Annotated in this window: 50 protein-coding genes and 1 pseudogene (1 of these 51 only partly in view); 26 read left to right on the top strand and 25 right to left on the bottom strand. The window is 66.7% G+C overall.

Translation table 11 applies throughout. The features are described from left to right. Window positions 1–407: 407 nt before the first annotated feature. Window positions 408–863, bottom strand: coding sequence for a hypothetical protein (locus PI246_RS05735; RefSeq protein ID WP_320550353.1), 456 nt, complete (start codon window positions 861–863; stop codon window positions 408–410). A gap of 571 nt (window positions 864–1,434) precedes the next feature. Here PI246_RS05735 and PI246_RS05730 point away from each other — a divergent pair. Both PI246_RS05730 and PI246_RS05725 read left to right on the top strand, forming a co-directional pair. Next, window positions 1,435–1,893, top strand: coding sequence for a YccF domain-containing protein (locus PI246_RS05730; protein WP_320550352.1), 459 nt, complete (start codon window positions 1,435–1,437; stop codon window positions 1,891–1,893). 386 nt (window positions 1,894–2,279) lie between these two features. After that, window positions 2,280–4,553, top strand: a complete 2,274-nt coding sequence (locus PI246_RS05725) for a protease pro-enzyme activation domain-containing protein (protein WP_320550351.1) — start codon at window positions 2,280–2,282, stop codon at window positions 4,551–4,553. A 147-nt stretch (window positions 4,554–4,700) separates the two neighbouring features. Here PI246_RS05725 and PI246_RS05720 read toward each other — a convergent pair whose 3' ends face one another. Next, on the bottom strand, window positions 4,701–5,216 hold the full coding sequence (locus tag PI246_RS05720) for a hypothetical protein (protein ID WP_320550350.1): 516 nt from the start codon (window positions 5,214–5,216) through the stop codon (window positions 4,701–4,703). A gap of 134 nt (window positions 5,217–5,350) precedes the next feature. Here PI246_RS05720 and PI246_RS05715 point away from each other — a divergent pair, with 134 nt between their 5' ends. The 13 genes from PI246_RS05715 to gyrA all read left to right on the top strand — a co-directional run bounded on the left by PI246_RS05715 (window position 5,351) and on the right by gyrA (window position 21,947). Beyond that, a complete protein-coding gene (locus PI246_RS05715; RefSeq protein WP_320550349.1) occupies window positions 5,351–5,803 on the top strand; it encodes a GFA family protein in 453 nt (150 codons plus the stop codon). A 327-nt stretch (window positions 5,804–6,130) separates the two neighbouring features. Then, complete coding sequence (locus PI246_RS05710) at window positions 6,131–6,667, top strand: ribosome maturation factor RimP (protein WP_320550348.1); 537 nt, start codon at window positions 6,131–6,133, stop codon at window positions 6,665–6,667. Between the two features lie 46 nt (window positions 6,668–6,713). Beyond that, window positions 6,714–8,222 (top strand): transcription termination factor NusA, encoded by a 1,509-nt coding sequence (gene nusA / locus PI246_RS05705; protein ID WP_320550347.1) that lies wholly within the window; start codon window positions 6,714–6,716, stop codon window positions 8,220–8,222. Between the two features lie 136 nt (window positions 8,223–8,358). Then, window positions 8,359–11,229, top strand: a complete 2,871-nt coding sequence (infB, locus tag PI246_RS05700; protein ID WP_320550346.1) for a translation initiation factor IF-2 — start codon at window positions 8,359–8,361, stop codon at window positions 11,227–11,229. Window positions 11,230–11,400: 171 nt separating this feature from the next. Beyond that, window positions 11,401–11,775, top strand: coding sequence for a 30S ribosome-binding factor RbfA (gene rbfA / locus PI246_RS05695; protein ID WP_320550345.1), 375 nt, complete (start codon window positions 11,401–11,403; stop codon window positions 11,773–11,775). A 201-nt stretch (window positions 11,776–11,976) separates the two neighbouring features. Further along, window positions 11,977–12,894 carry a tRNA pseudouridine(55) synthase TruB gene (gene truB, locus PI246_RS05690; RefSeq protein ID WP_320550344.1) on the top strand — a complete coding sequence of 306 codons (918 nt, stop codon included), beginning with the start codon at window positions 11,977–11,979 and terminating at the stop codon, window positions 12,892–12,894. A gap of 143 nt (window positions 12,895–13,037) precedes the next feature. Continuing rightward, window positions 13,038–13,307 (top strand): 30S ribosomal protein S15, encoded by a 270-nt coding sequence (gene rpsO / locus PI246_RS05685; RefSeq protein ID WP_320550343.1) that lies wholly within the window; start codon window positions 13,038–13,040, stop codon window positions 13,305–13,307. 29 nt (window positions 13,308–13,336) lie between these two features. Then, window positions 13,337–15,442 carry a polyribonucleotide nucleotidyltransferase gene (pnp, locus tag PI246_RS05680; RefSeq protein WP_320550342.1) on the top strand — a complete coding sequence of 702 codons (2,106 nt, stop codon included), beginning with the start codon at window positions 13,337–13,339 and terminating at the stop codon, window positions 15,440–15,442. 125 nt (window positions 15,443–15,567) lie between these two features. After that, window positions 15,568–16,521 (top strand): poly(R)-hydroxyalkanoic acid synthase subunit PhaE, encoded by a 954-nt coding sequence (locus tag PI246_RS05675; protein ID WP_320550341.1) that lies wholly within the window; start codon window positions 15,568–15,570, stop codon window positions 16,519–16,521. Continuing rightward, window positions 16,518–17,585: a class III poly(R)-hydroxyalkanoic acid synthase subunit PhaC gene (phaC, locus tag PI246_RS05670; RefSeq protein ID WP_320550340.1), complete on the top strand. Its 1,068-nt coding sequence runs from the start codon at window positions 16,518–16,520 to the stop codon at window positions 17,583–17,585. The genes PI246_RS05675 and phaC overlap by 4 nt, the downstream gene beginning before the upstream one ends. A 166-nt stretch (window positions 17,586–17,751) precedes the next feature. Then, window positions 17,752–18,765 (top strand): S-methyl-5-thioribose-1-phosphate isomerase, encoded by a 1,014-nt coding sequence (gene mtnA / locus PI246_RS05665; RefSeq protein ID WP_320550339.1) that lies wholly within the window; start codon window positions 17,752–17,754, stop codon window positions 18,763–18,765. Beyond that, entirely contained in the window at window positions 18,762–19,175 is a 414-nt protein-coding gene (locus PI246_RS05660; protein WP_320550338.1) for a GtrA family protein, read from the top strand. The genes mtnA and PI246_RS05660 overlap by 4 nt, the downstream gene beginning before the upstream one ends. A gap of 141 nt (window positions 19,176–19,316) precedes the next feature. Continuing rightward, a complete protein-coding gene (gene gyrA / locus PI246_RS05655) occupies window positions 19,317–21,947 on the top strand; it encodes a DNA gyrase subunit A (protein WP_320550337.1) in 2,631 nt (876 codons plus the stop codon). 51 nt (window positions 21,948–21,998) lie between these two features. On the opposite strand, the pseudogene PI246_RS05650 reads toward gyrA, so the two are convergent. Together PI246_RS05650 and PI246_RS05645 are read right to left on the bottom strand one after the other, a co-directional pair. Beyond that, window positions 21,999–23,358 (bottom strand): annotated as a pseudogene (locus tag PI246_RS05650) (IS3 family transposase). A 134-nt stretch (window positions 23,359–23,492) separates the two neighbouring features. Continuing rightward, window positions 23,493–23,975, bottom strand: coding sequence for a peroxiredoxin (locus PI246_RS05645; protein WP_320550336.1), 483 nt, complete (start codon window positions 23,973–23,975; stop codon window positions 23,493–23,495). Window positions 23,976–24,126: 151 nt separating this feature from the next. Between PI246_RS05645 and PI246_RS05640 the strand changes: the two genes are divergently transcribed. Together PI246_RS05640 and PI246_RS05635 are read left to right on the top strand one after the other, a co-directional pair. Next, entirely contained in the window at window positions 24,127–24,579 is a 453-nt protein-coding gene (locus PI246_RS05640) for an Hsp20/alpha crystallin family protein (RefSeq protein ID WP_320550335.1), read from the top strand. 106 nt (window positions 24,580–24,685) lie between these two features. After that, window positions 24,686–25,600, top strand: coding sequence for a DnaJ C-terminal domain-containing protein (locus PI246_RS05635; protein ID WP_320550334.1), 915 nt, complete (start codon window positions 24,686–24,688; stop codon window positions 25,598–25,600). Between the two features lie 52 nt (window positions 25,601–25,652). Here the strand turns inward: PI246_RS05635 and pilH are convergent, their stop codons facing one another. From pilH to PI246_RS05590, 9 genes are all read right to left on the bottom strand, one after another. Further along, the gene (gene pilH, locus PI246_RS05630) at window positions 25,653–26,018 is read right to left on the bottom strand and encodes a twitching motility response regulator PilH (RefSeq protein ID WP_320550333.1); all 366 of its coding nucleotides are present in this window, start codon (window positions 26,016–26,018) and stop codon (window positions 25,653–25,655) included. Window positions 26,019–26,143: 125 nt separating this feature from the next. Beyond that, on the bottom strand, window positions 26,144–27,142 hold the full coding sequence (locus tag PI246_RS05625) for an acrylyl-CoA reductase family protein (RefSeq protein WP_320550332.1): 999 nt from the start codon (window positions 27,140–27,142) through the stop codon (window positions 26,144–26,146). A 13-nt stretch (window positions 27,143–27,155) separates the two neighbouring features. Then, a complete protein-coding gene (locus tag PI246_RS05620; RefSeq protein ID WP_320550331.1) occupies window positions 27,156–27,758 on the bottom strand; it encodes an LOG family protein in 603 nt (200 codons plus the stop codon). A gap of 245 nt (window positions 27,759–28,003) precedes the next feature. Next, the gene (gene lpdA / locus PI246_RS05615) at window positions 28,004–29,431 is read right to left on the bottom strand and encodes a dihydrolipoyl dehydrogenase (protein WP_320550330.1); all 1,428 of its coding nucleotides are present in this window, start codon (window positions 29,429–29,431) and stop codon (window positions 28,004–28,006) included. A 109-nt stretch (window positions 29,432–29,540) separates the two neighbouring features. After that, window positions 29,541–30,731, bottom strand: coding sequence for a 2-oxoglutarate dehydrogenase complex dihydrolipoyllysine-residue succinyltransferase (gene odhB, locus PI246_RS05610; RefSeq protein ID WP_320550329.1), 1,191 nt, complete (start codon window positions 30,729–30,731; stop codon window positions 29,541–29,543). A gap of 7 nt (window positions 30,732–30,738) precedes the next feature. Further along, a complete protein-coding gene (locus tag PI246_RS05605) occupies window positions 30,739–33,588 on the bottom strand; it encodes a 2-oxoglutarate dehydrogenase E1 component (protein WP_320550328.1) in 2,850 nt (949 codons plus the stop codon). A gap of 136 nt (window positions 33,589–33,724) precedes the next feature. After that, window positions 33,725–34,219: a DUF7931 domain-containing protein gene (locus PI246_RS05600; protein ID WP_320550327.1), complete on the bottom strand. Its 495-nt coding sequence runs from the start codon at window positions 34,217–34,219 to the stop codon at window positions 33,725–33,727. Then, complete coding sequence (locus PI246_RS05595; protein WP_320550326.1) at window positions 34,216–35,418, bottom strand: cupin domain-containing protein; 1,203 nt, start codon at window positions 35,416–35,418, stop codon at window positions 34,216–34,218. Before PI246_RS05595 ends, PI246_RS05600 begins: the two co-directional genes overlap by 4 nt. 78 nt (window positions 35,419–35,496) lie before the next feature. Then, window positions 35,497–36,612 carry a sterol desaturase family protein gene (locus tag PI246_RS05590; protein WP_320550325.1) on the bottom strand — a complete coding sequence of 372 codons (1,116 nt, stop codon included), beginning with the start codon at window positions 36,610–36,612 and terminating at the stop codon, window positions 35,497–35,499. Between the two features lie 95 nt (window positions 36,613–36,707). Between PI246_RS05590 and PI246_RS05585 the strand changes: the two genes are divergently transcribed. The 6 genes from PI246_RS05585 (at window position 36,708) to PI246_RS05560 (ending at window position 42,696) form a co-directional block, all read left to right on the top strand. After that, entirely contained in the window at window positions 36,708–37,331 is a 624-nt protein-coding gene (locus tag PI246_RS05585; protein WP_320550324.1) for a GNAT family N-acetyltransferase, read from the top strand. Then, entirely contained in the window at window positions 37,328–38,593 is a 1,266-nt protein-coding gene (gene folC, locus PI246_RS05580) for a bifunctional tetrahydrofolate synthase/dihydrofolate synthase (RefSeq protein WP_320550323.1), read from the top strand. The genes PI246_RS05585 and folC overlap by 4 nt, the downstream gene beginning before the upstream one ends. A 91-nt stretch (window positions 38,594–38,684) precedes the next feature. Next, entirely contained in the window at window positions 38,685–39,716 is a 1,032-nt protein-coding gene (locus PI246_RS05575; RefSeq protein WP_320550322.1) for an SPOR domain-containing protein, read from the top strand. A 34-nt stretch (window positions 39,717–39,750) separates the two neighbouring features. Beyond that, on the top strand, window positions 39,751–40,389 hold the full coding sequence (locus PI246_RS05570; protein WP_320550321.1) for a CvpA family protein: 639 nt from the start codon (window positions 39,751–39,753) through the stop codon (window positions 40,387–40,389). 13 nt (window positions 40,390–40,402) lie between these two features. After that, entirely contained in the window at window positions 40,403–41,881 is a 1,479-nt protein-coding gene (gene purF, locus PI246_RS05565) for an amidophosphoribosyltransferase (protein ID WP_320550320.1), read from the top strand. A gap of 14 nt (window positions 41,882–41,895) precedes the next feature. Continuing rightward, window positions 41,896–42,696 (top strand): ferritin-like domain-containing protein, encoded by an 801-nt coding sequence (locus PI246_RS05560; RefSeq protein ID WP_320550319.1) that lies wholly within the window; start codon window positions 41,896–41,898, stop codon window positions 42,694–42,696. Between the two features lie 148 nt (window positions 42,697–42,844). Here the strand turns inward: PI246_RS05560 and PI246_RS05555 are convergent, their stop codons facing one another. From PI246_RS05555 to PI246_RS05515, 9 genes are all read right to left on the bottom strand, one after another. Further along, a complete protein-coding gene (locus tag PI246_RS05555; RefSeq protein WP_320550318.1) occupies window positions 42,845–43,573 on the bottom strand; it encodes a UDP-2,3-diacylglucosamine diphosphatase in 729 nt (242 codons plus the stop codon). Next, window positions 43,570–44,286, bottom strand: coding sequence for a peptidylprolyl isomerase (locus tag PI246_RS05550; protein ID WP_320550317.1), 717 nt, complete (start codon window positions 44,284–44,286; stop codon window positions 43,570–43,572). Before PI246_RS05550 ends, PI246_RS05555 begins: the two co-directional genes overlap by 4 nt. A gap of 71 nt (window positions 44,287–44,357) precedes the next feature. Continuing rightward, complete coding sequence (locus PI246_RS05545) at window positions 44,358–45,875, bottom strand: Ppx/GppA phosphatase family protein (protein WP_320550316.1); 1,518 nt, start codon at window positions 45,873–45,875, stop codon at window positions 44,358–44,360. Between the two features lie 22 nt (window positions 45,876–45,897). Next, on the bottom strand, window positions 45,898–46,443 hold the full coding sequence (locus PI246_RS05540) for a hypothetical protein (RefSeq protein WP_320550315.1): 546 nt from the start codon (window positions 46,441–46,443) through the stop codon (window positions 45,898–45,900). Beyond that, window positions 46,440–47,585, bottom strand: coding sequence for an MGDG synthase family glycosyltransferase (locus PI246_RS05535; protein WP_320550314.1), 1,146 nt, complete (start codon window positions 47,583–47,585; stop codon window positions 46,440–46,442). Before PI246_RS05535 ends, PI246_RS05540 begins: the two co-directional genes overlap by 4 nt. Then, window positions 47,582–49,678 carry a polyphosphate kinase 1 gene (ppk1, locus tag PI246_RS05530; RefSeq protein ID WP_320550313.1) on the bottom strand — a complete coding sequence of 699 codons (2,097 nt, stop codon included), beginning with the start codon at window positions 49,676–49,678 and terminating at the stop codon, window positions 47,582–47,584. Before ppk1 ends, PI246_RS05535 begins: the two co-directional genes overlap by 4 nt. Before the next feature lie 79 nt (window positions 49,679–49,757). Further along, window positions 49,758–51,044, bottom strand: a complete 1,287-nt coding sequence (gene phoR, locus PI246_RS05525) for a phosphate regulon sensor histidine kinase PhoR (protein WP_407069785.1) — start codon at window positions 51,042–51,044, stop codon at window positions 49,758–49,760. Window positions 51,045–51,123: 79 nt separating this feature from the next. Next, window positions 51,124–51,813 carry a phosphate regulon transcriptional regulator PhoB gene (gene phoB / locus PI246_RS05520; protein ID WP_166949978.1) on the bottom strand — a complete coding sequence of 230 codons (690 nt, stop codon included), beginning with the start codon at window positions 51,811–51,813 and terminating at the stop codon, window positions 51,124–51,126. A 128-nt stretch (window positions 51,814–51,941) separates the two neighbouring features. Continuing rightward, the gene (locus tag PI246_RS05515) at window positions 51,942–53,558 is read right to left on the bottom strand and encodes a M48 family metalloprotease (protein WP_320550312.1); all 1,617 of its coding nucleotides are present in this window, start codon (window positions 53,556–53,558) and stop codon (window positions 51,942–51,944) included. Between the two features lie 142 nt (window positions 53,559–53,700). On the opposite strand from PI246_RS05515, the gene grxC reads away from it, so the two are divergent. From grxC to PI246_RS05500, 3 genes are all read left to right on the top strand, one after another. Then, a complete protein-coding gene (grxC, locus tag PI246_RS05510) occupies window positions 53,701–53,970 on the top strand; it encodes a glutaredoxin 3 (protein WP_320550311.1) in 270 nt (89 codons plus the stop codon). Next, window positions 53,970–54,362: a carboxymuconolactone decarboxylase family protein gene (locus tag PI246_RS05505; protein WP_320550310.1), complete on the top strand. Its 393-nt coding sequence runs from the start codon at window positions 53,970–53,972 to the stop codon at window positions 54,360–54,362. Before grxC ends, PI246_RS05505 begins: the two co-directional genes overlap by 1 nt. 108 nt (window positions 54,363–54,470) lie before the next feature. Beyond that, on the top strand, window positions 54,471–55,493 hold the full coding sequence (locus PI246_RS05500) for an isocitrate dehydrogenase (RefSeq protein WP_320550309.1): 1,023 nt from the start codon (window positions 54,471–54,473) through the stop codon (window positions 55,491–55,493). Between the two features lie 84 nt (window positions 55,494–55,577). Here the strand turns inward: PI246_RS05500 and PI246_RS05495 are convergent, their stop codons facing one another. From PI246_RS05495 to PI246_RS05485, 3 genes are all read right to left on the bottom strand, one after another. Continuing rightward, window positions 55,578–56,528, bottom strand: a complete 951-nt coding sequence (locus PI246_RS05495; RefSeq protein WP_320550308.1) for an aspartyl/asparaginyl beta-hydroxylase domain-containing protein — start codon at window positions 56,526–56,528, stop codon at window positions 55,578–55,580. A gap of 60 nt (window positions 56,529–56,588) precedes the next feature. Next, window positions 56,589–57,380, bottom strand: coding sequence for a bifunctional hydroxymethylpyrimidine kinase/phosphomethylpyrimidine kinase (gene thiD / locus PI246_RS05490; protein ID WP_320550307.1), 792 nt, complete (start codon window positions 57,378–57,380; stop codon window positions 56,589–56,591). Window positions 57,381–57,486: 106 nt separating this feature from the next. After that, a protein-coding gene (locus PI246_RS05485) for a GIY-YIG nuclease family protein (protein WP_320550306.1) crosses the window boundary here: on the bottom strand, window positions 57,487–57,671 show its 3' portion. Its footprint extends 160 nt past the window's final position; the window shows 185 of its 345 coding nt (coding positions 161–345); the start codon falls outside the window, past its right edge — the gene reads right to left on this strand; the stop codon is at window positions 57,487–57,489.

Below are 57,671 nucleotides of genomic sequence, written 5' to 3'. Positions count from 1 at the left end.
GGGGCATCCACGTGACGACGATCCCTCATGGATCCGTCTCGCTGGGCGAACGCGAGCGTTCGTGCGGCGTGAGGGTGTCGCCAACATCGGATGAGCGTTGCCTGCGGATCGAAAGAAAACGCGCAGCCAGGAAGACCGGGGTGCTCTGGCTTCATGCCGCTGTCGAGCGTCATGTTCTGCTTCGTGATCTACGCATAGCGCTTCAGAAGTGCGCGTGTACCACGCATGCGTGGGTGGACATCGTGTCGAAGCTGATCGATTTTGCCAAAACCGTGCAATACCGACGTAGGGTGCGGGCGGCGACGATGCGTCCGTGACGCGGCAGCGAGCGTCGTGATGGCCGATCGTATGGCATGCACGATGAGGCGGACAGGGCCTTGGCAGACCCTGTCCGTCCCAGGCGATCCTTACTGGTACTGAACCCCGTTCACCACCACGTAGCCCGCGTACGGCCACGAGCTGCTGGTGCCATGGTGCGTCCAGTCGATGCCCTGGCTATCGTCGCTGTCGTAGTAATAGCGGCCCTGGACGTAGGACGAGTCGCCGACCTTTACCCACGGCCACGACGGCGCGTCCATTTCGTCGAGGTTGTTGACGATTTCGATTGTTACGTCGGGTGCGACCTGCACGTAGTAGTAGCCGTGCCAACCGCTGCGGGTCTTCTTCTTCGGAAGCACGGCGGTGACGACACCGCACACGTCTTCCGGCTGGTCGTCCGAGATGGCGCCGTTCTGGAACGCTTGTTGATCCTGGAGGAACTGGTCGTTATTGCAGGGCCAGGAGTCCGCTTTTGCCGACACCGAGAACCCCATGGATAACGCCACCACCCCGCTGCACAACAGCATCGAAAAAATCGGTTTCATGACGAGAATTCCTTTTGTTGAATGTGTGCGAGTCGCACTCGCGCGGCTATCTATACATCCGTAGATGACCGTTAGGCGACATGTGATGTGACAACGGGGGCGTGACATTCGCGAGCTGTGCGCTGTGTCATGTCCCTGGCGTTTCGCGCTGTCTGATGCCGATCTGATCCAGCGCGTTCCTGCGAACGCTTCGAAAGATCATTCGGTGGATCGTGCGACGTGGGCGTCGCTCACCGCAGGGCGAGCTGTATTCGCATCATGCGTTTTAAGTACCGATCGGCTGGCTGGACAACCGTGGATATCGCCCGTTGTTTTTCGACCCGCACGCCGACAGCGGTGGTTTCACTCTTTGCGTCGAGCATCGACGTCGTCGCGGTCGGGCGTCGCCGCACCGGCATGTGGATGAGTGCGTGCGTCCGCACGGAGCGGTCAAGCGCTTCGTTCGCTCGGGGCACCTTCCCTCGGTACACGGCACCCCACGACGACGCACCGGTTGCAACGACCAACCATCGGCACTTGTCCGCCCCGTGGCCTCGATCTACGGTGCGTGCGAATCCACACGGAGCGACACATGAGAACCATCGGAAACCTCATCTGGTTTATCTGCGGCGGCCTGTTGATGGGCCTGGGCTGGTGGCTTGCCGGCCTGGTTGCCTTGCTGACCATCGTTGGGATTCCGTGGGCGCGGTCGTGCTTCGTGATCGGTTCGTTCGCGTTTTTTCCTTTCGGCAAAGAAGCCGTCGATCGCCGTGAACTGACCGGCCAGGGCGACATCGGCACCAGTCCGCTGGGCCTGATCGGCAACGTCATCTGGTTCGTTTTCGCCGGGCTATGGTTGGCCATCGGTCACGTCTTTTCCGCCATCGCCTGCTGCGTCACGATCATCGGCATCCCGTTCGGGTGGCAGCACCTGAAACTGGCCGGCATCGCCCTTGCACCCATCGGCAAGACGGTGGTGAGCACGGACATCGCCGACGCATCGCGTCGCTTCCGCGCCGATGCGGCGGTCTATCGGATACGCGGCATGTAAGCCTCGCTTTAGAAGGGCGTTCCGCCGTCGCGAAACTCTGCGGTGCGCAAGATGTCTCGGCATATACGCAAGAAAAAGCGATCTTTGGTTCGAAGAAAAGGGCCTGTTTGCAGGCCCTTTTCGCATTCCTAGGAAATTTTTCCGACGGTGGAATGCGCCTCCTGTCACGCCTCCTGAGCGATGCGTTTACAGAGAGCCAAATATGAAAGCCACGCGAAAGATTCATCGCGCTTCGCTTGACGTGGAACAGGGGAGTAACGGTGGGAAGGGAGGGGTGTCGTGATTTCCTGCGGCTTGTTCGGCGCGAGGATTTCCACCGGACCGGACCGCCTGACGTCAAGCGCTTCCGTTGACGGAAGCATCCACGGGCTAACGAAGGACCATTCATGAAGATCGATGCACTCGCTGTTGGGATCACCCGCAAGTCGGCATTGACCGTCGCCGTCGTACTGGCGATGTCCTCGCTTTCCGCTCATGCCGACCAGGCGTGGGTTTCCACCAGCACGCAGGCCGCGATGTCGCCGGTCGCCGCCACCCGCACGCTCGCGACGACATCCAGCGCGTCGGCACCCCTGTCGGGCTATACGCTGAACATGACCGGTTCGCCGCATGTCGACGCGGCCGCCGTTTCCGCGATGCAGGGCGATCATCCGCTGCAGGTCACCGTGGCCATGAAGTTGCGCAACCCGGACGCGCTGCAGAAGTTCCTCGCCGCGGTGACGACGCCGGGCAACCCGCTCTATGGCAAGTTCCTCTCGCCGGCCGAATTCAAGGCGCGCTTCGCGCCCACGCAGGCCCAGATCGACGCCGTCGTGGCGCACCTGCGCCAGTCGGGCTTCGACAACATCGAGGTCGCGCCGAACAACATGCTCATCTCAGCCAGCGGTACCGCCGCTGCCGCGACCACCGGCTTCCATACCTCGATCAAGCGCATCAACGCGAACGGTCGCGAACTCTTCGCCAACGACACGCCGGCCCTCGTGCCGGCGTCCCTGGGCGACTCGGTGGGCTCGGTGCTCGGCCTGCAGAACGTGTCGGTCAAGCACACCCTGCACCACGTCTACCAGCCGGATAACGTCACCGCGCCTGGTCCGGCCGCACGCACGCAGGCCAGCGGCTCGGTGACCGCGCACCAGCCTCAGGACTTCGCCTCGATCTACGGTGGCTCCAGCGTGCCGGCGGCCACCAACACCACGGTCGCCGTCATCACCTGGGGCTCGCTCACCCAGACGGTGAAAGACCTGAACACCTTCACCAGCAACGCCGGGCTGCCGACGGTCAACGCGACGATCACCAAGGTGGGCAGCGGTACGTTCGCCAACGATCCGAACTCCAACGGCGAGTGGTCGCTGGACAGCCAGGATATCGTCGGCATCGCCGGTGGCGTGAAGCAGCTGATCTTCTACACCTCGCCCAACGGCGATACGAACTCGTCGGGCATCACCGACGCCGGTATCACCGCGACGTACAACAAGGCGGTGACCGACAACCTCGCCAAGCTGATCAACGTGTCGCTCGGTGAAGACGAAACGGCCGCGCAGCAGTCCGGTACGCAGCAGGCGGACGACAACATCTTCCAGCAGGCGGTGGCCCAGGGCCAGATCTTCTCCGTGGCCGCGGGCGACGCGGGCGTGTATCAGTGGTCGTCCGATCCCACCGAGGGTGCGCCGGGTTATGTCGCCAATTCGGCGGGCACGGTGCAGATCGATCTGACCCACTACTCGGTGAGCGAACCGGCCAGCTCGCCGTATGTGATCCAGGTGGGCGGCACCACGCTCTCCACCAGCGGCACGAGCTGGGCGGGTGAAACGGTGTGGAACGAAGGTCTCGCCACCATCGATCCGGGCAACGACAGCAACCAGCGCCTGTGGGCGACCGGTGGCGGCACCAGCCTTTACGAGACGGCGCCGTCGTGGCAGTCGTCGGTGTCCAGCTCGGGCAAGCGAGTCGGCCCCGATGTCGCGTTCGATGCGGCGTCGTCGTCCGGCGCGCTGATCGTGATCAACGGCCAGTCCGGCCAGCAGGTCGGTGGCACGTCGCTGGCCTCGCCGCTGTTCGTGGGTGCGTTCGCCCGCATCGAGTCGGCCGCCAACAACGGCATCGGTTTCCCGGCCTCGAAGTTCTACCAGGCGTTCCCGTCGCAGACCTCGTTGCTGCATGACGTGACCTCGGGCAACAACGGCTACCAGGGGTATGGCCAGGTGGCCGGCACCGGCTTCGACCAGGCGACGGGCTTCGGCAGCTTCGACATCGGCAAGCTCAACACCTACGCGCAGGCCAACTGGGTCAGCGGCGGCAGCACCGGTGGCGGTGGCAGCACCGGCGGCGGCGGCAGCACCAGCCCGAATTCGCTGCAGAACGGCGTGGCAAAGACCGGGTTGTCGGCCACCAGCGGCAACAAGGTAACGGGCTATTACGTGACCGTGCCGGCGGGTGCGACCAACCTGAAGATCGCCATTTCCGGCGGCACCGGCGACGCCGACCTCTACGTCAAGGTCGGTTCCGCGCCGACGACCTCGAGCTATAGCTGCCGTCCGTACCTCACCGGCAACAACGAGACCTGCACGTTCTCGTCGCCGCAGGCGGGTACGTACTACGTGATGCTCAATGCTTACCAGTCGTTCTCGGGTGTGTCGCTGAAGGCCACCTGGACCAACTGATTGATGGCGTGAGGTAACGGGCGCCCCTCCGCGAGGAGGGGCGCTTTTTTTTGGTTCTTCACGAAAGTGCGGGATGGATCGAACCATCCACCGGGCCACAAGGTGGATCGCTGCGATGGTCCCCGGACTTGCGTGAAGAAGCTTTTTTTATTCCGGGCCGTCGGGCATCGGCTCCCCCGGCTCGTAGACCTCGACACGAAAGTCGTGGTCTTCGTCGCGCAGAGGCTGGTCGAACGGCGATAGCGCGACCAGCCGGAGAAACATCACGTCGTGCACCTGCATGTCGGGATGCGCGAGGTGTCGCCACCACCGGCCAGCGATGCGCAGGCATCGTCCGATCGCGCCCCACCGGGGCGGCACGGCGGACGGTCTGACATGGATGCCGAACGAGACATCCAGGCGCTCGGGTTCGAAGTTGCCTAGCGGAATGTCCGAACCGATCTGAAAGTAGCGAAACGGCAGGCGTCGCCAGCTCTCCGGTGGAAGCGGGACGGTCTGGTCGTGCCCTTCGATATAGCCTCGCCCGTCGATCCACACCGCGACCCGGCCGTCGCTCCAGGCCTGCTCGGTGAGGATCGGGTCAGTCAGGTCGTAGACCCAGCGGCGACGCTCCTTGTAGAAGTGCCACTCCGATAGCGGCACGCTGAAGCTGATCCGTTTCATTCGCCTCTCCGTGGCGTCCAGGAGCCGATGATAGGCGTTGGGGCGACGGCGCGGCCATCCGGCGGAAGTCGTAGGCGCGACCGGGACGCCCTGGCGCGTTACGATCCCGATTCCATGGCAGGAGAGTCGCCCCCATGCAGATCCATGGCGCGTGCCATTGCGGTGCGATCGCGTTCGACCTCGACTGGCCCGACGGCGCGCCGATCCTTCCGCGCGCATGCGGCTGCACGTTCTGCCGCAAGCACGGCGCGGCGTGGACGGCGCATCCGGACGCGAGACTGACGGTGCGGATGACGCGGGAGGAGGGCGTCTCGGCCTACCGTTTCGGTACGCGAACGGCCGTGTTCCACGTCTGCGTGCGTTGCGGCGCGGTGCCGGTCTGCACCAGCGAGATCGGTGGACGGCGGTACGCGGTCGTGAACGTGCGCGCGTTCGAGGGGCTGCAGGACCCGCTGCCCGAGCCCTCGGCGTTCGACGTCGACGGCGAGGCGGAAGACGCGCGCCTGGCACGTCGTGTCCGGCGCTGGATCGGCACGGTGACGATGGTCGCCGACCGGCGAGCGCTTCCGGTTCTCGGCGATCCGTGAGATCGAGAGCGCCATCGACGGCCGGGCGAGTCGCGGGGGCGCCTTGCGCCGAGCGGGAAAAATAAGCTAGAATTCGCGAATCTTAAGCGCCGTTGACGAGTGTTTCGACATTCATGACCGGGATGCTTCAGGAACTTTCTTTTTACAAGAAAGCCTCCTCGTGAGGCTTTTTTGTTGGGCGCACGGAGGCGCCTGCGACACACTGTGAGCGCCGTCAGGGCATCGCGGAGGGCGCTGGAGGAAAGTGTCGGGATACATCGGCGACGAAAGGACTGGGCCGTTCGCGCCCTTTTTTTGTTTCTGGCGACCGGAAAAACCGCAGGCAACGTGGATACCAACGCACTTACACAGCGCTTCTCCGACATCGTGGCCGACCTCGGCCTTGAGGTGTTAGGCATCGAATTCCTCCCGTCGGGCGGCCAGAGCACGCTGCGCGTGTATCTCGACGTACCCGAGGGTGGCCGCGAGGGTCGCGAGTCCGACGAGGTCACGGTCGACGACTGCGAAGCCGCCAGCCGGGAGTTCTCGGCCTGGCTTGACGTTGAAGATCCGATCCCGGGCAACTATGTACTGGAGGTCTCCTCCCCCGGCATCGACCGCCCCCTGTTCACGGCGGCGCAGTTCGCTCGCGTGGCCGGCCAGGAGGTCAAGGTGTTGCTGAAGGCCCCCATTGAGGGCCGTCGCCGCCTGAAGGGCCTCGTGGCCGGCGTCGACGGCGAGCGCGTGACGCTCGAAGGCGAGGCCGGCCGGTTCGAATTCGATCATGCGGACGTCGAAAGCGCCCGCGTGGTGCCCGACTGGGTGGCTCTCGGCTATGCGCCGCAGCCGAAGCCCTCGTTGGGCGCGAAGAAGACATCCAAATAAACGAAACGACGGGATGCCTCGGGGCATCCGCACGGGAGTAGCGGCAATGAGCAAAGAACTTTTGCTGGTAGTCGACGCGGTCGCCAATGAGAAGGGCGTGCCGCGCGAAGTCATTTTCGAAGCCATGGAAGCGGCGCTGGCCTCGGCCGCCAAGAAGCGCTACCCCGATGAGGATCCCGACATCCGCGTCGAGATCAATCGCGACAACGGCGACTACGAAACCTTCCGTCGCTGGGAAATCATCGCCAACGATGGCGAGATGGAGGACCCCTCCTACCAGATCCGCCTGATGGACGCCGAGGACGAGGCGGGCGAAGGCGAAGTCGCCGAGGTCGGCGGCTGGATCGAACACCAGATCGAAAACGCCGAGTTCGGCCGCATCGCCGCCCAGGCCGCCAAGCAGGTGATCGTGCAGCGCGTGCGCGAAGCCGAGCGCCAGCAGGTGGTCGATGCGTTCGTCGATCGCGTCGGCGAACTGGTCACCGGTATCGTCAAGCGCGTGGAGCGCGGCAACGTCTATCTCGACCTGGGCAGCAACGCCGAGGCGTTCATCCCGCGCGACAAGACGATTCCCCGCGAGTCGGCGCGTGTCGGAGACCGCGTGCGCGGCTACCTCTACGAAGTGAAGTCGGAAGTTCGTGGCCCGCAGCTGTTCGTCTCGCGCAGCGCCCCCGAATTCATGATCGAACTGTTCAAGCTCGAGGTGCCGGAAGTCGGCCAGGGCCTGGTCGAGATCAAGGGCTGCGCCCGCGATCCGGGCGATCGCGCGAAGATCGCGGTAGTGGCCCACGACAGCCGCACCGATCCCATCGGCGCATGCATCGGCATGCGCGGTTCGCGCGTGCAGGCCGTGTCCAACGAGCTCAACGGCGAGCGCGTGGACATCATCCTGTGGCACGAGAACCAGGCCCAGTACGTCATCAACGCGATGGCGCCTGCCGAAGTGCAGTCGATCATCATGGATGAAGAAAAGCATTCCATGGACATCGCGGTGGCGGAGGACAAACTGTCCCAGGCCATCGGTCGCGGTGGCCAGAACGTGCGCCTGGCGAGCAAGCTCACGGGCTGGCAGCTCAACGTGATGACGCAGGATCAGGTCACCGCCAAGAGCGAGGCCGAACAGCAGGCAGCGCTTGGCATGTTCATGGACAAGCTCGAAGTCGACGAGGAAATCGCCGGCATCCTGGTCTCGGAAGGCTTCTCGTCGATCGAGGAAATCGCCTACGTGCCCAGCGCCGAGCTGCTTGCCGTCGAGGGCTTCGACGAAGACATCGTCGAAGAACTGCGCGCCCGTGCCCGCGACGCGCTGCTCACCGAAGAGCTCGCCGTCGAAGAACACGCCGAGGGTCCTTCGGCGGAGCTTCTCGAACTCGACGGCATGGATGAGGCCGTGGCCTACGCGCTGGCCGAGCGCAACGTGAAATCGCTCGACGACCTCGGTGACCTCGCGGTCGACGAGCTCATCGATATCGAAGGCATGACCGAAGAGCGTGCGAGCCAGCTGATCATGGCTGCGCGCGCGCCGATGATCGCCCGTCTGGAGAAGGGTGGCTGAGCGCGGGACCGGAAGCGCCCTGGAGGGGCGCCCCGAGGAAGGCCGACGGCCTTCCACCAGGGATGGAGGCAGCCGTACGGGTCATCGAACGGCACGTAAGGTGGGTACGCGCGGGAACGGCGGAGAGTAGAGAAACATGTCAGATATGACGATCAAACAACTGGCCCAGGACATGAAGATGCCGGTCGAAAAGCTGCTAGGGCAGCTCGACCGGGCCGGTATGAAATTCAGCAGTGCGGAGCAGACGATCAGCAGCACCGAGCGGATGAAGCTGCTCGGCTTCCTGCGTCGCTCGCACGGCAAGAGCGATCCCGCGTCCGAGGAAACGGGCGACGCGTCGCCGCGCCAGATCACCCTCAAGCGCCGCACCGTCGGCGAGCTCAAGGTGAACTCGGGCTCGGGGCGCGGCGCCGGTCCGGCCAAGACGGTCAACGTCGAGGTCCGCACCAAGCGCACGTACGTCAAGCGCAGCGCCATCGGCGACGACGCGCCGGCCGATGCCGGTCGCGACGATGCCGCGCGCCGTCTGGCAGAATCGCAGGCGCAGCGCGAGCACGAGGAATCGCAGCGTCGTGAGGAAGCCGCACGTCGCCAGGAGGCCGAAGAGGCCCGACTGGCGGCCGAGGCCGAGGCCCGTCGCCAGGAAGAAGCCGCCGAGGAAGCCCGCCGCCAGGCCGAGGCCGAGCAGCAGGCCGCCGCGGAGCGTGCGCGCGCCGAGGAGGCCCGTGTGGCCGCCGATGCCGAGAGCGCTCCTTCGGTTCCGACCGAGGCAGCCGCCTCCGACGATGCGCCGACGCACCAGGTCGCCAAGCTCGACACGCGTTCGCTCGGCATGATCCTGCCGCGCATCCACGAGCCGCGTAAGCGCGAGCGCGTGGTGTCCAAGCCCACGCCGCCCCCGGCGCCCGCGCCGGCACCGGCTGCTGCGCGTCCGGCGACCACCGTGCGTCCGGCGCCGACCGCCACGCCGGCGGCCCGCCCGTCGCCGGGCGCCGTCGCGGCGGCCAACGACACGCGTGGCAACGCGCGTCCGAAAACCGGCCCCGGTGCCGGTCGCGGTGACCGCGACGCCGGTGGCAAGCGGTTCGCCTCGGGCGAGATGCACCTGTCCGAAGCCGATCGCGCACGTCGGTCCAGCGGCAAGGGCGGTCGCGGCAAGCCGGGACGGGGCGGTCGCATCGAACCCAACCGCGGCCAGGCCGCGTCCAGCGGTCCGCACGGCTTTACCCGTCCCACCGCCGCCGTGGTGCGCGATGTGATGATCGGTGACAACAACGTCGTCGCCGAGCTGGCCCAGAAGATGGCGGTCAAGGGCGCGGAGGTCGTGAAGGCGCTCTTCAAGATGGGCGTGATGGCGACCATCAACCAGACGATCGACCACGACACCGCGGCGCTGGTGGTGGAAGAACTGGGCCACAACCCGGTTCGCGCCACCGACAACGATGCCGAGGCGGCGCTCGCCTCGCATACCCAGAGCGCGGAACTCGACGGCGAGAAGGTCAGCCGTCCGCCCGTGGTCACCATCATGGGTCATGTCGACCACGGCAAGACCTCCTTGCTCGACTACATCCGTCGCACCAAGGTCGCCTCGGGCGAAGCGGGTGGCATCACGCAGCACATCGGCGCGTATCACGTCGAAACCAGCCGCGGCGTGGTGACGTTCCTCGACACGCCGGGCCACGCGGCGTTTACCGCCATGCGTGCGCGCGGCGCGCAGTCCACGGACATCGTGGTGCTGGTCGTGGCCGCCGACGACGGCGTCATGCCGCAGACCGCCGAGGCGGTGAAGCATGCGCGCGCCGCGAAGGTGCCGCTTATCGTCGCGTTGACCAAGATGGACAAGTCGGACACCAACGTCGATCACGTCAAGCAGGGCCTCGCGAACCTTGAAGTCATCCCGGAAGACTGGGGTGGCGACACGCAGTTCGTCCCCGTCTCGGCGAAGACCGGCATGGGCATCGATGAACTGCTCGACGCCATCTCGATCCAGGCCGAAGTGATGGAGCTCAAGGCCGTGGCCGACGGTCGCGCCTCGGGCGTGGTCATCGAATCCAGCCTCGATCGCGGTCGCGGTCCGGTCGCCACCGTGCTGGTGCAGCAGGGTACGCTGAAGAAGGGCGACTTCGTCGTCTGCGGTGTGGAATACGGTCGCATGCGTGCCCTTATCGACGAAACCGGCCGCCAGGTCGGCGAGGCGGGTCCGTCGATCCCGGTGCAGGTGCTGGGTCTTTCCGGCGTGCCGGAGTCGGGCGACGACTTCGTGGCCGTCGAGGACGAGCGCCTGGCTCGCCAGGTGGCCGCCGAGCGCCAGCAGAAGCGCCGCGAGAACCGCCTTGTCACCAAGTCCAACCGTCTGGAAGACATCATGGCCCAGATGGGCCAGGGCGAAGGCCAGCAGACGCTCAACATCCTGGTCAAGGCCGACGTGCAGGGTTCGGTGGAAGCGCTGCGCGATTCCCTCACCCAGATCGGCAACGACCTGGTCAAGGTGAACGTCATCGCCTCCGGCGTGGGCGGCATCACCGAGTCCGAGGCCCAGTTGGCGGCGGCATCCAAGGCGCTGATCATCGGCTTCAACGTCCGTGCCGATGCGTCGGCGCGCAAGGTAATCGATACCTCGGGCCTGGATGTCCGCTACTTCTCGATCATCTACGACGTCATCGACCAGGTGAAGCAGGCGGCGTCCGGTCTGCTCGGCATGGAAGTGCGCGAGGAGATCATCGGCGTGGCCCAGGTGCGCGACGTGTTCCGCTCGTCGAAGTTCGGCGCGGTGGCCGGTTGCATGGTCATCGAAGGCATCGTCAAGCGCTCCAAGCCGATCCGCGTGCTGCGCGACAACGTGGTGGTGTTCCAGGGTGAACTCGAATCGCTGCGCCGCTTCAAGGAGCTCGTGGACGAAGTTCGCAACGGCACCGAATGCGGCATCGCGGTCAAGCAGTACAACGACGTGAAGGTTGGCGACCAGATCGAGTGCTTCGAGCGCATCGAAGTCGCCCGCACGCTGTAAGAAAAGCGGGGATGGGGGGTGGGAAGTGGGGGCGCATGGATGCGTCGTGAGCGGTACCGGTAGCGCCGCGAGGCGTATCCGGCTCCCTCAGGCGCACGTACATGCGCCCCCACTTCCCATCTCCCATCTCCTTTTTGGCCTCAGGCCAACGGTTCCCGGAGTACCCTCCCCATGCCCTCTCGCGACTTCAAACGTACCGATCGCGTGTCCGCCGAGTTGCGCCGCGAGATCGGCCTGCTGGTACACGCCGCGGTGCGCGACCACGCCCTGCCGTCGGTGAGCGTTTCCGACGTGGAAACCACCAAGGATCTCGACGTCGCCACCGTCTGGGTGACCGCGCTGATGCCGGAGAAGTCGGCCGAGGCCGTCAAGGCGCTCAAGGAACTGGCCAAGGAATTTCGCCGCGAGCTTTCGCGCTCCATGCGCCTTCGCCGCGTGCCCGAGCTGCGCTTCAAATACGACGAGTCGGTCGACCGCGGCGAGCGCATCGAGACGCTGCTGCGCGAAAACCCCGTCCCGCCGGCGGAGCCGACCGGCGACGAATGAGCCGCCGACCGGGGTGGGAGCGGACCGTGTCCGCGAACCCTCGGGCCGGCTATCGCGAACGAGGCCGTGGGTCACGTCGGTACGAGCGGTCGAAACCTCGCTCGATCCTCGCGAGGCCTCGTTCGCCTGTAGGCGAGTTAGAGGGTTCGCGGACACGGCCCGCTCCCACCCCTTCGGTAGTAAACGTTATTTCCTGACTCCATGACCCGCCGATCCTTCCGTGACATCCACGGCATCCTCCTGCTCGACAAGCCGCTGGGCCTGAGTTCCAACCAGGCCCTGCAGACGGCGCGACGCCTCGTGGGCGCGGCCAAGGGCGGCCACACCGGGAGCCTCGATCCGCTCGCCACCGGCCTGTTGCCGCTGTGCTTCGGTGAGGCGACGAAGATCGCCGGCTGGCTGCTCGGCTCGCGCAAGGCCTACGAGGCCGAGGTGAGGCTGGGTGTCACCACGACCACGGCCGACCTGGAGGGCGATGTCGTCGAAACCCGTCCGGTCCCGTCGATCGACGCGGGTGCCCTCGACGCCGCGCTGGCAGCGTTGCGGGGTCGCATCGTGCAGGTGCCGCCCGCCTATTCGGCCATCAAGCAGGATGGCATACCGCTTTACGTGCGGGCCCGTCGTGGCGAAGCGGTGGACGTACCGTCCCGCGAGGTCGACGTCTACCGTCTCGACGTGCTCGAGCACGACGGCGACCGCCTTCGGCTGCACGTCGAATGCGGTTCGGGCACCTACGTGCGTAGCCTGGCGGTCGACCTCGGCGCGAGCCTGGGCTGCGGCGCCCATCTGACCGGACTGCGGCGACTCTGGGTGGAACCGTTCATGGCGCCAACCATGGTCACCCTGGACGCGCTGCGCGACGCGGCGGCGCAGGGACCGGATCCCCTGGACGGCTGCCTGCTGCCCGTGGAGGCAGGTCTGGCACATATTGCCCGGGTGGAACTCGATGTCGCCCAGACGCGCGTCCTCGGTTTCGGCCAGCCGGTGCCGCTGGGGCAGGGCGCCATCGCCGGCCGCTGCGGCGTCTGGGGCGCCGACGGGCGGCTCATGGCGTTGGGCGAGGTGGGTGACGACGCCATCCTCAGGGTGTCGCGCGGCTTCAACCTGCCGCCGTCCTGACCGGGCTTGTTGCCGCTACTCCGGGGACGTTACAATTACGTGCTCGTTTAACGGCTTTCATCATAAAGCGAGGCTTGCGCAACTTCATCGGGGCCCGTTGAGGTTGCGCAAGTCTCGCATCCGCTTTTAAGGAATCGATACACATGTCGCTCACCGTCGAACAGACCAGCCAGATCATCAAGGACTTCGGTCGCAAGGAAAACGACACCGGCTCGACCGAAGTCCAGGTCGCCCTGCTGTCCGCCAATATCTCCGCGCTGCAGGAACACTTCCAGGCGCACAAGCAGGACCACCACTCGCGTCGCGGCCTGCTCAAGATGGTCAACAAGCGCAAGACGCTGCTGGCCTACCTCAAGAAGAGCGATCTCGCTCGCTACCAGAGCCTGATCGAACGCCTCGGCCTGCGCCGCTAAACCACCCGGACAGGACGAGGAGAGATCAAGTGGCGAAAGTAACCAAGTCATTCCAGTACGGTAGTCACGAAGTCACACTGGAGACGGGCGAAATCGCCCGGCAGGCCTCCGGTGCGGTCATGGTCAGCATGGGCGGCACCGTCGTCCTGGTCACGGTGGTCGCGGCGCCGAAGGCGCGCGAAGGGCAGGATTTCTTCCCCCTCACCGTCGACTACACCGAGAAGTTCTACTCGGCCGGTCGTATCCCGGGCGGGTTCTTCAAGCGCGAAGGCCGCCCGACCGAGAAGGAGACGCTGACCTCGCGCCTCATCGATCGCCCGCTTCGTCCGCTCTTCCCGGAAGAGTTCCGCAACGAGATCCAGGTCATCGCCCAGGTGGTGTCCCTCAATCCCGAAGTGGACGGCGACATCCCCGCGCTCCTGGGCGCCTCGGCCGCGATGACCCTGGCCGGCGTGCCGTTCAAGGGCCCGATCGGCGCCGCCCGCGTCGGTTACGCCAACGGCCAGTACATCCTGAACCCGACGGCCACCGAACTGAAGACGTCCGAGCTCGACCTCGTCGTCGCCGGCACGGCCAATGCCGTGCTCATGGTCGAGTCCGAAGCCAAGCTGCTCAGCGAAGAGGTCATGCTCGGCGCGGTGGTCCATGGTCACCAGGCCATGCAGGCCGCCATCGGCGCGATCAACGCCTTCGTCGCCGAAGCCGGTGCCAAGACCTTCAAGTGGGAAGCCCCGGCCGCGAAGACGGCGCTGTACGACGCGGTCAAGGCCGCTGTCGGCACCCGCTTCACCGAAGCCTTCCAGATTCGCGACAAGCTGGCTCGCCGCGACGTCATCAGCGCGCTGAAGACCGACGTCAAGGCCGCCATCGCCGCCGACGCCGAAGCCCACGGCTGGACCGACGGCGACATCGCCGCCGCGTTCGGCGAAGTGGAATACCGCACCCTGCGTGACGGCGTGCTGGCCACCAAGGTCCGCATCGACGGCCGTCAGCTCGACGACGTGCGTCCGATCTCGGTCCGCGTGGGCGTTCTGCCGCGCACCCATGGTTCGGCGCTGTTCACCCGCGGCGAAACCCAGGCGCTGGTCGTGGCCACGCTGGGCACCACCCGCGATGCGCAGATCATCGATGCGCCGGAAGGCGAGTCGAAGGACACCTTCCTGTTCCACTACAACTTCCCCCCGTTCTCGGTGGGTGAGACGGGTCGTTTCGGTGCGCCGAAGCGCCGCGAAATCGGTCATGGTCGCCTCGCCAAGCGCGGCGTGCAGGCCGTGAAGCCGACCATCGAGGAGTTCCCGTACGTCGTCCGCGTCGTCTCGGAAATCACCGAATCGAACGGTTCGTCGTCGATGGCCTCGGTCTGCGGCTCGTCCCTCGCGATGATGGACGCCGGCGTGCCGCTCAAGGCGCCGGTGGCGGGTATCGCCATGGGCCTGGTGAAGGAAGGCGACGACTTCGTCGTGCTGTCCGACATCCTGGGTGACGAAGACCACCTCGGCGACATGGACTTCAAGGTGGCCGGTACCGCCGATGGCGTGTCCGCGCTGCAGATGGACATCAAGATCGAAGGCATCACCGAGGAAATCATGCGCACGGCGCTGGCGCAGGCCAAGCGCGGTCGCACGCACATCCTCGGCGAGATGGCCAAGGTGATGAGCACGGCCCGTTCGGAAATGAGCGAGTTCGCGCCGCGCCTGCTCACCATCAAGATCCACCCGGACAAGATCCGCGAAGTCATCGGCAAGGGCGGCGCCACCATCCGCTCGATCACCGAGGAGACCGGCACCACCATCGACATCACGGACGACGGCAACGTCGTGATCGCCTCGGTCAACCGCGAAGCCGCCGAAGCGGCCCGCAAGCGCATCGAGCAGATCGTGTCCGACGTCGAGCCGGGTCGCATCTACGAGGGCAAGGTCGCCAAGCTGATGGATTTCGGCGCGTTCGTCACCATCATGCCGGGCAAGGACGGCCTCGTGCACGTCTCGCAGATCTCCAGCGAGCGCGTCGAGAAGGTCTCCGACAAGCTGAAGGAAGGCGATATCGTCAAGGTCAAGGTGCTCGAAGTCGACAAGCAGGGCCGTATCCGCCTGTCGATGAAGGCCGTGACGGAAGACGAGGGCGCGGCGGGCTGATTCCATCGCCTCCGTGTCACCCGAAGCCCGGCATCGCGAGATGCCGGGCTTTTTCGTTATCCGTCCCTCGTACGGGTGTCCGCCCCGGTGAAATGCCGGCCGGGTCGACGCGTTACCATAGGCCCATGGCCGACAAATCCCACGACTTCATCGATCACTACCAGGCGTTCGTGCGCGACAGCGTGCAGGCCTGGGCGCGCCAGTTCGATCCCGCGCCCGGCGCGTCCGCGGCGCCCGACGCGGACATCGCCGCGAGGCTGTTTGCCGGGCTGGGTGGATACGGCGAGTGGATGCGCGCCATGATGGACGGCGGTACCGCGCCGTCGCCGTTCACCGCCACGGCAACGCCTTTCGACGCTCCGCCGTCGCCCATGCCTCCCTTCGCCTTTGGCCCGCCGCCGGGGGCAGACCCGGGTACCGAGCGCTTCGAAGACTGGGCGCGTGTCGCCCGTGAAGCGTTGTCGATGCCGGCGTTTGGCCTCACGCGCGAACAACAGGAAGAGCAGCAGGCGCTGCTTCGCGCCTGGATCGATTACGCTGAGCAGTACGGGCGATATCGAGCGCTGCTGCAGGGCGTTCACGAGCGTGCCGCGGAGACCTTGCGCCATCAGCCTCCGCCGTCCGATGCGGAATCGATGCGTTCGCTCTACGACCGCTGGGTGAACCTGGCCGAAGAGAGCTACGCCGAGGCGGCCATGTCGCCGGCGTTCCGTGATGTCTACGCTGCGCTGGTCAATGCGCAGATGCGCCTCAAGCGGCTGCAGCAGCGTCAGGTCGAACGGATGTCGGCGCAGGCGGGCCTGCCCACCCGCAAAGATGTCGACAGCCTTGGCGAGCGCCTGCAGGCGGTGCGTCGCGAACTCAGGCAGATGCAGGGCCTGGCCGCTGAGGTGCGTGCCCTAAGAGCCGAGTTGGCGTCCTTGCGTTACGACCCGCCGGCAGTCAGGACGCGGGCCGCTCCAAAGGCGGCGCCGAAGAAGGCGGCAAAGCAAGCCGCGTCGAAGCCATCCGCTTCCGCGCAAGCCGCGTCCAGGCCAGCCTCCAAACGCGCCGCCGCGACGAAAAGGCCGGTCCGATGAACGGAAATCCTTTCCACATCGATCCCGAGCGGGCACGCGAAGAGGTCGAGGCGTTCCGTCGCAAACTCGAGGCGGGCGTCGAGACGCTGCGTCACGTCGGTCCGATCACCCTGGGCGCGACGCCGCGCGAGGCGATCTACACCGAAGACAAACTCACGCTCTGGCACTTCCAGGGCGCGACGCCGCCGACCGCGAAGACGCCGCTGCTGATCTGCTACGCGCTCGTCAATACACCCTGGATGGTCGACCTCCAGGACGATCGGTCGATGGTGCGTAACCTGCTGGCGCAGGGGGAAGATGTCTATCTCATCGATTGGGGCTATCCCGACGGTGCCGATCGCTGGTTGACGCTGGAGGATTACATCGAGGGATACCTCGACCGTTGCATCGACGTGGTGCGCGAACGGCACGGCGTGACGGCGATCAACCTCCTGGGCATCTGCCAGGGCGGCGTGTTTTCCCTTTGCTACACGGCGTTGCATCCGGGGAAGGTGCGCAACCTGATCACGATGGTCACGCCGGTGGATTTCCACACGCCCGACAACATGTTGTCGCACTGGGCGCGCCAGGTCGACATCGACCTCTTCGTCGATACGGTGGGCAACGTGCCCGCCGACCTCATGAACTTCGCTTACCTCACGTTGAAGCCGCTTCGCCTCAACCAGCAGAAGTATGTCGATCTCGTCGACATCCTCGACAATCCGCGCGAAGTGGAGAATTTCCTGCGCATGGAGAAATGGATCTTCGACTCACCGGACCAGGCCGGCGAAACGTTCCGCCAGTTCGCCCGTGATTTCTTCCAGAAAAACCTGCTGGTGAAAGGCGAAGTCACCCTTGGGGGGCGCACGGTCGATCTTGCCCGGGTGACACAGCCCGTGCTCAACATCTACGCCGAGCAGGATCACCTCGTGCCGCCCGCCGCGTCGACGCCGTTAAAGGACGTCGTCGGAAGCGCCGACTACACCGCGTTGGCCTTCCAGGGCGGCCACATCGGCATCTACGTGTCGGGCAGGGCGCAGAAGCTGGTGCCACCGGCCATCCACGAGTGGCTGCGGCAGCGTTGACGTAGCATCGCAAGTTTTCGTGCTCCGCAGGCGCCAGCCACCTCGGCGATCGGGTCGCCGCATACGCCGTGACTTGCCCGGCATCATCTCGCGGCTCGCCGGAAGCGCTTCGATGGCGTCGCCGACCGCGCGGCGCCGGTAACGGTCGGCATGCGATAATCCACACATGACGACCGCTCCCTCCCACGACTCCATTCGCGCCGTGCAGTGGCACGGCGATCGCCTCCGCCTGCTCGACCAGCGTCGCCTCCCGGCGGAGGAACACTGGTTCGATTGCGTGAATTCGGGCGACGTCACCCGCGCCATTCGCGATCTGGCCGTGCGCGGTGCGCCGGCCATCGGCATCGCGGCGGCCTGGGGCGTGGTGCTGGCGGCGAAGACGGGCGAAGACCTCGCCACGTCGCTCGCCACGCTACGCGCGGCCCGGCCCACCGCGGTCAACCTCATGTGGGCGCTTGACCGCATGAAGGCGCGCATCGATGTCGGAGCCGGCGCGGACGCACTCGAACGCGAGGCGCAGGCGATCCAGGACGAAGACCTCGCCGCCAATCGCCACATGGGTGAACTCGGCGCGGCGCTCATCGAGGCCGGCTCCGACGTCATCACCCACTGCAATACCGGATCGCTGGCCACGGCTGGCTATGGCACCGCGTTGGGCGTGATCCGCGCCGGCGTCGAGGCCGGCCGCATCGAACACGTCTACGCCGGCGAAACCCGTCCCTGGCAGCAAGGCGCCCGCCTGACCATGTGGGAACTCGTGCGCGACGGCATCCCCGCGCGGCTCATCGCCGATTCCGCCGCCTCGCACCTGATGACGCACGGGCGAGTCAAGTGGGTGATCGTGGGAGCCGACCGGATCGCCGCCAACGGCGACACGGCGAACAAGATCGGCACCTACCAACTCGCCATCGCCGCCCGCCACCATGGCGTGAAGTTCATGGTGGTGGCGCCGTCGACCACCGTCGACATGGCAACGGCCACCGGCAGTGACATCGAGATCGAATTGCGCGACGCCACCGAGTTGCTATCGGTCGGCGGCATGCGCACGGTCATCGACGGGGCCGACGCCTGGAACCCCGTCTTCGACGTCACGCCGGCCGAGCTCATCGATGCGATCGTCACCGAGCGCGGCGTGATCCTGAAGCCTGACGAAGAGCAGATGCGGATCATGTTTCCGTGACGCCCCTGCGTCGCGAGTTTTCCCTGTTCGCCCTGGGCGGGCTGATCGGCTTCGTCATCGATGGCGGCATCGCGCAGGCGCTGGTGCGCCTGGCGGAATGGAACGTCTACGGTGCCCGCGTGGTGTCGTTTCTCGCCGCAGCCACGTTCACCTGGTGGTGGAGCCGACATCAGACGTTCGCGCATCGCGAGTCGGGTCGTGACGGCCGCAGCGAGTGGCTGCACTGGATCGGCCTGATGATGGTCGGCGCGGCCTTCAACAACGGCGCCTACGTGCTCGTGTTGCACCTGTTTCCGGCCCTGCGCGCCTGGCCTGCGGTGGCGGTTGCCGCCGGCTCGGTCTCGGGCGCCGCCGCTAACTTCCTATTGGCGCGCACGGTGCTTTTCAACACCGTCAAAACCGAAGTTTAAGTTACTGATTTTGCGAGATTTTTCGCTGTCTTTTCGAGGCTGTTTGTGGTATTCTCGCAAGGTTGGGTCGACCCCGTCGCCATGCCGCGACACCTGGCGGTCGGCGGGGGCTTTTTCACGGATATTCCAGGAAGTCGATTGATGGCAGAACTCGCCAAAGAAGTCATTCGCGTCAACATCGAAGACGAGATGCGCCAGAGCTACCTCGACTATGCGATGAGCGTCATTGTCGGCCGTGCGCTGCCCGATGTGCGCGACGGCCTCAAGCCGGTGCATCGACGCGTCCTGTTCGCCATGAACGAACTGGGCAACGCCTGGAACAAGCCCTACAAGAAGTCGGCACGCGTCGTCGGTGACGTGATCGGTAAATACCACCCGCATGGCGATGCGTCGGTTTACGACACCATCGTCCGCATGGCCCAGCCGTTCTCGCTGCGCTACATGCTGGTCGACGGCCAGGGCAACTTCGGTTCGGTCGACGGCGACAACGCGGCGGCCATGCGATACACCGAGGTGCGCATGGCGCGCCTCACGCATGAGTTGCTCGCCGACATCGACAAGGAAACGGTCGACTTCGGTCCCAACTACGACGAGAGCGAGAGCGAGCCGCTGGTGTTGCCCACCCGCGTGCCGAACCTGCTCGTTAACGGGTCGGCGGGCATCGCAGTCGGTATGGCGACGAACATCCCGCCGCACAACATGACCGAGGTCATCAATGCCACGTTGGCGCTCATCGAAGAGCCGTCGCTGGGCATCGACGACCTGATGGCGCACATCCCGGGTCCCGACTTTCCCACCGCCGGCATCATCAACGGCTCGTCGGGCATCGTCGAGGCGTATCGCACCGGTCGGGGCCGCATCCTCGTGCGTGCGCGCACCGAGATCGAAACCGAAGCCAACGGGCGCGAGACGATCATCGTCCACGAGCTGCCCTATCAGGTGAACAAGGCGCGTCTGATCGAAAAGATCGCCGAGCTGGTGAAGGAGAAAAAGCTCGAGGGCATCAGCGAGCTGCGCGACGAATCCGACAAGGACGGCATGCGCGTGGTCATCGAGATCCGCCGCGACGCGATGGCCGATGTGGTGCTGAACAACCTGTTCCAGCAGACCCAGCTCCAGGTCACCTTCGGCATCAACATGGTGGCCCTGCTCGACGGCCAGCCGAAGCTGCTCAACCTCAAGGACATCCTCGAGGCCTTCATCCGCCATCGGCGCGAGGTCGTGACCCGCCGCACGATCTTCGAGCTGCGCAAGGCCCGCCAGCGCGCCCATATCCTCGAAGGCCTCACGGTCGCGCTCGCCAACATCGACGAGATGATCGAGTTGATCCGCACGTCGGCGTCGTCCCAGGAAGCCCGCGAGCGCATGGTTGCACGTCGTTGGGAGCCTGGCATGGTGCGCGCGATGCTCGGTGCAGCGGGTGCCGCCGCCTCGCGTCCGGAAGACATGGATCCGCGCGATGGCCTGCGCGACGACGGCTACCAGCTGTCCGAGGCGCAGGCGACCGAAATTCTCCAGATGCGCCTGCACCGCCTCACGGGCCTGGAGCAGGACAAGCTCTCCGATGAATACCGCGATATCCTCGAGACGATCCGCGGGCTCATCGAGATTCTCGAAAACCCGTCGCGCCTGCTCGAAGTGATCCGCGGGGAACTCGAACAGATCCGCACCGATTACGGCGATGCGCGCCGCACCGAGATCCAGCATTCGCAGGAGGACCTCAACGTCCTCGACTTGATCGCGCCGGAAGACGTCGTGGTCACGCTCTCGCACACCGGTTACATCAAGCGGCAGCCCGCCAGCCTCTATCGCGCGCAGCGTCGCGGCGGCAAGGGACGTTCGGCGTCGGCGTTGAAGAACGAAGACGTCGTGCAGCAGCTGTGGGTGGTGAACACGCACGATACGCTGCTGACCTTCACCAGCACCGGCCGCGTCTACTGGCTCAAGGTCTACCAGATGCCCGAGGCGGGCCCGGGCGCGCGTGGAAAGCCCATCGTCAACCTGTTGCCGCTGGGTGAGGGCGAGAAGGTGCAGGCGCTGTTGCCGGTACGCGATTACGATCCGAACTGCTACGTGTTTTTCGCCACCCGCCAGGGCACGGTGAAGAAGACCCCGCTGACGGAGTTCGCGTTCCAGCTGCAGAAGGGCAAGGCCGCCATCAACCTCGACGACGGCGATGCGCTGGTCGACGTGGCGATGACCGACGGTAACAGCGACGTGCTGCTGTTCGCGTCCAACGGTAAGTCGGTACGTTTCGACGAGGACACCGTCCGCTCGATGGGGCGTACCGCTACGGGCGTGCGCGGCATGCGCCTGTCCGACGATGCCCAGGTCGTGTCGCTGATCGTGGCCAAGGGCGAGGGCGATATCCTCACCGCCACGCAGCGCGGCTACGGCAAGCGCACCGTGCTGGACGAGTTCCCGAAGAAGGGGCGCGGCACGCAAGGCGTTATCGCGATCCAGTGTTCGGAGCGCAACGGCAACCTGGTCTCCGCGACGCAGGTGACCGAGGCGCAGCAGGTGATGCTGATCTCCGACCAGGGCACCTTGGTGCGCACGCGCGTATCCGAGGTGGCCCAGGTAGGCCGCAACACGCAGGGCGTGACGCTGATCAAGCTGCCCAAGGACGAAACGTTGATCGGCGTGGTGTGCATCGATGCCGAAGACGAGCCGGAACTCGACGGCGAGGCGCCCACCGACGAGGTGGCGGCCGATCTGCCGCCCGTCGAGTCGGGGCCGGTCGGCGGTGAGGGCGACTCACCCGACGCCTGATCGAACAAACCCGCCGAAATGAACTGGCCCCACAAAGTTGGACAGTTTGAGCTAGGCAACCAAGGCCTGAGTCCGGTACTTCACCGGGCTCAGGCCTTTTAGTTTGAGCTTGATGCGGTGGTGATTGTAGTAGTAGTGGATGTAGCGGTCGAGCCCGCGCTTGAGTTCGTCGACGGTCGCGAAGTGGTTGAGGTGGAAAAACTCCGCCTTGAGCGTTCCGAAGAAGCTCTCCATGGCCGCGTTATCCAGACAGTTTCCCTTGCGTGACATGCTCTGGGTCAATGACCGGCTGGCCAGCAGCTGGCGATAAATCGTCTGCTGGTATTGCCAGCCCTGATCGGAGTGCAGAAGCGGTGTGTCCGATGGCGCGAGGCGCCGGAAAGCCTTTTCCAGCATGGATCGCACCATGGCAAATCGAGGCTGGGGGCTGGTTTGATAGGCCACGATCTCACCGTTGTAGAGGTCCATGACGGGCGACAGGTACAGCTTCTGGCCGCCGATTTTGAATTCGGTCACATCGGTGACCCACTTTTCGTTGGGCCGCTCGGCGTGGAATTGACGGCGCAATGCATTGGCCGCGATGGTGCCGACCACCCCTCGGTAGGAGCGGTATTTCTTCGGGCGCACCAACGACTTCAAGCCCATGCAGGCCATCAGGCGTTGCACGGCCTTGCGGTTGATGATCAGCCCCGCCTGGCGCAAGGCCAGGGTGATCCGTCGATAACCGTATCGGCCCTTGTGGCGGTCATAGATCGCCTGGATTCGCGCCTTCACGTCCGCCCGATCATCGCCCGAGTCCATGGCCCGGACCTGATAGTAGAACGTGCTGCGCGACAACTCAGCAGCCTTGAGCAAGAGCGGCAGGGAATGAAGCGGCCTTAATCCTTGGACGGCCTGCGCTCTTTCGCGCGCGCCGTCGCCTGCTTCTGCCGGATTAAGGCGTCGAGTTTTTTTAAGTAGGCAGTCTCGGCACGCAGGTACGCCAGCTCGTCGAGCAGTTCCTCGCGCGTCTTCTCGTGGTCGGGCTTGGCCGGTGAGGCCGGGGATTTTTTTTGGACATCCGGGGGCTTCGCTCCCTGGCCGGCACCAGCGCCTCCAGGCCGCCCTGATCATACTGGCGCTGCCACGTCCCGATCAGCCCCGCATGGGGAATGCCGTACAGCGCCGTCGCCTGGCGGATCGACAGGCCCTCCACCCGTATCCGCTCCAGAACCTCACGTTTGAATGAGACCTCGTAGCGACGATACCGCTTAGTCAGGCGCGCTGCCCCGTGATGCCGATATACATCAACCCATCGGCGCACCATCGAATAGTCCAGCCCATACCGGGCCGCTACCTGCACCACGCTGATCGCGCCTTGCGCACCCAGCTGGGCCACCTCGAGCTTGAAGCGCTCCTCGTACTTCGCCATGAAAAACACCCCAGAGATTGGACGGGTGTCCAACTTCTGGGGTGCAGTTCAAAAGGCGGATTTTTTTTGACATGGCACGTCGATCTGCGTGGTTATCGGCAGGAGCGGCCCGTGTCCGCGAACCGTCGTCCGGATCAGCCGTCGATCGCGTCGAGCATGGACTCGGCCGACGACACCTTGAACTCGCCCGGCGCTTCGACGTTGAGCACCTTCACCACGCCGTCTTCGAGATACATGGCGAAGCGCTTCGCCCGGATACCCATGCCGTTCTTCGTGCCGTCGAGTTCCAGGCCCAACGCCCGGGTGAAGGCGGCATTGCCGTCGGCGACCATCGTGAGGCTTTCGGGGATGCCGCGTTCCTTGCCCCACGCGTCCATCACGAACGCGTCGTTGACCGACAGGCAGAACACCTTGACGCCCCGCTGCGCGAAGTCATCGATGTGCTGGATGTAGCCCGGAAGGTGCCGGTTGGAACACGTCGGGGTAAACGCACCCGGCACGGCGAACAGCACGACCTTGCCGTCACCGAACAGGTCGGTGGAGGTGTGAGTCTGGATGCCTTCGTCGAACACGGCAACGGTGGCTTCAGGAATGCGATCGCCGATAGCGATGGTCATGATGCGAGCCTGCGTGGGAGGGATGGCCGGAGTGTACGTGAAGCGCGTGAAGCTGAAGCGTCGCCAACCGGCCCCTTGAATCGCCGCGGGGCGCTCATATGTTGGATTCCAGACGGCCAGCGGGCCGAAAAACATCAAGGGAGTCAAACAGATGAACCAGATTCGTCACTTCGCGTTCCGGCGTGGCCCGTCGTTCGGCGGGGACCTCCGCGCGGCCTTCGACCACGTCTTCGGCAGCGATATCTCGGCTCAGAGCACGCCGGCCGAAAGCGCCTGGGCCCCGCGGGTCGACATCCGCGAAGAGGAAGGCCGGTTTCTGATCCTGGCGGACGTGCCGGGCGTCGACCTCGCGGACATCGAGATCCAGATGGACCGAAACGTGCTCAGCATCAAGGGCGAGCGCAAGGCCTATAGCAGCCAGACGGAGGGCACGTACGCCCGGGTCGAGCGCGTCACTGGGGGTTTTCGCCGCAGCTTCACGCTACCGGACAGTGCCGATGCCGACGGGATCACCGCCTCGGGCCGTCACGGCGTGCTGGAGATCGCCATTCCGAAGAAGGCCCAAAGCGCGCCACGTCGTATCGCGATCAACGCCGCGGGCTGATTCGGTCTAAGCTTGGTCATCCGGCCCGCGGTGGATTGGTCCACCGCGGGCCTGTCTTTATTTGGCATGTTGCCGTTGGGCAACCGACACAAGCCCAGGAGCGCCTGTGGAGTTCAAGGATTACTACGAGATTCTCGGGGTGAAACCCGACGCGAGCGACGCCGACATCAAGGCGGCGTATCGCAAGCTCGCCCGCAAATACCATCCCGACAAAAACAAGGAGCCGGGTGCCGAAGAGAAGTTCAAGGCGGTCAACGAGGCGAACGAAGCGCTCAAAGACCCCGAAAAGCGTCGGGCCTACGACCAGTTTCGCGCCGGCGGTTACCGCCAGGGCGAGCAGTTCCGTCCGCCGCCGGGCTGGGGGCAGGGTGGTGGGGGTGGCTTCGATTTCGGCGACATGGGCGCCGGGCGCGGCGATTTCAGCGACTTCTTCGAGAGCCTGTTCGGTGGCGGTGGTGCCGGCCGGGGGCGCGGCCAGGCGCAGGCGCGCCGTGGCCGTGACATCCAGGCCAAGATCGAGACCGACCTGCAGACGGCCTACACCGGCGGTAAGACCCGCGTGGTGCTCAACGATTCGTCCGGTGGCGAGCGCGTGCTCGAGGTGAAGATCCCCGCCGGCATCACGTCCGGCCAGACGATCCGCCTGGCCGGACAGGGGCACGCGGGCGCCGGCGGCGGCCCGTCGGGTGATCTGCTGCTGGAGATCGCCATCCGTGAGGATACGCGCTTCCGCGTCGACGGCCGCACGGTGACCCACGTGCTGCCGATCTCCCCGTGGGAAGCGGCGTTGGGTGCGACCGTGCCGGTGCCGACGCTGGGTGGCCACGTCGACCTGCGCATTCCCTCCGGGTCGCAGTCGGGGCGTAAGCTGCGCCTCAAAGGCCGTGGCCTGCCGGGCTCGGAGCCGGGTGACCAGATCGTGGTGCTCGATATTCGCGTTCCCGTGCCGGAAACGCATGAAGAACAGGCCGCATACGCCAACTTCAAGGATGCCTTCGCCGGGTTCGATCCGCGGCGCTGACGCCCCGAAGGGTAGGAGCACGCCCTGCGCGCGCTCCTACGTCAGAGCGGGCTCAGGCCGGCAGGTGCTCCTTGAGCGCGGCCACGAGTTCGTCTTCCTTGATGGGCTTCACCACGTAGGCCTTCGCGCCTTGGCGCAGGCCCCACACCTTGTCGGTGTCCTGGTCTTTCGTGGTGACCAGGATGATGGGGATGTGCTTGGTCGCGTCTTCCTTGGCGATGGTGCGGGTGGCCTGGAAACCGTTGAGATTGGGCATGACCACGTCCATCAGGATCAGGTCAGGCAGCTCGCGCCGCGCCGCCTCGACGCCGGCGGCGCCGTCCTCGGCGGTGATGGCCTCATGGCCCAACTTTTCAACGATGCGCTTGATGCCAAGCAACTGCGACGGCGAATCGTCGACGATCAGGATACGAGCCATTCACTTTCCCCCGGGACGGTGCCCGATGTGTCTTCTTGGTAGGGCACACCGGTGACGAAAAGTCGTCGCGCGATGCGCTTCTGGCGGAGTCATTCTACCGGCCGGCGTTATTGTCGCAACGGCGACTATCCTGCGGCCTCCAGGCGCACCACGGTGCGACCGAACGATCCACCGTCGAGCATGCCCTGGAACACCCCGGCGACCTCGTCCAGCCCCACCTCGCGGGTGCAGATGGCATTGAGGTGACGCGGGCGCCACTCGCCCGACAGGCGGCGCCATACCTCCTCGCGGATGTCGCGGGGGCTGCCGGCCGAGGCCACGCCCAGCACGCTCACGCCGCGGATGATGAAGGGCATCACGGTGGTGTGCAGTGCCGGGCTGCTGGCCAGCCCGCAGATGGCGGCGTTGCCATACGGCGCGATCAGTGGAAGGAAGCCCGCCAGGGTGTCACCACCGACGTTGTCGAGCAGGCCACCGTAGCGGGCGGAATCCATCGGCCGCCCGCTGAATGCAAGGGTGTGGCGATCGACGCATTCGCTGGCGCCGAGCGAGCGCAGCGCATCGAAACGGTCGGGTTTGCCGCTGATGGCGTGCACCTCGTAGCCGGCGCCGCTGAAGATGTCGATGGCCAGCATGCCCACGCCACCCGTGGCGCCCGTGATGGCGATGGGCCCCAGCGACGGCGTCTGGCGGTTGAAGCTCATGTGCAGCAGGGCGAGCGCGGCGGTGTAGCCGGCGGTGCCGATGATCATCGCCTCGCGCGTGGTCAGCGTGTCGGGCAGGGGAATCACGGTGGCCGACGGCAACCGCACGTACTCCGAATAGCCGCCGTCGATCGTCTCGGAGAGTCCGCTGCCGGTGGCCAGCACCGTGTCGCCTTCGCGAAACGCCGGATCGCTGGACCGCACCACCGTGCCCGCCACGTCGATACCGCCGTTGAGCGGGAACTGGCGAAGGATCTTCCCCTTGCCGGTGCCGGCGAGCGCGTCCTTGTAGTTGACCGACGACCATTCGGCGCGGACGACGACCTCGCCCGGCGTCAGGGCGTCGAGGCCGATGGTCTGGATACCCGCGCGGTAGCCGGTGGTGTCCTGGTGGATGCGGAAGGCGCGAAACGGCTGCATGGCGTAGTCCTCTTCAGCGGTGACTCTCGATGGCGCTCGGGGTGATCCACTTCGGCGTATAGGCGGACTCATAGTGCGTCATCCAATGGAAGAGCGCGTCGATGTCGTCGCCGAACCAGACCTGGTCGCGCTGTTCGCGCTTGACGAAACCTTCGGCCACCATGTGATCCATGCTCGCGGACAGGCCCTTGTAGAACCCGAGTACGTCCAGATAGGCGCAGGGATAGGCATGCAGGCCGAGCTGGGCCCAGGTGAGCATCTCGAACATCTCGTCCATGGTGCCGAAACCTCCCGGCAGGGCGACGAAGGCATCGGCGAGTTCGTACATGCGCGTCTTGCGCTCATGCATGGTCTCCACTACCTGCAATTGGCTGAGGCCCGTGTGGGCCACTTCCTTTTCGACCAGCTGGCGGGGAATCACGCCGATCACCCGACCGCCGGCCGCGAGCACGGCATCGGCGACGGTGCCCATGAGGCCGACCTTGCCGCCGCCGTAGACGAGGGTGATGCCGTCCTGCGCCAGCCGCATGCCGAAGGCCTTGGCCGCGTCGGTGTATTCAGGGCGCGCACCGCTGCTGGAGCCGCAGTAGACGCAGAGGGTTTGGATGTTACGCATGGGGGACCTCGGGTGGTGTGCCTATGGGTGGAGGCGGGAGATGGGAAGTGGGGGCGTCATCCCGTCGAGCGCGTGAGTCGATCCCGATACGCTGCGCTCGCGCCGACGTTCACCGGGCGCTACCGCCTCCGTGAGTGGGCCGTGCTTGCGCCCCCCACTTCCCATCCCCCGCCCCTTTACCCGCAAGCCAAAAAACACAAAGCCCGCCCATGCTCACGCACGGACGGGCTTTTGCCAACGGGCGATCAGTTGCCCTTGTGGATGGCGCGCTTGTCGACGGCGAGGGCCGCCTCGTGCACCACTTCGCTCAGCGCCGGGTGGGCGTGGACGATGCGGGCGAGGTCTTCGGAAGAGCCCTTGAACTCCATGGCCACCACGCACTCGTGGATCAGTTCGGACACCACCGGACCGACCATGTGCACGCCGAGGATCCGATCGGTTTCGGCGTGGGCGATCATCTTCACCTGGCCGATGCCCTCGTTCATCGCCACGGCACGGCCGTTGGCGGCGAACGGGAAAGCGCCGGTCTTGTACGGGATACCTTCTTCCTTGAGCTGCGCCTCGGTCTTGCCGACCCAGGCGATTTCCGGCTCGGTATAGATGACCCAGGGCACGGTGTCGAGGTTGACGTGTCCGGGCTTGCCCGCGATGAGTTCGGCAACCATCACGCCTTCCTCCGAGCCCTTGTGCGCCAGCATGGGGCCGCGCACGGCATCGCCGATCGCCCAGACGCCGTCGACGCCCGTGTGGTTGTGCGCATCGACTACGATGCGGCCACGCTCATCGAGCTTCACGCCCGTGTCGTCCGCGAGGAGGCCCGCCGTGTAGGCGCGGCGGCCCACGGCGACCAGCAGCTTGTCGACCACGAGGTTCTGCTCGGCGCCGTCCTTGTCGGTGTAGGCGACATGCACCTCGTCGCCCTTGACCTCGGCCTTGGTGACCTTGGCGTTCACCTTGATGTCGAGGCCCTGCTTGGCGAACTCGCGGGCCGCCATCTTGGCGATGTCCTGGTCGGCCACGGCGAGGAACGTCGGCAGGGCTTCGAGCACGGTCACTTCGGCGCCGAGACGCTTCCACACGCTGCCCAGCTCGAGGCCGATCACGCCGGCGCCGATCACGCCCATGCGCTTGGGCACGGCGGGCAGGTCGAGTGCGCCGGCGTTGTCGATGATGTGCTTGCCGTCGAACTTCGCGAACGGCAGCTCGATGGGCACCGAGCCGGACGCGAGGATGACGTTGGTGGCCGAAATCGTCTGGGTGCCGCCGTCGTTGCCGGTGATTTCGACCTGGTTGCCCTTGAGCAGCTTGCCCTTGCCGAAGTACGACGTGATCTTGTTCGCCTTGAACAGCATGGTCACGCCGCCGGTGAACTGCTTGACGATCTTGTCCTTGCGGCCGATGAACGTGGCGATGTCGATCTGCGGATTCTCGGCGGTGATGCCGTGATCCTTGAAGTTGTGCGTGAGGTTATGGAACTGCTTGGACGAATCCAGCAGCGCCTTGGACGGAATGCAGCCCACGTTGAGGCAGGTGCCGCCGAGGGCGGCCTTGCCGTCCTTGCCGACGAAGGCGTCGACCACGGCGGTCTTCAGGCCCAGCTGGGCGGCGCGGATCGCGGCCACATAGCCCGCGGGGCCGGCACCGATGACGATGACGTCGAACTTGTCGCTCATTTGCTTGCTCCGGTGAAACGGCGGTAATCGCTACCGCCTACATGGGGACGGCGACATGAAAACGGGAGTCTTTCGACTCCCGCCTTCACGATTGCCTGGTCGCCGGCCATTACAGGCCGAGCAGCATCCGCTGCGGGTTTTCCAGCTGGTTCTTGATGTCGACCAGGAACAGCACGGCATCGCGGCCGTCGATGATCCGGTGGTCGTACGACAGCGCCAGATACATCATCGGCGCGGCCACCACCTGGCCGTTTTCGACGACCGGGCGCTCCTTGATGGTGTGCATGCCGAGGATGGCGCTCTGCGGCGGGTTCACGATCGGCGTGGACAGCAGCGAACCGAAGGTGCCGCCGTTGGTGATGGTGAACGTGCCACCCTGGAGGTCGTCCAGGCCGAGCTTGCCGTCGCGGGCCTTCTTCGCGTAGCCGAGAATGCCCTTCTCGACGTCCGCGAAGGACATGTCCTGCGCGTCGCGCAGCACCGGGGTAACGAGGCCCTTGTCGGTCGATACGGCGATCGAGATGTCCTGGTAGCCGTGGTAGATGATGTCGCTGCCGTCGACCGACGCGTTGATCACCGGGTAGCGCTTGAGCGCTTCGGTGGCCGCCTTCACGAAGAAGCTCATGAAGCCCAGCTTCACGCCGTTGGCCTTCTCGAACTGCTCGCCCAGGCTCTTGCGCAGCTTCACCACCTCGGCGAGGTTCACTTCGTTGAACGAGGTGAGCATCGCGATCGAGTTCTTCGACTGCATCAGTCGCTCGGCGATGCGCGAGCGGATGCGCGTCATCGGCACGCGTTCTTCCGGGCGTGCGCCCGGCGTGGGCTTGGCGGCCGGTGCGGCGGCGGGGGCTGCGCCACCCTTGCCGGCGTTGACCAGGTCTTCTTTCGTCACGCGGCCGTCGCGGCCGGTGCCGGCGACCTTGGACGGGTCGATGTTGTCTTCCACCGCGACGCGGCGGCCGGCGGGGGAGAGTTCGTCGACGCCCTTCGGCGCGTCCTTGGCCTCGGCCTTCTCGGCCTTCGGCGCTTCGGCGGCGGCCGGGGCCGGGGCGGGCGCGGCGGCGCCTTCTTCGATGACGGCGATCACCTGCTGGCTGGTGACCGTGGCACCTTCCTCGAACTTGATCTCTTTCAGCACGCCGTCGACGGGGGCCGGTACTTCGAGAACGACCTTGTCGGTTTCCAGGTCGAGCAGGTTTTCGTCGCGCTTGACGGCGTCACCGGCCTTCTTGTGCCAGGTGGCGATGAGCGCGTCGGAGACCGACTCGGGCAGGACCGGGACTTTGACTTCGATGGACATGCTTGTCTTACTCCGCTGCGTGATCGGTGCCGACCGGCGCGACGAGCGCCTGTTCGACGAGCGCCGTCTGTTCGGCGATATGGGTGTTGAGGTGACCTGCGGCCGGCGACGGCGAGCGCGAACGGCCCGCATACGAGAGGCTCTGCTTGGCGTTGACGCAGGCCTGCAGGTGATGACGGATCTGGAACCAGGCGCCCTGGTTCATGGGTTCTTCCTGGCACCACACCACTTCCTTCGCGGCGGGGTAGGTCTCCAGCTCGGCCGTGACTTCGGCGCGCGGGAACGGGTAGAGCTGTTCGACACGGACCACGGCCACGTCGCTGAGGCCGCGCTTTTCGGCGTCCTCGAGCAGGTCGTAGTAGACCTTGCCCGAGCAGAGCACCACGCGCTTGACCTTCTTGGCGGCGACGTCGCGATGCTCGCCGATGACCAGCTGGAAGCGGCCCCGGGCGAGTTCGTCGAGGCTGGACACGGCCAGCTTATGGCGCAGCAGCGACTTCGGCGTCATCACGATCAGCGGCTTGCGCACCGGACGCACGAGCTGGCGGCGGATCATGTGGAACGCCTGGGCTGGCGTGGTGGGCACGCACACCTGCATGTTGTCGAGCGCGCACAGCTGGAGGAAGCGCTCCAGGCGGGCTGACGAATGCTCCGGACCCTGGCCTTCGTAGCCGTGGGGCAGGAACAGGGCGAGGCCGCAGAGGCGGTCCCACTTGGCTTCGCCCGAGCTGATGAACTGGTCGATGACCACCTGGGCGCCGTTGGCGAAGTCGCCGAACTGGCCTTCCCATATCGTGAGCTGGTCCGGCGAGGTGGTGGCTTCGCCGTATTCGAAGGCCATGACGGCTTCTTCGGAGAGCAGCGAATCGATCACCTCCACGCGGGCGCCTTCGCGGACCTTCTGCAACGGCATGTAGGTGTCGTCGCTCTTCTGGTCGTGCAGCACCGCGTGGCGGTGGAAGAACGTGCCGCGACCGGCGTCCTGGCCCACGACGCGCAGGTCGTTGCCTTCAGCGATGAGCGTGCCGTAGGCGAGGTTCTCGGCGAAGCCCCAGTCGCCCGGCAGTTCGCCCGCGGCCATCTTGCGGCGGTCGTCGTAGATCTTCGCGACGCGCGGGTGCAGGGTGACGTCGGACGGGATGTCGAGGAGGGTGTCGAGCACCTTGCCCAGCGTCTCGCGCGGCACGCCGGTGTCGACGTCCATCGACAGCTTGTTGCCGCTGAAACGGGTCCAGTCGACGGCGATGTCGCGCTGCGGGTTCGGATCGATCGAGATCAGCGGCTCGCCTTTTTCGAGGCGGCCGCGGTAGTCGTCGAGCATGGTCTGGCCGGCGTCGGCACCGATGACGGATTCCTTGACCAACGCCTGCGCGTAGAGATCGCGCGTGGTCGGGCGCTTGCGGATCACCTGGTACATCAGCGGCTGCGTGGCCGCCGGTTCGTCGGCCTCGTTGTGGCCGTGACGCCGGTAGCAGACCAGGTCGATGACGACGTCTTTCTTGAAGCGGGTGCGGAACTCATAGGCCAGGCGGGTGACCTGGATCACCGCCTCGGGATCGTCGCCGTTAACGTGGAAAACCGGCGCATTGACCATCTTGGCGAGGTCGGTGCAGTAAAGCGTGGAGCGGGCGTCTTCGCGCTTGGAGGTGGTAAAGCCCACCTGGTTGTTGACCACCATGTGCAGTGTGCCGCCGATGGCGAAGCCACGGGCCTGCGACATCTGCATGAGCTCCATGTTGACGCCCTGGCCCGCGAAGGCGGCGTCGCCATGGATGATCACCGCCAATGATTTCTCGCGCGCGGTGTCGCGGCGGCGCATCTGGCGCGCGTGCACGGAGCCGGCGACGACCGGGTTGACGATTTCCAGGTGCGACGGGTTGAACGCCAGGGCCACGTGCACGCCGCCGTTCGGGGTCTTGACGTCGGCGGAGAAGCCCATGTGGTACTTCACGTCGCCGGTGTGGATCGGGCTGTCGTCGTGCTCGAACTTGCCCTCGAACTCGTTGAAGAGCTGCGACGGCGCCTTGCCGAGGATGTTGACCAGCACGTTGAGACGGCCGCGGTGGGCCATGCCGATCACGATTTCCTTGACGCCGTTGTCGCCGGCTGCACGCACGACGTCGTCGACCATCGGGATCAGGCTGTCGCCGCCCTCGAGCGAAAAGCGCTTCTGGCCGACGTACTTGGTGTGCAGGTAGCGCTCCAGGCCTTCGGCCGCGGTCAGCGCCTCGAGCACGCGGACTTTCTCCTCCTTCTTGAGGCCCGGCTTGCCGTCGGCCTTTTCGAGCCGCGAGTGGATCCAGGCGCGCTGCTCGTGGTCGGAGATGTACATGAATTCCGCGCCGACGGTGCCGGCGTAGATCGTCTTGAGCTTCGCGAGCAGGTCGCGAAGCTTCAGGCGCTGGCCGCCGCCGGCGAAGGTGCCGGCGTCGAACTCGGTATCGAGGTCGGCGTCGGACAGGCCGTGGAAGGCCAGGCCGAGGTCCGGCGCGTCGATGTCGGGTGCCGTCAGGCCGAGCGGGTCGAGCTGGGCGCCGAGGTGACCGCGCGACCGGTAGGCCGTGAGGAGGCGGAGCACACCGGCCTGCTTGCGCGCGTAGGCGTCGTCCACCGGCGCGGCGCTCGCGGCACCGCCGGCGCGGCGCTGTTTCTGCGCGGCCTCGATGCGGGCGATGGCGCTCGAATGCGGGACATCCCCCGCCTCGCGACCTTTCAACGACGTGAAATAGGAATCCCATTCGGCCGGGACGGAGCCAGGATCGGCCAGCCAGGCTTCGTAGACTTGCTCTACGTAATCGGCGTTTCCGCCGGCGAGTTGGGAGGATTCGGAAAACTCGCGGATCAGGTTTGCGCTCACGTCACCACCGGCAGACGGACAAGGGCGGGGTGTCGCGAAGACATGTGGGGTCATGCCCACGCGGCACTAAGAATCCGTTAATTATAGCCCCGTGGCGCGTTGCCGCGCCAACCCATTCGCGCCGGGCCCGATGGCCTCAGATCCCGAGTGGTCTTATCTCCCACGCGGGCTCCGCCCGCTCCCAGACTTCGTCGAAATACGCCGTCAGGCGAGAGGTCTGGCCGGGTTCGTCGAGGGCGCCTTCCGCCTCGAAGCGGGAGGCCACCGGCCTGAACAGAAACGCACCGGCCTCGTCGGTGAGGAACGCCGATCCGTAGCGCAGGTGCATCTCGTCGGTCGGGACGCGGATGGCGATCGCCGTCGGCAACCGCTGGGCCAGCGCGATCAGCCGGTGGCCATCGCGGTGCGCCCGGTTGGCGTCGTGGGTGAGGATACGGATGCGGGCCTGGCGACCGCTGGTGGCGAGGCGCCGCACTTCGGCCAGCGCGGCGTCGCTTTCGAGCAGTCCCGGCTCCAGTGACGGCACGTAAACGCAGACGCGGTGGTGTGCCTGCGCGAGCAGGCGGACATGGGCGGCCTCCAGCCCGGCACGGTCGTCGGCATCGAGCTGCGGCGGCACCCCGTCGCTCACCGGCGGCGGCCCTTGCGCACGGCCACCATCCCGTCGTTGACCAGGGCCAGCAGAAGCGCCTTTTCGACGGCACCGGGCGGGTGCTCGAATGCGACATCGCGTTCGGCCGCCAGGCGTTCGGCGAGGTCGACCGGGCAAGCATAGGCATGGCCGCTGACAAACAGGGTGGCGTCTTTGCGGCCACGGACCCAGGCCACCCGGGCATAAGGATGCCGAGTGACGCCCGCGCCGCCGTCGAGGGCCTTTTCCAGGGCGGCGAGCGTGGTGGGCTTGGGCGGTGCCACGGGTTCCTGCGCGCTGCGATAGCGGGTAATGAAGCGGCCGAACCAGTCGGCGAGCAGGTCGCGGTCGAGGGCGGCCGCGAAGGGCAGGGCCTGGCGGACGCGATTCAGCGCGGCGGCGTCGATCTCGCCCGCTCGCTTGGCCGGGGCGAGGTCTGGGTCGGTGTAGCGCAGCTCGTCAGGCATCCGCTCGGCGAGAAAGTCGGCGAGGTCGCCGGTCAGCTCGGCCTGCGAGGGCGCGCGCATGCCCACCGACAGGGTCATGCAGTTGCCGATGGCGACGCCGTCGTGGGGCACGCCCGGGGGCAGGTAGAGCATGTCACCCGGCTCGAGGAGCCATTCGTGGGTGGGCTCGAAGGTCTTCAGCTGCTTGAGTTCCACGTCGTCGCGGAAGTCCAGCGGGGCATCCGGATCGTCGCTGATCGCCCAGTGGCGCTGGCCGAGGCCCTGGAGCAGGAACACGTCGTACTGGTCGACGTGGGCACCCACGCCGCCGCCGTCCTCGGCGTAGGAGATCATGACGTCGTCCACGCGCCAGCTCGGCAGGAAAGCGAACGTGTCGAGCAGGGCGGCCACGTCGGGGTCCCATTTGTCGACGTCCTGCACGAGGAGAGTCCAGTCGCGCTTGGGGGTCTTGCCGAACTGGGCCTCGTCGAAGGGGCCGGTTTTCACTGTCCAGCGGTCGCGTTTTTCGTCATGCACGATGAGGCGGGCGAGCACGCCTTCCTCGCAGGCGAGGCCCGCGAGGTCGTCGGGCTCGATCGGTGCCACGAAGTCGGGAAACGCGTTGCGGATGAGCAGCGGGCGCTTCTGCCAGTAGTCGCGCAGGAACTGCGTGGCGCTCATGCCGAGCGGCTGGCTGGCGCTACCGCGCACTTCGAGGGGGAGGGCTTTGCGGGAGGGAGTCGGGATGGCCATGGGCGGCATTGTAGCCGCAGGTCATCCGTCGGCATCCGGTCCCGGAGCGATCGCGATCCCCGCGCGGTCCCGTCCGTCTCAGACCGCCCGACCCTCTCCCACCGTACGGGCGTCGACCCGGTCCGCTGCCGGATCGGCGGGCTCCCAGTGGCGCGGCGCCACCTTGGCCTCCAGCGCGTGCAGGTCGATGTCCTTCACCGACACCGGGCGGTAATCGTCGCCGAAGGCCACGTCGCCGAGACGCCATCCGGCCCGGCAGGTCACCGCACCCCAGAAGCGGCGGAACGCCGCCCAGTGAAGGCCGACGAGGCCCTTGTCGTTATCCGCGTCCACCATCGGGTCGCCCACGCCCGTGGGACGGATGGGTTCGCCGTAGAGCGCGGTGCCGAAGATCACGTCCCAGATCGAGAACACCTGTCCGAAATTGCAGTTGTGCAGGGTGGGGCGATCCGGGTCGACCAGCATGTGGTGCAGCCGATGGAACACCGGCGACACCAGCAGGCGATCGAATACCGGTCCGAAGCGTACGCGGACGTTGGCATGGGAAAAATTCTGCACCAGTTCGCCCAGCAGCATCAGCCAGGCGAAGTCGACCGGGGCGACGCCGATCACCACGCCCACGCCGGCCAGCACCATCGACTGCAGGAAGCCGTCGACGAGGCTGCCGCGATCGTTCGTCCAGCAACTCATCTGCCGCGTGCTGTGGTGCATGCTGTGCAGCGCCCACCACCAGGGCAGCGCATGCTGCAGGCGATGCATCCAGTAGTACACCAGGTCGTAGATGGCATAGTAGACGATGAACAGCGCCAGCGGATGGTGGGCCAGTGCGGGAATAAGGTGGGTGATGCCCAGCAGCGAGGTGTCGCCCGGGCTATCGTCGCCGCCGCCGAAGTAGTTGCTGATCGGCGTGAGCACCAGGTAGCTGAACATCGGGAAGATGCCAAGCAACATCATCAGCGTGTACTGCCAGTCGACCCGGGTCAGGCGACGGTCGGTCCATGTCTCCGCCGGTACCAGCGTTTCGAGCGGGCGGAAGAGGAAGGCGATGATGCCCACCTGTAGCAGCGAGATGAGGATGGCTTCGGCGATTTCGCGTGGATCGCCGGCCAACCCGTCGAGGTGGAGCATGTGGAGGAAGGGCGCGACGGCATGGAGGCTCGTTGCGTCGACCAGTTGGGACCACGGCGAAAGCATGGGCGGAACCTCGTGCGACGTGCACGGCATGCCTACATGCACGCCGTCGGTGACATCATATTAAGCTTCACGCCTCTTTCATTGGGCTTTCCCCCATGCGACACACCCGTGGCCTCGTCGTCGAGGTCCGTGTCGGCGCCGCCATCGCGCCGATGATCGGCGAACTGGCGGCACTGCGTATCGCGGTCTTCCGCGACTGGCCCTATCTCTACGACGGCGATGAAGCGTACGAGCGGGATTACCTCGCCGCCTACGCCGCGTCGTCCCGGGCGGTCTGCGTGGTGGCCCGCGAGCCCGGCGGCCGTGCCGTAGGCGCTTCCACGGGAATGCCCCTGGCTGACGACGCCGAGGCGTTCCACGCGCCGTTCCTGGCGCGAGGCGTGCGCCTGGACGACGTGTTTTACTTCGGCGAGTCGGTGCTGCTGGCGCCGTGGCGCGGTCGCGGCGTGGGACATGCCTTTTTCGATGCGCGCGAAGCGCATGCCCGGTCGCTCGGCGGCTTTCGCCAGACCGCTTTCTGCGCGGTACGCCGGCCTGCGGACGACCCCAGGACGCCCGCGGGGCACCGCGGCAACGAGGCGTTCTGGCGCCAGCGCGGCTACGGCCCCGCGCCGGGCATGGTGTGCACGTTGGCGTGGAAAGACGTGGGCGATGCCCATGCCAGCGAGCACACCCTCGACGTCTGGGTACGCCCTCTCGAAACCGGAGACCCCGCATGAGTCGCTCACTGGCCGACTGGCTCGATTACCAGGAGCGCGTCCATCCCGTGGGCATCGACCTGGGCCTGGACCGCGTGGCCGCCGTATGGCGCGCCATGGGTGCGCCCCGTCCCGCACCGATCGTCATCACCGTCGGCGGCACCAACGGCAAGGGCTCCACCGTCGCCCTGCTCGAGGGCATGTTGCGGGCGGCGGGCTACCACGTGGGTTGCTACACCTCGCCGCACCTCCTCCGCTACAACGAACGCATTCGTCTCGATGGGACGGAGGCGTCGGACGAGGCGCTGGTGGGCGCCTTCGAGCGCATCGAGGCGGCACGTGGCGACATACCGCAGACCTACTTCGAATTCGGCACGCTCGCCGCGCTCGACCTGATGGCGCGCGCCGGCCTGGACGTGGCCCTGCTCGAGGTGGGTCTGGGCGGCCGGCTCGATGCCGTCAACATCGTCGACGCCGACGTCGCTGTCGTCACCACCATCGATCTCGACCACCAGGCCTGGCTGGGGAGCGATCGCGACAGCATCGGCCGCGAAAAGTCCGGTATCGCCCGCGCCGGGGTTCCCGCCGTCGTCGGCGAACAGGATCCCCCCGCCGGCCTCCTGGGTGCGCTCGAGGCCATCGGCGCAAAGGTGACGCGAGCCGGGCAGGATTACCGGATCGACGTCCATGACGACGGCACGTGGTCCTGGACGCACCGCGACGGCACTACTCACGTGTTGCCGCGACCGGCGCTCGACGCGCCGGTGCAGTCCGCCAATGCCGCCACCGCGATCGCGGCCCTCCATGCGCTGGGTCCGCGTGTCGACGTGCCGCCCGGTGCGATCGCGCGGGCGATGCGTGCCGTGCGGGTGGCCGGGCGCCTGCAACGGATCGCCGAGCGGCCGCTGACCCTGGTCGACGTGGGGCACAACCCGCAGGCGGCCCGCGCCCTGGCGGCGTGGCTCGACGCCACGCCGCGGATGGGGTTGGTGCGGGCGGTCTATGGCGCGTTGGCCGACAAGGACACCACCGGTGTGCTCGCCGCCCTGGGCGACCGGGTGGCCCACTGGTACCTCGCGGGACTGGTGCGGGACACCCCGCGCGGTCTCAGCGGCGATGCGCTGGCGGCCCGTCTCGTCACCGTCCTTCCCGACGCCGCGCACGAGGTCTTTCCGGATGTCGCCTCCGCCTGGGAGGCGGCGCGTTGCTCGGCCGGCCCGGATGACGTGCTGCTGTTGTTCGGTTCCTTTTTCGTCGCCGGCGCGGCACTGGCGTCCGCGTAGGTGAACGCGTCGTGGCGTCGCGCGCCGGGCGCCCGTCATTGCCGGTTATAATCGCGGCGATTCGCTTCGCGACGGTCGTATGGAGACTTCATTGAAAACACGCCTGGTGGGTGCCGCCGTGCTGATCGCTCTCGCGGTCCTGATCGTGCCGATGTTCTTCTCCAGCACGCCGCCCAAGGGCGACGCGGAGCAGTCGGTGAGCCTGGCGATTCCGCCCGCGCCCGATCGCGAACTGCAGTCGCGTACGCTCGACGTCTCGCCCAACGGTTCCGGTGCCGTCTCCGCGCCGCAGCCGGTGCCCTCGCAGGCTCCCGCCCAGGCGCAGCCCGCGTCGACGCCGCCCGCCACGGTGACGCCGGCGGCCGGTGGCAATCGCCTGGCCGCGGTCGACATCGCCTCGCGCAAGCCGGCGGATGCGTTGCCGGAAGACTTCGCGAACGCGCCTGCCACCAAGCCGGCCCCCGCGCCCGCCAAGCCGGCCAAGGCGCCTGCCGCCGCGACACCCGCGCCGTCCCCGGCACCCGTGGCCGCCACGCCGCCCGGCACCGCGGCGCGCGGCAGCTATTCGCTCAATCTCAGCGCCTACGCCGACCGGTCCAAGGCCGATGCCCTCGTCCAGAAGGTGCGCGCGCTGGGCTATCCGGTAAGCACGGCCTCGATCAACCAGGGCGGCAAGGCGCTCACGCGCGTCACCGCCGGGCCCTTCGACACCCGCACGGCGGCCGAGGCGGCGCGCCTGAAGATCACCTCCGCCGTCCCGGGCGCGCCGGCGTCGCTGTCGAGCCACGCCGAGACGGCCACCGCCGACGCACCGCCGCCGTCCCGTCCCGCGGCGGCCGCGCCCGCCCAGGCCGCGGCGGCGGTACCGGCCGCGCCGGTTCGCGCCGGCGGTTTCGCGGTGCAGGTCGCGGCGGTCAGCAGCGAAGCGGAGGCGGGGCGCCTGCGCGACAAGCTGCGCGGCGCCGGTATCCCGGGCTACGTCGACACCATCGCCGCCAGTGGCGGCGCCAAGCTCTGGCGCGTGCGCGCCGGCCCGCAGGCGCAGCGCGACGACGCCGTCCGCCTCAAAGACCAGATCAAGGCCAAGGTCGGCCTCGACGGCGTCGTGGTGACGGCGCCGTAAGGCGCCTCGTGGCCATGCAAGGGGAGGCGCTCCGATGAACTGGGCCGATTACGTCATCCTGGCCGTCCTGTTCATTTCGGTCTTGATCGGCCTCGCCCGGGGCCTCATTTCCGAAGTGCTCTCGCTGGTGATCTGGGTGGTGGCGTTCTGGGCCGCCTGGACCTTCGGTCCCGTCCTGGCACAACGCTTGGAGTCGTCAATTTCGCTGCCCATGGCGCGAATCGGCATCGGCTACGGTCTGTGCTTCGCGGGCGTGCTGGTCATCGGTGGGCTGTTCCGGTTCCTCGTGTCCCGTCTCATCGCGAGTACGGGCGTGGGCGGGCCCGATCGTCTCCTGGGCATGATGTTCGGCCTGGTCCGCGGCATTCTCATCGTGAGCCTGGTCGTCTTCATGCTCAACTTCACGCCGCTGCCCAACGATCCCTGGTGGCGGCAATCGGCCATGCTGGCCCAGTTCGCCGCGCCGGCGGCCTGGCTCGGCGAGCAGGTGCCGTCGAACGTCCGTGGTTACCTGCACCCCCCGGCGGCGCTGCAAGACATTAAAATGCCCAACGTCCAGCTTCCCAGCCGGGACGACCTGATGAAGCTCCGTGACCTGACGATCCCCGGTCAGGCCCCCGCGCAACGACCCAACGACTCACCGGCCCGGTCCTCCACCTCGGCCTCCTTGTAGGAAGACAACTCCCATGTGCGGAATCATCGGCATCGTCGGTACCACGGAAGTGGCATCGGCCCTGTATGACGGCCTGACCGTCCTGCAACATCGCGGGCAGGATGCCGCCGGTATCGCCACCGTGGACGGTGCGCGCCTGCGCCTGCACAAGGGCAACGGGCTGGTTCGCGACGTGTTCAACTCGGCGGGCGTGAGCAAGCTGCGCGGGCGCATCGGCATCGGTCATTGCCGTTATCCGACCGCCGGTTCGGAAGGCATGGAAGAAGCCCAGCCGTTCTACGTCAACTCGCCGTACGGCATCGCATTCGCGCATAACGGCAACCTCGTCAACACCGAGACGCTCCGTCGCGAGATGTTCGAGGACGACCGCCGCCACATCGATACCGATTCGGATTCCGAAGTGCTGCTCAACGTGCTCGCGCACGAACTGCAGGTGGACGACCGCGGCGATCTCACGCCCGAACACGTGTTCAAGGCCGTGTCGCGCGTGCACGCCCGGGCGAAGGGTGGCTACGCCTGCCTGGCGCTCGTATTGGGTTACGGGCTCATCGCCTTCCGCGATCCCAACGGCATCCGTCCGCTGGTGCTGGGCGAGCGCGTCACCGCTGAAGGCCGCGAGTACGCGGTCGCTTCCGAATCGGTGGCGCTCGACGTGCTTGGCTTCAAGCGCGTGCGCGACATCGCGCCGGGCGAGGCGGTGATCATCACCGACGGTGGCGAACTGCATGCGCGTCATTGCGCCGAAGGTGCCGAGCATTCGCCGTGCATCTTCGAGTACGTGTACCTGGCCCGTCCGGATTCGATGATCGAAGACGTCTCCGTCTACAAGGCACGCCTGCGCATGGGCGAGAAGCTTGCCGAGAAGATCCTGCGCGAGCGCGGCCCGGACCACGGCATCGACGCGGTCATTCCGATTCCGGACACCTCGCGCACGGCGGCGAGTTCGCTGGCGCAGGCGCTGGGCGTGCCCATGCGCGAGGGTCTGGTGAAGAACCGCTATGTCGGCCGCACCTTCATCATGCCGGGGCAGGGTGAGCGGGTGAAATCGGTCCGTCGCAAGCTCAACGCGATCGACCTGGAATTCCGCAAGAAGAACGTGCTGCTGGTGGACGATTCGATCGTGCGCGGCACCACGTCGCGGCAGATCATCCAGATGGCGCGCGACGCCGGCGCGAAGAACGTCTTCTTCGCCTCGGCGGCGCCGCCGGTGCGTTTTCCGAACGTCTACGGCATCGACATGCCGGCGGCATCCGAGTTGGTCGCCGCCGGTCGAACGGTCGAAGAGGTGGAGAAGGCCCTGGGTGCCGACTGGCTGGTCTACCAGGATCTCGAAGACCTGATCTGGGCGGTGTCCGACGGCAACGACGATCTGAAGACCTTCGACACCTCCTGCTTTTCGGGGGAGTACGTGACCGGCGTCGACCGCGACTTCCTGCAGCAGCAGGAGGCCCTGCGTTCCGACCTGGCCAAGCACGAGCGTCGCAGCGCCTGACCTCGGGCGACGGCATGCACGACCTGCACGCGGCCGCGCGGCGTTGCCTCGACGCCGCCGACCCCGCCGAGAAGGTGCGGCTGACGCACGAGGCGTGGCAGGCACTGGAGGCAGGGCGGCTGCGTCCCGACGACGCGTCGCCCGCCGCGCTGCCGATCGGCCCGCCGGGGCGTCCGGCGCGGCCTCGCCTGGTGTCGCCTCGCGACCTGGCGCAACGCGGCCTCGGCTCGTCCGAGGGGCGTGCCGCGCTCGTGCACGCGATAGCGCATATCGAATTCAACGCGATCGATCTGGCGTGGGATGCGGTGTACCGCTTTCGCGGCAAGTCCGACGACTACTACCGCGACTGGGCATCATGCGCCCACGACGAAGCGAGGCATTTCACGATGCTGTCCGAGCGCCTGGCCGAACTGGGGCATGCCTATGGCGACTTCGATGCGCACAACGGTCTGTGGGACATGGCCGAAAAAACGGCGCACAGCGACATCGCGCGCATGGCGCTGGTGCCGCGCGTGCTCGAGGCGCGCGGCCTCGACGTGACGCCTGGCATGATCGAACGCCTGCGTCGGCAAGGCGACGACCGTACCGTGGAGATACTGGCCGTGATCCTGCGAGAGGAGGTCGCGCACGTGGCGGCCGGCACGCGGTGGTTCCACGACTGCTGCGCGCGTGACGGCATCGACCCGGAAGCGACCTTTGCGCGCCTGCTCGACGAGTACATGAACGGGTCGCTGCGCGGGCCCTTCAACGTGGAGGCACGGCGCGAGGCGGGGTTTTCCGAGGCGGAGATCGCCTGGTTGGGTACGCTCGGGTAGATACGGCCGGGGTGCTCCCAAGCGACGATCCCCTCAGTCTCCAAGACATCGTCGCACCGGCGCAAGCCGGTGCCTACGGCCACCGTGTTCGGCTATCGCGGTAGCCCGTTCCTGCCGCCAGGCGCGCCGGAGCGGACGCCTTCCTCGTTCAGCCGAATGCCAGCCCGCGCAGTTCGATCGACGCTCCGTCGATCCGCAACACCGAGCCATGGTCGTACCAGTCGCCCAGCACGATGCGTTGCGCGGGCGCGCCGTCGATCGTGAGGTCGTGGATCGCGGGACGGTGGGTGTGCCCGTGCACGAGGCGGCTTACGCCTGCGCGGCGCATCGCATCCTTCACGGCGTCCGGGTTCACGTCCATGATCGTCTCGTCGATGCGCCCGGTACGCGACTTGCTGTCATCGCGTGCCTTGGCCGCGAACGCGCGTCGCGCCGCGAGGGGCATGGCGAGGATCTGCTGTTTCCATGTATCGGTACGCACCTGGGCACGCACGGCCTGGTACTCGGTATCGTCAGTGCAGAGCAGGTCGCCATGCATCAGCAGCGTCGGCACGCCCTCGACGTCGTGCACCGTTCCGTCGTCGAGCAGGGTCATCCCCGCACGCTCGGCGAAGGCCTGCCCCAGCAGGAAATCGCGGTTGCCGACCATGAAATACACGGGTACGCCACGATCGCTCAGCTTGCGTGTCGCCGCAGCGATGCGGCGAGGCAGTTCGGCGTCGTCGTCATCGCCGATCCATGCTTCGACCAGATCGCCGAGGATGTACAACGCCGTGGCCGAACGGACCTCGTCCGACGCGAGGTAGCGTTCGAAGAGTTCGGTGACGGACGGACGGGCCTCGTCCAGGTGGAGGTCGGCGATGAACAGCGTGCTCATGCGGCCTTCTTGTCGGCCTTCTTCTTCGGGGCGGCCGCCGGTTTGGCGGGTGCCGCCTGGACAGGCGCCTTCGCGCTCGACGCGGCGGCCGGCGCGGCCTTCTGTTCGCCCACCACGCTGGCGGTGTCGATGATCACCAAGGGGTTGGGCACGTCGCCGACGAACGGGCCCTGCGCCCGGGTCGGCAGCTTCGCGATCTTGTCGATGGTGTCCATGCCGCTGACCACCTTGCCGAACACGGCGAAGCCCCAGGTCAGGCCGCTCTGGTTGCTTACGTAGTCGAGGCGGCGGTTGTCGACGAGGTTCACGAAGAACTGTGAGGTGCCCGAATTGGGATCGGTGCCCCGCGCCACCGCCACGGTGCCGCGCAGGTTGGACAGCCCGTTATCGGCCTCGCTGGGAATCGGCGCGCGGGTGCGGCGCTGCGTCAGGTCGCGGCTGTAGAGGCCGCCTTGCACCATGTAACCGTCGACCACGCGATGGAACACCGTGCCGTCGTAGAAGCCGTCGCGCACGTACTGCAGGAAGTTGGCGACGCTCTTGGGCGCCTTCTCAGGGTAGAGCTCGACGGTGAAATCGCCCTGCGTGGTATGCATCAGCACTCGCGGATGCTCCACCGGCCCCTGGGGCGCGGCTTCCGGCTTGGCGGCCTGCTGGGCCAGGACGGCGGCGGGCAGGGCGAGGAGAAGGGCGGCGAGGGCGGTTCTGAGCATGGCGGACCGGCGGACACGGCGGGACAATCCGCCCATGATACGCCCGTTTGCTCCGAATGCTCTGAACCGCGTCATTCGCTGACGATCTCGAGCTCCAGCCCGAGTTCGGCCATCGGCTCGCGTTCTTGCTCGAGGTCGGCCTCGGTGAGCGGGTGTTGGTCGAGCCAGTCCGCGGGCAGCGAAAGGCGCAGGCGCTGGCGCGTCGCCGCCACGCGGATGCGCGGCAACGCCTCGGCGCGACGCGCCCGGCGGAACAGCACGCCCAGGCGAAGAATGGCCGTGATGTGCCGGGCCAGTACGCGATAGCGCGCGGGCAGCGCCGCGATAACCGACTTCTCCGGCTTGCGCCGGTGGCATTCGACGATCGCCGCGAGCAGTTGTTGTTCCTGCCGCGAAAAACCGGCCATGTCGGCGTGGCGCAGGATGTATGCGCCATGGCGTTGGTGCTGGCTATGCGCGATGGCGAGGCCCAGTTCGTGCACCCGGGCGGCCCAGAGGAGCCACTCGCGCGCGTCGTCGTCGAGCTTCCAGGCCTTGGTGAGCTGGTCGAAGAGCGACAGGGCCGTGGTTTCGACGCGGCGCGCCTGGGCCCGATCCACGCCATAGCGGCCGGCGAGGGATTCGATGCTCGCCATGCGCGGGTCGGTGCCGGCGGAGCGGCCGATGAGGTCCCAGAGCAGGCCCTCGCGCATCGAGCTTTCCGACACGCGCAGCCGTTCGATGCCGAGGGCCTCGAAGGCCGCCTCGAAAATGGCCACGCCCCCGGCGAACACCTCCGCCCGGTCGTCCGTGAGCCCGGGCAGCTTCAGCGTGGCCGTAACACCCTGTTCGATGATGGCCTCACGCACCGCGGCGAGGGCTTCAGGCGTGATGCCGTCATCGGCAAGCTTCATGGCCCGCACCACGGAACCGATGGCCTTGGCCGTGCCCGACGAGCCGTAGGCGTCGGCCCAGCCGGCCTCGCGGTATTCCTCGGCGAATTGCTGGAGCAGTACGCCGATCTCGCGACGGGCTTTCTGCCAACGTTTGCGGGTGATCTTGCCGCCGGGGAAGAAGCGCAGCGTGGACGCGATGCAGCCCACCTGCACGCTTTCGGTGAGCAGCGGCGACGTGCCGCGGCCGATGATGAATTCGGTGCTGCCGCCGCCGATGTCGATCACCAGACGGTGGTCGCGCGACGCCGGCAGGTCGTGGGAGGCGCCCAGGAAGATCAGGCGACCCTCCTCGCGTCCGGAGACGATTTCCACCGGATGGCCCAGCGCCGCTTCGGCGGCGGAAAGGAACGCGTGGGGCGAGGCGAGCCGGCGCACGGTGTTGGTGGCTACCGCGCGCACGTGCAGAGCGGGGATGCCGGCGATGCGCTGGCCGAAACGGGCCAGGCTCGCCAGCGCGGCCGCGCGATGATTCGCATCGAGCGTGCCGTCCGGGCGCAGGCCCACGGCCATGCGCACGGAATCGCGCAGGCGATCGATCACGCGGGGCTCGCCGTGTTCATAGCGTGCCACCACCATGTGGAAGCTGTTGGAGCCCAGATCGACCGCGGCGAGCAGTTCGCCTTCGTTGATCTGCGATTTACCTGATGTGGCCAAAAGGAAATATCCGCGGCAGGTTTTACGGGGATTCTGTCATGTCCACGCGGGAAAGACCTAGCGCCGGCGTCACATCGCGCCTGCGTGCCTTCGGCATCGCCGACAGCGCGAACAGCAGCACGCACAGGAAGCCGAACACCCAGTAATCCGTGGGCGCCGGTCCCCACCAGTGCCGGTGCCACGGCACGTCGGCGGGATCGAACCGGGCCAGCCCGAAGGCGGGGTTCAGGATGAACCACAGGCCGTCTTCCACGACCCAGAACAGCATCACGCAGGCGATGACGCGCACCTGGGCACGCCAGCTCCAGAAGCCGCGGAAGATCATCGGAAAATGAAAGAACAGCGCGATGAACGGAAACACCCAGGCGTGATAGCCGGTCATCGGCCGGCCCCCCCAGAAGAGGTCGAGCCACCAGCGGTTTTCGATCCGCCAAGTAGGCAGGCTCGTCGCCCAGCCGTGCGCCCCTTCGATCTCGACTTCGACATGCGCGAAGAAAAAGGCCAGCAGCATGGTGAACACCGCGGTCGCCAGCACGGCGGCCACGCGACGGTGGGGCGAATGACTCATGTGGCATCCAGGTGGGCGAGCACGGTGTCGATCACGTGGCGCGCCGCGTGCGGACGCCCGATGGCGCGCGCGCGTGACGCCATCGCCGCCAGGCGCCCGGGATCGTCGCGCAATTCGCGCAGTCGCCAGGCGAGGGCGACGCCGTCGATGGCTTTCCACGCGGCGCCTTGTTCGAGCAGGTAGTCGGCGTTGCGTTCTTCCTGCCCGGGGATCGGCGCGTTGACGACCATCGGCAGGCCCATCGCCAGGCACTCGGACGTGGTGAGCCCGCCCGGCTTGGTGATGGCGAGATCGCTGCAGGCCATCAGACGTTCGACGTGCGGGGTGTAGCCCTGGGGGAAAAGACGGCCCGCGTGTCGGCTGGCGGCGAGGCCGCGCAGCCGTTCGAGCATGTCGGCGTTGCGGCCGGCAAGCACCACGAGCTGAAAGCCGTCGGCCGATGTGAGCAGGGTGTCGGCGAGCTGGTCGAGCGCACCCACGCCCGCGCCGCCGCCCATCACCAGGTAGGTCGGCACGGCGGGGTCGATGCCGAAACCGGCCGCCAGCGCGTGGCGGTCGTGCGCCTGGGCGAAGGCGGGCATCACGGGGATGCCGGTGTCATGCACGCGATCGGGCGGCAGGCCTACCGCCCGCATGCGATGGGCGATCTCAGGACTGGCCGCGAAATAGCCGGCCATGGCCGGCACCACCCACATGCGGTGCAGGTCGAAATCGGTGACCTGCAGGTAAACGGGCGCGGTGACCCGGCCTTTGCGGATTTGCCGCATCAGCATCTCGGCGGGAAGAAAGTGCGTGCACACGATGGCATCGGGGGCGAATTGCGCGATCGCCGTGCGCAGGCGGCGCGTGTTGAGCCGCTCGATGGTGCGCCGCATGCGCTGGGTGACGGCATCCGGGCGCGCGTCGCCGGTGATCCGGTAGAGCATGCCCCACAGGCGCGGGTAGCGTGTGATGAGGCTGAGGTAGAAGTCGGCGTAGATGCGCCGGAAACTCGGCGGCACATAGTCCATCACGTCGAGATGGCGTGCTTCCACCGCCCGCCCGTCGGCGGCGAGCGCGGCGACCGTCGCGTCGAGCGCGTCCGCCGCGCGGACATGCCCGGCACCCGCGGACACCGACAGGAGCAGGATGCGCCGTTTCACCCGCAGTAACTGACCAGGAGCGCCTGCTGGGCGCTGTGGGGAAGCTCGCCGGTGGCCGGCTCGCGACGCGTGTAGCGTCCGTCGGCGCCGAGCAGCCAGGCCTGGGTGTTATCGCGCAGGTAAAGGTCGAGCGTTTCGGTGTAGACCCGGTCCGCGAGCGCAGGGTCGAGGATGGGCACGCCGATCTCGATGCGGCGCATCAGGTTGCGCTCCATCCAGTCGGCGCTGGCGCAGTAAAGCTCGGGCTGGCCGTCGTTGCCGAACCAATAGACGCGGCTGTGTTCGAGGAACCGGCCGACGATCGAGCGGACCCGGATGTTGTCCGACACGCCGGGCACGCCCGGCCGTAGCGTGCAGGCACCGCGGACGATGAGGTCGATGCTTACCCCCGCTTGCGAGGCGCGATACAGCGCCTCGACCACGTGGGCCTCGTTGAGCGCGTTGAGTTTGGCCACGATGCGACCCGTGCGGCCGTTGCGCGCGTGCTCGATCTCGCGCTCGATCCGGGCCATCACGCTGCTGTAGAGCGTGAACGGCGAATGCAGCAGGCGCTTGAGCTGGATCATCGGGCCGAGGCCGGACAACTGCTGGAAGATCTTGTGGATGTCCTCACCGATCTCCGGGTTGGCGGTCATGAGGCCGATGTCGGTGTAACCGCGGCTGTTGCCGGTGTGGTAGTTGCCGGTGGACAGGTGCACGTAGCGCCGCAGCGTGCCGCTCTCGCGGCGCACGATGAGCATCATCTTTGCGTGCGTCTTGTAGCCCACCACACCGTACACGACCTGCACGCCGGCCTCCTGGAGGCGGACGGCCAGGCCGATGTTGGCTTCTTCGTCGAAGCGCGCGCGCAGTTCGACCACGACGGTGACATCCTTGCCGTTGCGCGAGGCATCCACCAGCAGGTCGACCAGGGGCGAATCCTTGCCGGCGCGATAGAGCGTCTGCTTGATGGCGAGCACGTCGGGATCCTGCGCGGCCCGACGCAGCAGGTCGACCACCGAGGCGAACGATTCGTAAGGGTGGTGTAGCAGCACGTCGCGGGTGCCGAGCACGTCGAACTCGTTCACGCCCTTGCCGAACGCGGGCGACAGGCGAGGCGTGAAACGCGGGTATTTCAGTTCGGGCCGGTCGACCTGGTCGTAGATCTGGCTCGCACGGATGATGTTCACCGGGCCGTCGCAGCGGTAGACGTCGGCGTCTTCCAGCTGGAAGTTATGGATGAGCATGTCGGCGATCGCGCGCGGGCAATCCGCGCCGACCTCCAGTCGCACCGGGCGCGCATAGCCTCGGCCGGCCAGCTCTTCGCGCAGGGCGTGCGCGAGGTTTTCGACCTCGGTTTCTTCCACCACCAGTTCGCTGTTGCGCGTGACCCGGAACTGGTAACTGGCGCACACCTCGAAACCGGGGAAGATCTCGTCGGCGAACGCCTGGAGCACCTCGGCGAGGAAGACGAAATCGTTCGCGTCGCCGGAGACCTCGGCGGGCAGGCGGATGATGCGTGGCAGCGAGCGCGGCGCGCGGACCAGCGCCATGTGCCCCTCGCGGCCGAAGGCGTCGCGGCCCTTGAGCACCACGGCGAGGTTCAGGGTCTTGTTGAGGATCCGGGGGAACGGATGCGCGGGATCCAGCCCCAGCGGCGAGAGCACCGGCATGATCTCGTTCTGGAAATAACCCAGCAGCCAGCGGCGCTGCTTGTCCGTCCAGCGGTCGCGGGTCAGGAAGCGGATGCCTTCGTTTTCCAGCGCCGGGCCCAGCACGTCGTGCCAGATCGCGTAGATCTCGGCCACGAGCTCGAGCGCTCGTTCGCGCAGCCGGGTCAGGATCTCGCCCGACGACAGGCCGTCGGCACCCGGCGTGGCGACGCCGAGGGCGTGCTTGTGCTTAAGCACGGCGACGCGTACCTCGAAGAACTCGTCGAGGTTGTTGCTTACGATCGTGAGGAAGCGAAGCCGCTCCAGCACCGGGACATCCGGATCGCGGGCTTGCGCCAGCACGCGGAAATTGAACTCCAGCGCGGACAGCTCGCGATTGATGTACAGCTCGGGGGCGTCGAGGTCGACGGCGTGACGGGGAGGCGGTGGCGTGGCTTTCATGGCGTCCGATGGTCGCGCATCGGTCATCGCGCCGCAAAGCGGCGCCGCAGCAAGCCGGCGGGACGCTCGTGCCATCCGGTCAGTACGGCACGCCCGCGGCGGCCGCCTCGGCCGCCTGCGTCCCGCGCAGGAGGCGATCGGGGCCGAACACGCAGGCGAAGGTGGACCCCTTGCCCGGCTCGCTCTCGATGGCGAGGCGGGCCTGGTGAAGGTTGAGCACATGCTTGACGATCGACAGGCCCAGCCCCGTGCCGCCGGAATCGCGCGAACGGCTCGACGACACCCGGTAGAACCGTTCGGTCAACCGCGCGATGTGCGCGGCCGGAATGCCGAACCCGCTGTCCTGCACCGAGAACGTGGCGCCGTCGCTTTCGGAGGGTGCCCAGCGGATGGCGATGCGGCCGCCGGTGGGCGTGTAGCGCACGGCATTGCTGACCAGGTTGGAAAACGCGCTGTGCAGGTCTTTCGGCGAACCGAGCAGGTCGATCGGCGCGACGACGTCGAGCGTGACGGTATGCCGCCCCTGGCTCAGCGCCTCGGCTTCCTTACGCAGGCTGGCCAGCAACGGAACCATCTGCACATGTTCGTCGGCCACGTGGTCCTGCGTTTCCAGGCGCGACAGCGTGAGCAGGTCTTCGACGATCTGGCCCATGCGCTTGGACTGCGCACGCATTTCGTCGAGCACCGGCGCCAGCTCGGGCACGTCTTCGGGGTCGAGCAGTTCGAGGTAGCCGTGGATCACCGTCAGCGGCGTGCGCAGTTCGTGCGACACGTTGGCGACGAAGTCGCGGCGGATCTGTTCCAGCCGCGTAAGGTGGCTGGTGTCGCGGGCCAGCAGCAGGCGCTGACGGCTGCCGAAGGGCAGCAGGGTAGCGGTGACGTGGCGGTTCGGATGCCCCGGCGCGGTGACGTCGTTGAGCGGTTCGCGTGCGCCGTCGATCCACCAGGGGGCCAGTTCCGTGTGACGCAGCAGGTCGCTCATGAGTCGGCCACGGTCGCGCGGACGCTTCAGGCCGAGCAGTTCCTCCGCGGCGTGGTTGAACCAGCGCACGTGTTGCGAATGGTCGAGCAGGACCACGGCGTCGGGGAGGGTCCCGGCCGCGCTGCGCAGGTCGCGCAGGCGGGAGGCGATACGGCGGGTGCGAGTCATCAGACGGTCACGTTCAGGGTGGGGCGTTACGGACGATTGCAACATTGGCCCCGACTTGTGACGGAACAGCGACAGCAGCGCGACGGTTTGCGCCACGGCGACCGCCGCCACGCCCGTCGACACCGAGCCCGCCACGCCGCCGGCCAGCGCGCCCAGGACAAGCAGCGCGGCGCAGGTGGCGGGCAATCGCCAGGATGTCAGGAAAGCTTGGAACATACGGATCGGCCGATGACAGTCTGGTGGGTCGCACCATAGCGCGACCGTACCGCGGCAGCCTAGGGCCGGCCCGCTGGCCTCAGGTATTGGCCGAGAAACGGTAGCCCGCTCCGCGGACGGTTTGCACCATCTCGTCGAGCTTCCACGGCTCCAGCGTCTTGCGCAGGCGGCGGATATGCACGTCGACCGTGCGCTCTTCGACGTAGACGCTTCCACCCCACACGTGATCGAGCAATTGCGCGCGCGAGTACACGCGCTCGGGGTGCGTCATGAAGAAGAACAACAGGCGGTATTCGGTGGGACCGATGGGCACGGCTTCCTCGCCGGCGAACACGCGATGGGCGGGGCCGTCGATCCGCAGGCCGCCCAGCTCGACCACGCCGGAACCGTCGTCGCCCTGGCTGCGGCGGAGCACCGCCTTGATGCGGGCGATCAGTTCGCGGGTGGAGAAGGGCTTGATGACGTAATCGTCGACACCCGCCTCCAGGCCGTTGACCCGGTCCATCTCTTCGCCGCGGGCGGTGAGCATGATGATCGGGATTTCCCGCGAGAGCTCTTCGCGGCGCAGCCGGCGGGCCAGTTCCAGGCCGCTGGTGCCCGGGAGCATCCAGTCGAGCAGGATCAGGTCGGGCACCCGCTCGGAGATGGCCATCTGGGCGGCGCGGGCGTCGGCGGCGTGAGCCGCGTCCATGCCCGCCTTGCGAAGCGCGAACGCGACCATGTCGCGAATCGAAGCTTCGTCTTCCACGATAAGAATGCGCTTATGCACGCGTTGGACCGCTCGTTGGCTGTGACGGTCATATTGCAGCCGGGCTCTGTTACACGGCAATGACAACCGTCACATTGTACGTCTCAGTTGACATGAGAGCGGTATCAATGGCTGCCGCCGACCGCCACCTACTGGCTGCGGCCGTCCGGGTTGTCGTCGGTGGCGACCCGTTTCTTGCGCAGCTCCAGCAGCAGCGGCGTGAGGTCGGCGATGCGGGCCTGGATGCGCGAACGCTGGTAGTAATCCAGGTCGTTGCGCTTGAGCAGGCGCTTGAGCTGTTCCATGGCGTCGAACGGTCGTCCCGCCAGGTACGCGGCGTCGGCATATGCTTCGGCCGAACGCACGGTGTCGCCGGAGCGCTCGCTGGCCAGGGCGTAGGTGCGGTAGAAATCCGGGTCGCTGCTGTCGTCGAGCAGCGGGCGCAGCATGTTGGCGGCCTGACGGGCGTCCTCGGTGCGGCCGGTGCCCGCCAGCGCCTTGGCGTAACCGAGCAGCACGGCCCGGTTGCGCGGCGAATTGGCGTGGAGTTCCTTGTAGATCGCCATCGCATCGCCGCTGCGGCCGGCACCCATGTAGGCGTCGGCGAGCGCCAGGCGGAGCACCAGGCTGTCCGGCTGGCTGGCCAGGAGGGGCTTGAGCTGGTCGACGGCCTGCGTCGCCTGGTCGGTGCGGATCAGGGCCAGGGCGTAGCCGTAGCGGTTGGCGGCGTTGTCGAAGTCGCGACGCTTGAGGTTGGTGGCGTAGTAGGTCAGCAGGGGGTGGTCGTCGTTGGACAGCACCCGCACGCGTTCGCGCATCAGCGCGTAGGTATCCGCGGCGCTGTTGGCCTGGACCTTGCCCGTGGCGCTGACCAGGGTGGTCGGGTCCTTGACGAACAGCACCGGGGCGGTGTTTTTCTCCCAGGTGGCCTTGTCGAGCGTGGGCTGGACGGGACGATTGGCCATGCGCTGCTTGAGCGCGCCGGCGCGGGCCTTGGCATCGCTGATGCGGTCGAGCGTCACCGGGTGGGTCTGGAGAAATGCCGGGAGGGATTCCTGGCCCTGGCCCACGCGGAGGGTGTCCTGCATGCGGCCGAAGAAGGCCGCCATGGCGTCGGGGTCGAAACCGGCGTTGGCCAGCGTCTGGATACCGACGCGGTCAGCTTCGATTTCGTCCTTGCGGGTGAAGTTGATCTGGCGCTGGGCGAGCAGGCCCTGGCCGCCCAGCAGCACCGCCGGGGCGGCGTCGGCCCCCGCGCCGCCGGCCCCGGCGGCGATCGCGCCCAGGAGTACGAGGGCCAGGAGCGGGGCGTCCTTCTTCGAGGCTTCGAACGCCCGGTAGAGGTGGTTCTGGTTGATGTGGCCGATTTCGTGCGCGATGACGCCCGCCAGCTCGCTCTCGCTCGAGGTGATGTCGATCAGGCCCGCGTTCACGCCGATGTAGCCGCCGGGCGCGGCGAACGCGTTGATCTGGTTGTCCTTGACGATGAAGAACGTGAAATGGTCTTTGGGTCGCTCGCTCGCGGCCACCAGGCGGAAGCCCAGGTCGTTGATGTACTGGTCGAGCAGGGCGTCGTCGACGGTCAGGTCGAGCGCGTGCATCTGGCTGAGCATCATCGCGCCGTACTGGTCAGCCTCGCGCGGACTGATCAGCGCGTTCGCGGAGCTGCCCAGGTCCGGCAGGCGGATGTTGTCCTGCGCGCCCGCCGTGAGGGTGGCGGCGGTGCTGGCAGCGATGAGGGCGAGTCGTGGCAGGAGAGGGCGCATACGACGGGCGACGATACCATTAGCGGATGGCCCTGGGCGGGCGACGGGAATGGGACAGTCATCCGTCATGCGGGTTCGCTTGCTTGTAAAATCGGACCCGCGGCGCCATTTTGCGCCTATCGACGCACAGAGACACGGTTTTATGTCTAGCCCCGAGATCACCATCTATTCCACGGCCGTTTGCCCCTATTGCGTGGCGGCGAAGAATCTCCTCAAGGCCAAGGGCCTGGCCTGGGACGAGGTCCGCATCGACACCGACCCCGCCCAGCGCGACGTGATGCTGCAGAAGAGCGGCGGTCGGCGCACCGTGCCGCAGATCTTCATCAACGGCACCCACGTGGGGGGCTTCGACGACCTGGCCGCGGCCGACCGCGACGGTCGCCTGGCCCAGATCCTGGGGGCGGCGCACTGATGGCCGGCAACGATCGGGTCGAGGGGTTCACCGCTTTCCGCAAGCGGATGAACGAGCGGATCCTCGCCGAAGACAACCAGGTGGTGCGCCGCTTCTTCGCGCTTGACACCCAGACCTACCGGGACGGTGCGCTCGACGTCAAGACCAAGGAAATGCTCGGCCTGGTCGCCTCCATGGTGCTGCGCTGCGACGACTGCATCAGCTACCACGTGGCCCAGTGCAAGGAGGCGGGCGTCAACCGCGACGAGTTCTTCGAGGTGTTCAGCGTGGGCTTGGTCGTGGGCGGCTCCATCGTGATCCCCCATCTGCGCCGGGCCGTCGATTTCCTCGATTCGCTCGAGAGCGAGGCCCCCGCGGATGCGGCGGCCTGCCCGGATCACCCTGGCGCCTGACCGGGTGCATCCTTGAAGGAAGCGGGTCGGATCGCCGATAATTGAGCGATTTTCTTCCCCGTGCACGCTTTTTCGCGTGTACCCCCGCTTCCTTCAGGAGTATCCCCCATGAGCAAGACCATTGCCGTGATTCCCGGCGACGGTATCGGCCCCGAGATCATGGACGCGACCATCCGCGTCCTCGATGCCCTCGACTGCGGTCTGACCTACGACTACGTGGACGCGGGCATGGTCGCGCTCGAGAAGCACGGTGACCTGCTGCCGCAGGCCACGATCGACGCCATCGCCAAGCACACCGTGGCGCTCAAGGGCCCGCTGACCACTCCGATCGGCGGTGGCTTCACGTCGATCAACGTCACGCTGCGCCGCAAGTTCGATCTCTACGCCAACGTGCGCCCGGCGATCAGCTTCCCCGGCACCAAGGCGCGCTACGACAACATCGACATCATCACGGTGCGCGAGAACACCATGGGCGCGTACATGGCCGAAGGCCAGACGCGCGAGGGCGAAGGCGACAACGAGGTGGCCGTCTCGGTCATCCGCAACACCCGTCCCGGCATGGAGCGCATCTGCCGCTACGCCTTCGAGATGGCCCGCCAGAAGGGCCGCAAGAAGGTTACCGCGGTGCACAAGGCGAACATCATGAAGACCTCGTCGGGCCTGTTCCTCGACGTCGCGCGTGAAGTGGCGAAGGATTTCACCGATCTCGAATTCAGCGAGATGATCGTCGACAACGCCTGCATGCAGCTGGTGATGAACCCCTACCAGTTCGACGTGATCGTCACCACCAACCTCTTCGGCGACATTCTCTCCGACCTCTGCGCCGGCCTAGTCGGCGGCCTGGGCCTCGCGCCGGGCGCCAACATCGGCAAGGATGCCGCGATTTTCGAAGCCGTGCACGGTTCGGCGCCGGACATCGCGGGCCAGAAGAAGGCCAACCCCTGCGCGCTGCTGCTTGCCGCGGCCGACATGCTCGACCACCTCGACATGGTGTCCAAGGCGACGCGCCTGCGCAAGGCGATCAGCGACGTGATGAATGCCCGCGACCGTACCACGCCCGACGTGGGCGGCACCGGCACCACCGACACCTTCGGTGACGCGATCGTCGAGCGGATTCGCGCGACGGCGTAAGTCCTCAAAGAAAACCCCGCGCAAGCGGGGTTTTTTTCAGGTGGTGGCTCCGTAGCGAGTCGAGGTGGCGGGCGCCTGCCGCGATCAGTCTCGAACGAAGGGGTACGGCGCGAGGAAGATCAACCAGATCGCCAGCACAATACCCACGTATTTCAGCAGGCGGAACAGTGTCGGGTTCGCTTTCTTGAAACGCCGGGTGCGCTCGCGCCCGCGCTGGTTCAACGCGAACATGCGATTGACGAAGCCCACCTGCTCCTGGCCGTCATCGCTGTTGGGCGAGGCGGTGATGGAACCCATGAACGCACCCACGCGTTTGTTGACGGCGTTCATCAGGCGGCTCTTGAGCGGGCGCTCCACGTCGGCGAAAAGGATCACGCGGGTCTGGTCGGTGCGGTTTTCCGCCCAGTGCACGTAGGTCTCGTCGAAAACGACATCCTTGCCATCGCGCCAGGCGTGCATTTCGCCGTCCACGAAGATGCGGCAGTCGTCCGAATTGGGCGTGATCAGGCCCAGGTGGTAACGCAACGACCCGGCGAAGGGATCACGGTGCGGATTGAGCTTGCTGCCGGGCGGGAGGAGGGCGAACATCGCCGCCTTCACGCTCGGGATCGAGTTCAGCAGCTTGACCGTTTCCGGGCAGAGGGTTTCGGCCGAGGCCAGCGGCTCGCCGTACCACTTCAGGTAAAAGCGCTTCCAGCCCTGCTTGAAGAAGGAATTGAACGACGCGTCGTTGTGTTTTTCCGCCGCACGGATGAACCCCTCGTCGAAAAGGTGGGCGGCTTCTTCGCGGATGGTCTCCCAATTGACCTGGAGGAGGTCGAGCTGCGGAAAGCCGCGGCGATCGAGGATGGGACGTGCCGGGACGGCGGAAAACGCATACATCAACAGGTTGTATGGCGCGAAGATGGCGGAGTGATCGACCAGCTGGCGATCGAAGCGCAGGCGCGAGCGGCCGCGCAGGTGTACCCGCAGCACGCAGAGCGTGAACAGGATCAGCACGTAGAGGACGATAAAGCGAGGTCCCAGGAAGTTCATGGTGTCGGACTCGGCATGGACAGGCGATACGTCAGGCCGGATGCCGGGCGTATCAGCGCTTTATAGGATACTCCTGCCCCCGTGGCCTAGCACGCGCGCGGTGCCTGCGCCGGGGCGCCAGGCGCGTTGGAACGCCTTGTTGACCCAGGCGCTGGCGCGTCGGACAGCGGCGTGCGGCGATGTGCCCCTGGCCAGGTAGGCCGCGATCGCCGACGCGAGGGTGCACCCGCTGCCATGGCCTTCGAAGGGCAGTCGGGGGTAGCGGGTCTCGATGACGCCCGAGGCGTCGTAATAGCGATCGATGACGTCGGTGCCTTTGCCGTGGCCACCCTTGAGCAGCACGCCGGCGGCCCCCAGGGCGAGCAGGTCTGCTCCCGCTTCGTCCACCGCCCGCCCGATCCGGCGACCCAGCAGCGCTTCGGCTTCGGGCAGGTTCGGCGTGAGTATGTCGGCCAGCGGGATAAGTTCATCGACGAGCGCACCCATGGCGTTCTCGTCGAGCAACCGGGCGCCGCGGGTGGCGATCATGACCGGATCGACGACGAGCCACGCCGGGCGGCGCATGCGCATCGTCCGGGCGACGAGCCGCGTGAGAGCCGCGCTCCCGAGCATGCCGGTCTTGACCGCGGCGATGGGGAAATCGGCGAAGACCGCATCGATCTGGCTGCGCACATGGGCGGCAGGCAGGGTGTGCACCGCGCTTACCCCGAGGGTGTTCTGCGAGGTGACAGCCGTGATGGCAGTCAGCCCGTGCGTGCCGAGCGCCTGAAACGTCTTCAGGTCGGCCTGGATACCGGCCCCGCCACCGGAGTCCGAGCCGGCGATGGTGAGCGTGTTCGGTTTGGCTGTCATACGCGAAGCATAGTCGAGCACCCGTTCTTCGAGACGTGGTCGCCGTGGGCGCCGACCTACGCCGGTGCGACGGTTTCCGTGCGTAACGTGTCGCGAGGGAAAATGCCTAAAGCAGGCTCTCGTAAAGATCGTGCCACTGCGGATTCTCCGCCTCGATGAGCCGACGTTTCCACGCGCGATGCCAGTGCTTCAGGGCTTTCTCGCGAAGCATGGCGCAAGCCATGACCTCGTGTACCTCGAACCACGCCAGGCGTGTTACCCCGAACCGTTTCGTAAACCCGTCGACGCCCG

The organism is Luteibacter sahnii (assembly GCF_034063545.1).
GTDB lineage: Bacteria > Pseudomonadota > Gammaproteobacteria > Xanthomonadales > Rhodanobacteraceae > Luteibacter > Luteibacter sahnii.
Note: the sequence above shows the minus strand (reverse complement) of the source record. Positions and strands in the feature narration are given on the sequence as shown.

Coding starts and splice junctions, on each gene's coding strand:
- pilH (WP_320550333.1), bottom strand. CDS start 26,018: ATGGCTCGTATCCTGATCGTCGACGATTCGCCGTCGCAGTTGCTTGGC.
- PI246_RS05550 (WP_320550317.1), bottom strand. CDS start 44,286: ATGCTCAGAACCGCCCTCGCCGCCCTTCTCCTCGCCCTGCCCGCCGCC.
- PI246_RS05570 (WP_320550321.1), top strand. CDS start 39,751: ATGAACTGGGCCGATTACGTCATCCTGGCCGTCCTGTTCATTTCGGTC.
- rbfA (WP_320550345.1), top strand. CDS start 11,401: ATGCCCTCTCGCGACTTCAAACGTACCGATCGCGTGTCCGCCGAGTTG.
- PI246_RS05720 (WP_320550350.1), bottom strand. CDS start 5,216: ATGAAACGGATCAGCTTCAGCGTGCCGCTATCGGAGTGGCACTTCTAC.
- PI246_RS05725 (WP_320550351.1), top strand. CDS start 2,280: ATGAAGATCGATGCACTCGCTGTTGGGATCACCCGCAAGTCGGCATTG.
- PI246_RS05730 (WP_320550352.1), top strand. CDS start 1,435: ATGAGAACCATCGGAAACCTCATCTGGTTTATCTGCGGCGGCCTGTTG.
- PI246_RS05735 (WP_320550353.1), bottom strand. CDS start 863: ATGAAACCGATTTTTTCGATGCTGTTGTGCAGCGGGGTGGTGGCGTTA.
- mtnA (WP_320550339.1), top strand. CDS start 17,752: ATGACGACCGCTCCCTCCCACGACTCCATTCGCGCCGTGCAGTGGCAC.
- phaC (WP_320550340.1), top strand. CDS start 16,518: ATGAACGGAAATCCTTTCCACATCGATCCCGAGCGGGCACGCGAAGAG.
- PI246_RS05560 (WP_320550319.1), top strand. CDS start 41,896: ATGCACGACCTGCACGCGGCCGCGCGGCGTTGCCTCGACGCCGCCGAC.
- PI246_RS05555 (WP_320550318.1), bottom strand. CDS start 43,573: ATGAGCACGCTGTTCATCGCCGACCTCCACCTGGACGAGGCCCGTCCG.
- folC (WP_320550323.1), top strand. CDS start 37,328: ATGAGTCGCTCACTGGCCGACTGGCTCGATTACCAGGAGCGCGTCCAT.
- PI246_RS05625 (WP_320550332.1), bottom strand. CDS start 27,142: ATGCAGCCGTTTCGCGCCTTCCGCATCCACCAGGACACCACCGGCTAC.
- PI246_RS05540 (WP_320550315.1), bottom strand. CDS start 46,443: ATGAGTCATTCGCCCCACCGTCGCGTGGCCGCCGTGCTGGCGACCGCG.
- grxC (WP_320550311.1), top strand. CDS start 53,701: ATGTCTAGCCCCGAGATCACCATCTATTCCACGGCCGTTTGCCCCTAT.
- rpsO (WP_320550343.1), top strand. CDS start 13,038: ATGTCGCTCACCGTCGAACAGACCAGCCAGATCATCAAGGACTTCGGT.
- PI246_RS05645 (WP_320550336.1), bottom strand. CDS start 23,975: ATGACCATCGCTATCGGCGATCGCATTCCTGAAGCCACCGTTGCCGTG.
- gyrA (WP_320550337.1), top strand. CDS start 19,317: ATGGCAGAACTCGCCAAAGAAGTCATTCGCGTCAACATCGAAGACGAG.
- purF (WP_320550320.1), top strand. CDS start 40,403: ATGTGCGGAATCATCGGCATCGTCGGTACCACGGAAGTGGCATCGGCC.
- PI246_RS05640 (WP_320550335.1), top strand. CDS start 24,127: ATGAACCAGATTCGTCACTTCGCGTTCCGGCGTGGCCCGTCGTTCGGC.
- PI246_RS05585 (WP_320550324.1), top strand. CDS start 36,708: ATGCGACACACCCGTGGCCTCGTCGTCGAGGTCCGTGTCGGCGCCGCC.
- PI246_RS05515 (WP_320550312.1), bottom strand. CDS start 53,558: ATGCGCCCTCTCCTGCCACGACTCGCCCTCATCGCTGCCAGCACCGCC.
- PI246_RS05620 (WP_320550331.1), bottom strand. CDS start 27,758: ATGCGTAACATCCAAACCCTCTGCGTCTACTGCGGCTCCAGCAGCGGT.
- PI246_RS05715 (WP_320550349.1), top strand. CDS start 5,351: ATGCAGATCCATGGCGCGTGCCATTGCGGTGCGATCGCGTTCGACCTC.
- nusA (WP_320550347.1), top strand. CDS start 6,714: ATGAGCAAAGAACTTTTGCTGGTAGTCGACGCGGTCGCCAATGAGAAG.
- infB (WP_320550346.1), top strand. CDS start 8,359: ATGTCAGATATGACGATCAAACAACTGGCCCAGGACATGAAGATGCCG.
- PI246_RS05505 (WP_320550310.1), top strand. CDS start 53,970: ATGGCCGGCAACGATCGGGTCGAGGGGTTCACCGCTTTCCGCAAGCGG.
- thiD (WP_320550307.1), bottom strand. CDS start 57,380: ATGACAGCCAAACCGAACACGCTCACCATCGCCGGCTCGGACTCCGGT.
- PI246_RS05495 (WP_320550308.1), bottom strand. CDS start 56,528: ATGAACTTCCTGGGACCTCGCTTTATCGTCCTCTACGTGCTGATCCTG.
- PI246_RS05595 (WP_320550326.1), bottom strand. CDS start 35,418: ATGGCCATCCCGACTCCCTCCCGCAAAGCCCTCCCCCTCGAAGTGCGC.
- PI246_RS05590 (WP_320550325.1), bottom strand. CDS start 36,612: ATGCTTTCGCCGTGGTCCCAACTGGTCGACGCAACGAGCCTCCATGCC.
- PI246_RS05675 (WP_320550341.1), top strand. CDS start 15,568: ATGGCCGACAAATCCCACGACTTCATCGATCACTACCAGGCGTTCGTG.
- truB (WP_320550344.1), top strand. CDS start 11,977: ATGACCCGCCGATCCTTCCGTGACATCCACGGCATCCTCCTGCTCGAC.
- odhB (WP_320550329.1), bottom strand. CDS start 30,731: ATGTCCATCGAAGTCAAAGTCCCGGTCCTGCCCGAGTCGGTCTCCGAC.
- PI246_RS05500 (WP_320550309.1), top strand. CDS start 54,471: ATGAGCAAGACCATTGCCGTGATTCCCGGCGACGGTATCGGCCCCGAG.
- phoR (WP_407069785.1), bottom strand. CDS start 51,044: ATGTTCCAAGCTTTCCTGACATCCTGGCGATTGCCCGCCACCTGCGCC.
- ppk1 (WP_320550313.1), bottom strand. CDS start 49,678: ATGAAAGCCACGCCACCGCCTCCCCGTCACGCCGTCGACCTCGACGCC.
- lpdA (WP_320550330.1), bottom strand. CDS start 29,431: ATGAGCGACAAGTTCGACGTCATCGTCATCGGTGCCGGCCCCGCGGGC.